Origin of the sequence: Phenylobacterium sp. (genome assembly GCF_004299445.1) — a bacterium.
In the GTDB taxonomy this organism is placed as follows: Bacteria; Pseudomonadota; Alphaproteobacteria; order Caulobacterales; family Caulobacteraceae; genus Phenylobacterium.
In genome coordinates, this window is sequence record NZ_SCTC01000040.1 from 1 (window position 1) to 42,095 (window position 42,095).

The window sequence follows — 42,095 nt, forward strand, 5'->3', positions numbered from 1 at the left end:
GTCGTGGCCTTGTCATTCTCGGCGATGATCCCCGCCGCCACCGCGCAGGCCATGACCGCCGAGGTGCGCGCGCGACTGACCGCGCGGATGGACCTGTGGGTCGGCGGTGCGGGCGCCGGGCTGACGGGTCCACAGCAACCCGGCGTGCGCACCCTGGTGAATCTGACGGACATACCGAGCGCTCTGGACCGCTGGCGATCCGCCCGGCCCGCGGCGTCCTGATAGGAGACGAACCATGCTGCAGATCGCTCTGGGGGTCGCCGCCGCGACGGCGCTGCTGGTCTTTGCGCCCGGCGCTTCCCGCGCGTCGGTGGAGCAGCCCCGCTACGAGGTGCTCGCGAAGGCCGGACGCGTAGAATTGCGCGAGTATCCGGCGCTCATCGCCGCGGAGACAGTGGTCCAGGGCGATGAGTCCACGGCGCGCAATCGCGGCTTCCGCAAGATCGCCGGGTACATCTTCGGGGACAATCAAACCCGCAAGTCGGTCGCCATGACGGCTCCGGTGGCGCAGGCGGCCGCCACGTCGGAGAAGATCGCCATGACCTCGCCGGTGGCCCAGGAGCCAACCGCCGGGGGGTGGCGGATCCAATTCTTCATGCCGGCGGCATATGCGATGGACACGCTGCCGCGGCCCAACAACGCGGATGTGACGCTGCGAACCCTGCCGGCGGAGCGATACGCCGTGATTCGGTTCAGCGGCTCCACAAGCGCCGCGCGGATGGCCGAGCGCGAAGCGGAGCTCATTGCCGCCGCCAAGGCCCAGGGCTGGCGGGTCAAGGGCGCGGCCGTCTACTGGTTCTACGATCCGCCGTGGACGCCGTTGCCCCTGCGCCGCAACGAGGTCGCCATCCCCGTCGCCGCCTCTTGACGACCGGCGCCGCGACGGGCGGCTGTCTGGCCTACTTCCGTGTCCAACCGCCGTTCGCGGGCTTGTAGTACTCGCCCGGCTTCACGCGGCCCTGGATGACGTTGGTGAAGGCCGAGGCGCCCGCGGCGGCGGCCGATACCTTGTTCTCGGCGGCGGCCTCCCGGTAGAGCTGGGCGCGACCGGCGTTGATCGAGGCCACGGCGGCCTGCTGGGCCGCATCGCCCGGCTTCACGAAGCCCAGGAAACCGTCGGCCTGCTCGCCGACCACGCCGGCGGCCTTCGCCGCGTCCACGGTGGCCTTTTCCGCGGCCGTCTGGGCGACGGCGGCGGGCGGAGCCGCGGCCAGCGCCAGCAGCACGGCGGCGCCCACGTTGAAGAAATCGGTCTTTTGCATCTCTCTCAAGCCTCAGAAGAGGTTCGGGTTTTTCTGGATGAGGGCTTTGACGTCCTCGTCCAGCTGCAAGCGGACGTTGGCGTCCAGCTTTGCATAAATGGTGATCGGCGCGACCTCGACCCTCACGGTCGGGGTGCACGCGCCGAGGCCCAGCAACGCCCCTGCGAGCAGGGGGGCGGCGGCGAAGGCGGCTCTCATGGGTGGGACCTCATCATGTCTCCTATTCGACAGTGTCACGGCTGAACCGGACCTGAACTGTTTGTTGCATCACGGTTTCGGCGCCTGGGGCGTCCGGGCGCGCTGGAATTCCCCCCAGTCGGCCATCAGGTCGTCCAGGTTCAGGGTCGTATCGAGCGTCAGGTTCACCCCCGTGCCTGACGGCAGCGGCAGCTTCCGGCCCAGGAACTTCCGCTGGATCAGCTCCAGCAACGTCAGCCGGATGCGCTGCTTCGTCGGCGGATCATGGCGGCCGACGATATGGAACAGCATCCCCAGCCGCCCGTCGTCCTTGCTCGCCACCGTGACCTCAAGCGTGTCGAACGCCAGGTTCTCCATGGCCTGGTAGGCGAAGTCGGTGAAGGTGTCGTTCGGGTTCACCTCCGAGGGCAGGGTGGTCGGGGTGTCGGCCGAGACGCCCGTCAGCGCCGCGCGGCTGATCGAAAGCCGGCCCGGCTGGTCGGCCTTCAGGAGGCCGCCCGAGATACGCACCTTGTTCCCGGTCATCTCGAACGGGATGCGGCCCGACACCTTGGCGTCGAGGTCCACCTTGTCGCCGAACGGCGAGGCCTCGACCAGGTCGTGCAGCTGCACGCCCTCGACGTAGATCACCCCGCGGGTGGGCGCGCCGGGCGCCAGCGGCACCTCCAGGGTCTCGGCCCGAATGCGGCCGCCGCCGACGCTGGCCTCGCCGCCTTCCACCTTCAGCAGGTTGTCGGCCAGCTCGAACCGCGCGCGCAGGCCGGTGAGCAGCACCATCGACTGGACCTCGGCGACGGTCAGCTCCTGGCCGGGCGCCGCCTTCAGCGGGGCGAGGCTCTCGAAGACGATCTCGCCCTTCAGCCCGCGCACCGGGCCGGCCGGGCTCTGGAAGTCCAGGCCCGGAACGATCAGCTTGCCCGAGCTGGTCGAGCCTTCCGGCGCCCAGTCGAAGCGACCCGTGAACCTCGCCTGCCCCACCGCGGGCGAGCCCACGGACGAGGCCAGCGGTGAGATCTGCAGCGGCTGCAGGCCGCCTTCGGCGAAGGTCAGGGTCTCGGTCTCGATCACCGCGACCCCGAAGCCAAGCCGCCCGTCGTGAGTGACCAGCGCCGTGCCCAGCCGCCCGGCGTCCGGCCGCGTGAACGCCAGGTCCGCGCGCCAGATGAACTCGCGCAGCGTCACGTCGCCGCTCATCAGGAACGGGTTGAACCGCGTCTCGGGCGCGGTGTCTTCCAGGCGCGCGGTGTCCGCATGGATCGTGGCCGTCATGTTCGGCCCCGAGCCCGACGCCCGCACCCGGCCCGCACCGCCCGCCACGCGGCCCTGCACGAACGGCGCCGCGGCCGCCACCCGCTCGGCCCGGCCCGACACCCGCCACGCGCCGTTGCGCATCGCAAACAGCGGCCCGCCCGCCGGGCACAGCCGTCCCGAGATCGCCTCGATGTCGTTGGCCCCGAACTCCAGCCGCTGGACAGCGAAATCGGCGCAACGGCTGGCCGTGAAGGTGATCCCGCCTTCCGCCATGGCCACCCGCCCGGCGGCCCCCAGCCGCGCGTTCACGGCCGGCCCGGCCGACAGCCCCGAGACCGCCAGCGCCACGTCCGCGGAAGGCGCCTCGCCCAGCTGCAGCCGGCTGATCGTGAGGTCCGTCTTCGGCAGACCGCCGCCCGAAGCAGACAGCCGCTGCGCGCTGGTCATCACCAGCTGGGCGCCGCTGTCGGATGTCAGGCGCACCGGCTCGCGCATCGCAAGGCTCCAGCTCGGCGGCTGCTGGCGATCGTAGCTCGCGGTCAGGCCGAGTCTCGGGGCCGCAATCCGGAAGCCGCGCGCCGCCCGCTTCAGCGCCAGCACGCTGCCCGCGTCGCCCGCGACGGGCGCGCCCATCCCGCTCCACGCCCCATGGCCGACCACTGAGCCGGTGAGCTCGGCCGTGCCGCGGCTTGCCCCGACCGAGACCGGGCCCGTGGCCGCGACGACGAAATCGGTCAGCCGGAGATCGGCCGCCCGGATCTCCTGCGCCGCGCCGCTCAGGGTGACGACGCCCGCCAAGCGATCGCCGCCCGCGCGGGTCCAGGCCAGATCCTTCGACGTGATCGCCGCACGAATCGCCTCTGCGCGCGCCTCGCCGAACCGGCCCGAGCCCGCGTTGAAGCTGCCCGCCATCTGTCCCCGCACCGCCAGATCGCTGATCCAGCCCCGCGACTGGCCAGTGAACCCGACCTTGAGCTCGGCCTTTTCCAGCGTCTGGCCCACGACGTCAGCGCGGGCGCCGACCACGGTCAGGTTGGCCACGACCGCGCCCTCGCCCCGGCGCTTCTGAGCATCGGGATAGGGCAGCTGGGCGGTGAATGTCAGGCGCGCGTCGGACAGCGTCGCGCCGCCCGCCGTCGCCCGGGTCACCGGCGCCGAGAACGATACATCCGCGCGCCCGGACCGCGTGACCTCGGTCAGAGCGCCCACGCCCAACGCCACGTCGAAGTCGCGACTCTTCAGCCGCGTTGGCGCCGACGTGGCGGTCAGGGTCTTCAGCTGGCCGTCGTCCACCAGCGCGTCGGCGGTCACGCGCACCGGCCCGTAGTCGGTGCCGAGCACCAGAACGCCGTCGTCGATGTTGATACGCGGGATCTTGGCGCCCGGTGGCGGCGGCCGGCTGAGGAATTCTGTCACCAGCGGGTCCAGCGATCCCATCTTCAGCCCCGCGGGCGTCAGCCGCGCCCGCAGCACCGGCTTGCGCAGCGTGACCGAGACCACCTCCAGCCCGGACAGTCGCGCGCGATAGCGCACGTCCACCTGCTGCGCCTCGAAGTCGGGGTTGCTGGGGTCGCCGAGGCTGAGCCTGGCGGTGAAGGTCGAGGGCCCGATTTCCTCGACCACGGCCCGCGTCGCGATGCCCCGGCTCTCCAGCCAGCCGGTCAGCGCCTCGCGCGCCAGGGTCCGGCGGTTCAGCCAGGTCAGCGCCACGATCACAAGCACGACGACGCCCGCCACCGCCAGGAGGCGTAGCAGCGTACGGCGCGGGCGCGTCTGAGGTTCGTCGGTCAAGGTCGATGGTTCTGGCGTTCGTCCCCTAGATAGACGGAATCGCGCAGGAACCGTGACCGTTCCATTTTGGAAGGGCGGAGGAGATTGGTGGAGGGGGGGAGAGCGCGCTCCTGGCGCTGCACCGTGCGCCTTCCCAGCCGCGAGAGACAGCCAGTCCCCCTCCAACCTCATCTACGCAAGTTCGGCGCCATTGGACGCAGTTATCTCGAATGCGCCTCGGCCCATAGGTCGAGGGGCGCTTCAGACCCCCAGCTGCCCCAGCGCCACGCCGCCGTCGACAGCGATGGTTTCGCCCACCACATAGTCGCCGGCCCGGCTGGCCAGGTAGATGGCCACGCCCTGCATGTCCTCGTCCGTCCCGATCCGGCGCGAGGGGATGCGCTTGGCAACCTCGTCGCCCTGGTCGCGAGCCACACGGTTCATGTCGGACGCGAAGGCCCCCGGGGCGATCGAGCTCATGACGATGTTGTCCTCGATCAGCCGCGCGGCCATCCGGCGCGTCAGGTAGATCAGGCCCGCCTTCGAGGCGTGATAGGCGTAGGTCTCCTGCGGGTTCAGCCGGATGCCGTCGATCGAGGTGATGTTGATCACCTTGGCCGGCCGCTCGTGGGTGGCGCTGGCCTTCAGGGTCTTGTGCAGGGCCTGGGTCAGGAAGAACGGCGACTTCAGGTTCAGGTCGACCACCTTGTCCCAACCGCTCTCGGGATACTCCTCGAACGGCGCGCCCCAGGCGGCGCCGGCGTTGTTGAGCAGGATGTCCAGCTTGTCCTCGTGGCTGAGGTACCGCTCGGTCAGCATCTTGCAGCCCTCGACCGTCGAGATGTCGACCGGGATCGAGACGCACTGCGGGCCCAGTTCCTCGGCCGTCGCATCGCACGCCGCGGCCTTGCGCGCCGAGATGTAGACCTTGCGGCAGCCCGCCTCGAGGAAGCCCTTGGCGATCATCTTGCCGATGCCGCGCGACCCGCCGGTGACCAGCGCCACCTTGCCGTCGAGTGAGAACAGATTGGACGCCATGAACGGTCCCCTTCCCTTTCGTTGCGGCAGGCCCCCAACGTGCGCTTTCCCCTTGCGGGAATTGACTTGGCCTCGCCTGCCGAGGCCTATAACACGCGTTTGAATTTCACGGCCGCCAGATAATTGCCGGTTCTTTTTCCTGCTTTGAATGGGCGGTCCGCCAACCACTTTCGAGGAAGCCAGATGACCGAGATCAATTCGGTGACCACCCTCACCCGCGATGGCGACGTGGCCGTCATCACGTTGAATTCGCCGCCCGTGAACGCCCTGTCGGCGAACGTCCGGGACGGTCTCTTCGAGGGCTTCAAGGCCGCCGGCGCATCGGACGCCAAGGCGATCGTCCTGATCTGCGAAGGCCGCACATTCATCGCGGGCGCCGACATCAGCGAGTTCGGCGCGCCGGGCAAGCCGTCTGCCTCTCTGCAGGACGTGCAGAACATGATGGAGAACTCGCCGGTTCCCGTCGTCGCCGCGATCCACGGCACCGCCCTGGGCGGCGGCCTGGAAGTGGCGCTGTGCGCGCACTACCGCGTCGCCGTTCCGTCGGCCCGCCTGGGCCTGCCGGAAGTGGCCTTGGGCCTGTTGCCGGGCGCCGGCGGCACCCAGCGCCTGCCCCGCGTGGTCGGCGTCGAGACCGCGCTGGAGATGATGACCTCGGGCCGCCACGTGCCGGCTCCGGAAGCGGCCAAGCTGGGCCTGGTCGACGAGCTGGCCCCCGAGGGCGAGCTCAAGGCCGCCGCCATCGCCTTCGCCAACAAGTGCGTCGCTGAGAACAAGCCGCTGGTGAAGATCAGCGAGAACAACACCAAGCTGGAAGCCGCCAAGGGCAAGCCCGAGATCTTCGCCGATTTCCGCAAGGCCAATGCGCGCAAGTTCCGCGGCTTCGACGCTCCGGAAGCCAACATCAAGTGCATCGAGGCGGCCGTGAACTCGGCCACCTTCGAGGAGGGCCTCGCCGAAGAGCGCAAGCTGTTCATGGGCCTCATGACCGGCGCCCAGTCGGCCGCCCAGCGCTACTACTTCTTCGCCGAACGCCAGGCGAACAAGATCCCCGACGTGCCCGACGACACCCCGATCCGCGAGATCAAGAAGGTGGGCGTGCTCGGCGCCGGCACCATGGGCGGCGGCATCTCGATGAACTTCATGAACGCCGGCATCCCGGTGGTGATGGTCGAGATCAAGCAGGACGCGCTGGACCGTGGCATGGCCACCATCCGCAAGAATTACGAGCGCTCGCGCGGCGCTGACCCGGCGGTGACCGAGAAGCGCATGAGCATGCTGACCGGCTCGCTCGACATGAACGACTTCGCCGACTGCGACCTGGTCATCGAGGCCGTGTTCGAGCGCATGGACATCAAGAAGGACGTGTTCACCAAGCTGGACGCGATCTGCAAGCCGCGCGCGATCCTGGCCTCGAACACCAGCTACCTGAACATCGACGAGATCGCCTCGGTGACAAAGCGGCCGGAAGACGTCATCGGCCTGCACTTCTTCTCGCCGGCCAACGTCATGAAGCTGCTGGAAGTCATCCGCGGCGAGAAGACCGCCAAGGACGTGATCGCCACGTCGATGAAGCTGTCCAAGAAGATCGGCAAGATCGCGGCCCTGGCCGGCGTCTGCCCGGGCTTCATCGGCAACCGCATGCTGAGCCAGCGCCAGCGCGAAGCCCAGAAGCTGATCATGGAAGGGGCCATGCCCTGGGACGTCGACCGCGTCCTCTACAACTTCGGCTTCCCCATGGGCCCGTTCGCGATGAGCGACCTGGCCGGCCTGGATATCGGCTGGGTGAAGGAAAACTCGAAGGGCGAGACCCTGCGCGACGTGCTCTGCGAAGCTGACCGCCGCGGCCAGAAGACGGGCGCCGGCTACTATGACTACGACGAGAACCGCAATGCCAAGCCCAGCGAGTTCACCGAGAAGGCCATCAACGACTTCATCGTGAAGTCGGGCAAGAACCCCCGGAAGATCTCGGACGAAGAGATCCTCGAGCGCTGCATCTTCCCGATGATCAACGAGGGCGTGAAGATCCTCGAAGAGGGCAAGGCCATCCGCTCGTCCGACATCGACGTAGTCTGGGTCAACGGTTACGGCTGGCCCGTCTATCGCGGCGGCCCGATGTTCTACGGCGACCTGATCGGCGGCCCCGCCAAGGTCCTGGAGAAGATGAAGGAGTTCCAGGGCACGATGGGCGACGACTTCAAGCCCGCCGCCCTGCTCGAGAAGCTCGCCGCCGAAGGCAAGAAGTTCGGCGACCTGAAGGGCTGACGATCCAGCGCTTTTCCCTCCCCTTCATGGGGAGGGTCGCGACCCCGGACCTGGTCCGGGGGAGACGGGCGGGGAAGTCACGATCCTCCCCGACGTCAGCACTCCGGCCCACACTTCCCCACCCTGGCCGCTGCGCGGCCTGTCCCTCCCCACAAGGGGGAGGGAAAGTTCAAGGACTCTCTCATGCGTGAAGCTGTCATCGTCGCCGCCAAGCGGACGCCCATCGGCAAGGCCTATCGCGGCGCCTTCAACAACACCTACGGCGCCACGCTGGGCGCCGAGGCGATCCGCGCCGCCGTGGCCCAGGCCGGGGTCGACCCCGGCGAGATCGACGATGTCGCCATGGGCTCGGCCCTGCAGCAGGGCACCACGGGCAACAACATCGCCCGCCAGGCGGCGCTGCGCGCCGGTCTGCCCAACACCGTCTCGGGCATGACCATCGACCGCCAGTGCTCGTCGGGCCTGATGGGCGTGGCCACCGCCGCCAAGTACATCATCAACGACGGCGCCCAGGTCGCCATCGGCGCCGGCATCGAGTCGATCAGCCTGGTGCAGAACGACAAGATCAACCGCTTCATGGCCACCGACACCTGGCTGCGCGACCACGTGCCGGAACTGGCCACCTCGATGATCGAGACCGCCGAGATCGTGGCCGAGCGCTACGGCATCAGCCGCGAAGCGCAGGACGAATACGCCCTGCAGTCGCAGCAGCGTACGGGCCAGGCCCAGGCCGAAGGCCGCTTCGCCAACGAGATCGTCCCGGTCACCACGATCATGAAGGTGCTGGTCAACAAGGAGACGGGCGAGACGGCCGACAAGGAGATCACCATCTCGGCCGACGAGGGCAATCGTCCCCAGACGACCCTGGCCGACCTCCAGAAGCTGAACCCGGTGTTCAAGGGCGGCAAGTACGTGCCCGAGGGCAAGTTCGTCACCGCCGGCAACGCCAGCCAACTGTCGGACGGCGCCGCCGCCGTGGTGCTGATGGAGCGCAAGGAAGCCGAGCGCCGCGGTATCGAGGCCCTGGGCGCCTACCGCGGCATGGCCGTGGCCGGCTGCGGCCCCGAGGAAATGGGCATCGGCCCGGTCTTCGCGATCCCCAAGCTGCTCGAGCGCAACGGCCTGACCATCGACGACATCGACATCTGGGAGCTGAATGAGGCCTTCGCCAGCCAGGTCATCTACTGCCGCGACAAGCTCGGCATCGACCCGGCCAAGTACAACGTCTCGGGCGGCTCGATCTCGATCGGCCACCCCTACGGCATGACCGGCGCCCGCTGCACGGCCCATCTGATGTACGAAGGCAAGCGCCGCGGCGCGAAGTACGGCGTCGTCACCATGTGCGTCGGCGGCGGCATGGGGGCCGCCGGGCTCTTCGAAATCTTCTAGGTCACGGATAGTCCGCAAACACCAAGGGCCGCCTGCGAGGGCGGCCCTTTTTGCTGGGCGGTCGACTCCTGTCCGAAGAGCTGGATCAGGGGGCCGGCTTGAACTCGGCCGCGAGCTGCAAGGTCACCTCGTCGCCGAGGACCGGCAGGTAGGTCTTGATCCCGAAATCCGAGCGCTTGAGCACCGCCTTGCCGGAAAAGCCCACGGTGTACTTTCCGTCGGTGGGGGCGATGCCCGCGCGGTTGAAGGTCGCCTCGATGACGACCGGCTTGGTCACCCCGTGCAGGGTCAGGTCGCCGGAGATATCGGCCGTGCGCTCGCCGGTCGTCTTGACGGAGGTCGCCTTGAACGTCGCGGTGGGGAACTTGGCCACGTCCAGGAAGTCGGGCGACTTCAGGTGGTTGTCGAGCGCGGTGTTCAGCGTGCCGACAGAGGCGGTATCCACCGTCACCTGGAGGTCGGCGGCCTGCACGGCCTTGGGGTCCAGCTTCAGGGTCCCGGCGACGCCGGTGAACTGTCCGACGTAGGTCGAGAAGCCCAGGTGGCTTACCGACCAGGTGATCTTGGAGTGGCTCGGGTCGAGCACATAGGCGCCCGCCTTGACCTCGGCGGGAACCTGCGTCGACTGGGCGAGGGCGACCGGCGCCACGACGAGGGCCACGGTCAGGGCGTAGGCGACGGTCTTCAGCATCTGGCGCACGGACGTACCTCTCTGATGCGCCAGCAGGGCGCCGCCTCTAGCTAGAGCCCTTCCCTTTTGGGGACAATCGCGGCCCTGGCACGGCACTGCTGCCCAAATGGAAATAATTCATCAAGACTCGCGATGCGGCCGGGCGTCTGCGACAGTCGGTCCAAAGAGTTCGGGGGGACGTCATGGGCAGGATACTGCGCTGGGCGGCGGTGCTGTGCATGGCCGCCGCGGTAACCGCGTGCGATCGCGGCGTGGATCAGAAGCGGATCGAGGCCCCCGACGCATCGGAATGGCTCACTTATGGCCGCACCTACGACGAGCAGCGCTTCTCGCCCCTCACCCAGGTCAACAAGGACACGGTCGGGAAGCTGGGCGTCGCCTGGTGGGCCGAGTTCGACACCGACCGGGGCCAGGAAGCCACCGCTCTGGTCTCCGACGGCGTGCTCTACACCACCACCGCCTGGTCCAAGGTCGCCGCCTTCGACGCCAAGACCGGCAAGCGGCTCTGGGACTACGACCCGAAGGTGCCAGGCGAGGCCGGCTTCAACGCCTGCTGCGATGTGGTGAACCGGGGCCTCGCGCTCTGGAAGGGCCGCCTCTACCTGGGGACGCTCGACGGCCGGCTGGTCGCCCTCGACGCCAAGACAGGCAAGGTCGCCTGGGACATCCAGACCACCGACAAGACCCGGCCCTACACGATCACCGGCGCGCCCCGGGTGATCAACGGCAAGGTCCTGATCGGCAACGGCGGCGCTGAGTACGGCGTGCGGGGCTATGTCAGCGCCTATGACGCCGCTTCCGGCAAGCTGGTCTGGCGCTTCTACACCACGCCCAACCCCACCGGCGCGCCCGACGGCGCCGCCTCGGACAAGGTGTTCAAGGAGAAGGCCGCGGCCACCTGGAGCGACGGCGCCTGGAAGGAGACCGGCGGCGGCGGCACCGTCTGGGACGCCATCACCTACGATCCGCAGACCGGCCTCGTGTACATCGGCGTCGGCAACGGCACGCCCTGGAACCATAAGCTGCGCTCGGGCGGCAAGGGCGACAACCTGTTCCTCTCGTCGATCGTGGCGCTCAAGCCCGAGACGGGCGAGTACGTCTGGCACTACCAGACCACCCCCGGCGAAAGCTGGGACTACACCGCCACCCAGCACATCATGGCCGCCGACCTGAAGGTGGACGGCAAGGTCCGCCGCGTGGTCATGCAGGCCCCGAAGAACGGCTTCTTCTACGTGCTCGACGCGAAGACCGGCCAGCTGATCTCGGCCGAGAAGTTCGTGCCCGTCGAGTGGGCCGAACGCATCGACCTCAAGACCGGCCGCCCGGTCGAGATCGCCGCCGCCCGCTATCCCAAAGGCACGGCGTCCAACCAGATGGTCGGCGCCCTGGGCGGCCACAACTGGCACCCGATGGCGTTCAGCCCCAAGACCGGCCTGGTCTACATCCCGGCCCAGCACGGCCGCGGCTTCTATGCCGACCCCGCCGACTTCAAGTACGTCGCCGGCGCCTGGAACACCGGCATGCTGCGCCTCCCCGAGGGGCCCAACGCCAAGCCCACGATCACCCGGCCCAACAACCGCGCCGCCGCCCGCGGCGAGCTGATCGCCTGGGATCCGGTCACCCAGACCAAGCGCTGGAGCGTCATGTTCCCGCACATGACCACCAGCGGCGTCCTGGCCACCGACGGCGGACTTGTCTTCCATTCGGCGCTCAACCGCCTCATCGCCTACGACGCCCAGACCGGGCATCTGCTGTGGAGCTACGACCTGGGCGCCCGCGCCATCGCGCCGGCCTCGACCTACGCCATCGACGGCGAGCAGTACGTGGCCCTGATGGTGGGCGCCGGCGGCGCCGGCAACTTCGACCAGCCCCGCCAGCGCGGCCGCCTGCTGGTGTTCAAGCTGGGCGGGACCGTGAAGCCGCCGCCCTATCCGAAGCCCGCCGTTCCCCCGCCGCTGGACCTGACCCTGGCCACGGCGTCAAAGGGCGACGCCGACAAGGGCGGGGTGGTCTACGACCAGTTCTGCGGCGGCTGCCACGGCCGCGGCGTCTTCCTGCCCAACCTTGCCCGCTCGCCCGCGATCCTCGATCCCGAGGGCTTCAAGGCCATCGTCCTGGACGGCGCGCTGAAGGCGAACGGCATGGCCCCCTTCCGCCGCTTCTTCGACGAGGCCGCCGCCGAGGACATCCGCGCCTTCCTGCTCTGGCAGGCCAAGACCGCTCCGCCGCCGGTGGCCGAGGAACCCCGGCACGCGCAGTAGGAAGCGTTAGCTCAGGCGAAGTCGCGGCTGAGTTCGGCCCGCGACGCCGGCGACAGGCCCGCCAGGTGGCTGTAGCGCTCGTGCGCGCAGCCGATCAGGATTTCTGTGCCCGGATCGCGGAACTTCGCCACATGCTCAGGCTTCAGCGCGAACCGCAGGAAGTGGACCGAACTGGTCTTGCCGTCCTCGCGGGTGCGCTCGACGTCGCCCTCCGGGACCGCCATCACCCGCTCGCCGCCCACCTGGATGAAGAACAGGTCCTCGGCCCCGCCCAGCTGCGCCAGCACCGCCGCGCGCCGCACGGGATCGTCGATCTCGAACATGACCGTGGCGACCAGCTCCGAGCCCTGCGGGATCAGCGGGTTGTAGGCCGCCAGCTCGTCAGGCGCCTGCGCCGCGCCGCCCTTCTCGATGAGCAGCATCTCCTGCACCTGGAAGAGCATGGTGTCGTAGTTCTCGAAGTAGAACGTGCAGTAGGGACCCAGCGCGATCCGGCGCAGGCGCTTCACCGGCAACAGCTCGGCGCGCCAGGCCTTGCGGCGCTGGGCGAACTCGGCGTCGGGCAGTAGGTCCGCAGGGGTGATGCGTCGTTCGGCGAGCGGCATCTTCAGATCACTCCATAGGCGCGGGCGAACACCTCGATCGGGTGCGCCTCGGCAGGTCTTGGCGGAGCCCCCTCCTTGGCCTCGTCCCCGATCAGCTGGCCCAGGTGCTTGCAGGCCAGCGGGCAGTCCGAGCACAGGGTCTCGTTGCCCTTCGTCGTCACCTGGCGGGCGGCGGGCCGGCCCACCTTGTTGGCCGCGGGCCGCGTGGCCTTCATCACCCCGAATGTGCCGCCGTGGCCCGAGCAGCGCTCGACCAGATCGACCTTGGTGTCGGGGATCAGCTTCAGCATCTCCATCGACTTCGCCCCCATATTCTGGGCGCGCGCGTGGCAGGCGTGATGGAAGGTGACCCCGCCGGCCACCGGCGCCAGGCCGGGGACCAGGCCATAGGTCTTCGACAGCTCGACCACGTACTCGGCCACGTCCTTGGTCCTGGCCGACAGCGCCGTGATCGAGGCGTCGTCCGGCAGCATCAGCGGCCACTCGAACTTCATCATCAGCCCGCACGAGGCGGTCAGGGCGACCACGTCGTAGCCCTGCTCGATGTAGGGCTTGAAAGCCGCCGCGACCCGCCGCGCCTTGCCCGCCACGTCCTTGATATCGCCGGCCTCCAGCTGCGGCATGCCGCAGCATTCCGGATAGACCAGCTTCACCTCGACGCCCTGCAGCGCCAGCACCTTGGCGGCGGCCACCGCCGTGTCGGGCTTGTTGTAGTCGACGTAGCAGGTCGCATAGAGCGCGACCTTGCGCTGGCCGAACGCCGGGCCCTGCGGGTTGGCCGCCAGCGGGCTCTTCAGCCGGTCGGTCGCGGTCTTGCTCGCAAACGTCGGCAGCTCGGCCTCGGCGTCGATCTCGGCGATCGCTTCCAGAAGCTTGCGCAGCGGCGTGTTCTTCCGCGCGGTGGCCCAGTTGGCCAGGCCCGCCACGGGCTTGGCCAGCTTGCCGTTGCGGTCCATCTCGCCCAGCTGCTCGCGCACCCAGTCCTTCTCGCCCGCACGGCGCTTGGCGGCGCGATAGCGCAGGATCAGGTGCGGGATGTCGATGTCGAAGGGGTGCGGCGGGACGTACGGGCACTTCGTCAGGAAGCACATGTCGCACAGCGTGCAGGCTTCCGCGATGTGGGCGTGGTCCTTGGGCCCGATGCCGTCGATCTCGCCCGTCGGGCCCTCGTCGATGGCATCGAACATCCGCGGGAAGCTGTCGCACAGATTGAAGCAGCGCCGGCACGTGTGACAGACGTCGAACTGCCGTTGCAGCTCGGCCTCAACCTTCGCCAGATCGTAGTACTCTTCGTCCTGCCACAGGATCGGGCGGCGGAACGGCGCGTCGAGGCTGCCTTCGCGCGGGGGAGCTTTCGTGTCTTCACTCATACCGTCATCCCGGCCGTAGCGAAGCGGAGAGCCGGGACCCAGCGGCCGCGGCTCTCACTTCTGGGTCCCGGATCGGCCTGCGGCCGCCCGGGATGACGTTACTGATCGAGCGAGTCGAGGGCGCGCTGGAAGCGGCCGGCGTGGGACTTCTCGGCCTTGGCCAGCGTCTCGAACCAGTCGGCGATCTCGTCGTAGCCTTCCTCGCGGGCCGTGCGCGCCATGCCCGGGTACATGTCGGTGTACTCGTGCGTCTCACCGGCGATCGCGGCCTTCAGGTTGTCGGCGGTGCCGCCGATCGGCAGGCCCGTGGCGGGGTCGCCCACGCCTTCCATGAATTCCAGGTGGCCGTGCGCGTGGCCGGTCTCGCCTTCCGCGGTCGAGCGGAACACCGCGGCCACGTCGTTGTAGCCTTCCACGTCGGCCTTCTGGGCGAAGTAGAGGTAGCGGCGGTTCGCCTGGCTCTCGCCGGCGAACGCGGCCTTCAGGTTCTCGATAGTCTTGCTGCTGGCAAGCGACATACGCATCTCCCTTGGGGCGCCGACATCCCTCCCTTGGGCGCCGCGCCGTGCGGCGGGACTATGGACCCGCCGGCCCATCGATCAACATGGTTCTCTCTATGCTGAGCATCGAAAGGCTCTATGGAGCCCGCCGCGCCCGCGCGGGTTCTGCTCCTGAAGCAAGGAGCACGCTCATGTCCGACAACAAGATTCAGGGCGAAGGCGACTACATCTCGGGCAAGAAGTACCAGGAGATGCAGCACGAGTTCGCGCAGAACGGCCCCGTCGAAGAGAAGGCCCGCGAAGCCGAACAGGCCCTCGACGGCCCCGAAGCCGCCGACCTCGAAAAAGCCCGCCGCGACACCGCGAACGGCAAGCCCGACTGACTAACCTCCTCTCCCCCGGCGCAGCCCGAGAGGGGGAGGGAGTCTGCCTCGTGCTTCGATCCCTACGGCGCTGAGGCTCCCACGGGCGCCGCCCGCGCCCTCTCGATCCGCGCCGTAAGCGCGGCGCGCTGAGCCTCGGTCTTGGCCGCCCACCACGTCCGCACCTCATCCACCGGCACGGGCGTCACCCAGCGCGCGTAGCGCTTGAGCTCGGCCTTCGGATAGTCGCTGGCGATGCCGCGCAGGTGGCGGTCGAAGAAGCCCAAGACGAAGTCGTTCTGCGCCCCGATCATCACCCGTGTCGGCGTCGTGCCGAACAGGGGATCGCGCGCCGGCCGGCGCATGAACAGGGTGAAGTCCGACAGCCCCATGTGCTGCGCGCCCTTGACCGACACGCGATAGATGTCGGGCCGTGTCCCCATCGTCGCCAGGCGCTCGTAGGAAAACTCGTTGAAGCTGCGCAGCGCCTTGGGCGGCGCGACCTTCAGCGACTTGTAGATGTTGTCCAGGTCGGAGTGGAACATCAGGAACGGCGCGGGAACCTCGGCCGCGAAGGCCTGGAACGGGAAGTCGCCGCCATCCAGGTTGATCCCCGCCGCGCACCGCCGGTCGCGCATGCACACGGTCCCCGAGGTCGCGCCGCCGAACGACATGCCCATCTCGCCCACCCGCGTCAGGTCGCCCGCCGCGGCGATGGCGCGGATCTCGGGCGGCACGGCGCCGCGCTGCAGTTGATCGTGCACGAAGATGCGGTCGGCAGCCCAGATCTCGCCGCTCTTCATCATCCTGTCGCTGGTTCCACCCAGCGCCAGCTCGCGCATGCGCAGATAGCCTTCGAGCCGGTCGTCCAGGGTCGCCCCCGAGAGCGCCTGCTGCTGCGCCGCGCGGGCGGCCTTGTCGCCGTCGGTCTGCGGCGCCTTGGCCATCTGCGCCAACGCCGGGTCGGACGGCGCCACCCCGCCGCTCGGGAACACGGTGTCCGAGGAGTCATAGGTGTGCTGCACCGAGAAGACGATGTACCCGTGGCTGGCCAAGTGCTCCATCAGCACCGTGTTCTGCGCCAGGAACGAGGTGTAGCCGTGGCTGTAGAACACCACCGGCAACCGTGACGGCCCCGCCAGAACCGGCGCGTTCGGATACGAATTCGTGGTCACGTGCTTCACGTAGGTGAAGAACGGCGGGAAGCCCGCCAGCGACCCCATGCCCTTGGCGGTGGTGTCGGCCTCCTGCTCCGAGAAATAAGGCGCCGGCGTCCGGCTGGTGATGTCGCCGGCCGGATACCAGACCCTGACCAGCAGCTTGCGCGGCTCGCCCGGCTTGGCGGCGAGCACGCCCGGCCGGCTGGCGTCGTCCACCTCGAAGCTGCGCACCCCCACCGGATGCGGCCCGCTGGGCTTCGGCAGCGCCGAGACCGGGAAGGTCACGATGGCCGCCAGCGGGACCAGCGCCAGCAGGCCGAACACCACGCCCGAGACCCACGGCTTGCCCGTCTTCTCCGGCGCCCTGCGCAGCCGGTTCACCAGCAGCACCAGCAGCAGCACTGCCGCGACGGCCGCCCCGACCCCGTCCTGCCACCGGTCGTCGATCACGCCCCACAGGCCCAGCAGCAGCGCCGCCCCGGCCGTCCCGGCCAGCAGCACCGCCCGCCCGGGCAGCCCGCGCAGCCACCAGACGACCACGAACGCCGCCAGCGCCCCCAGCAGCAGGATGTCGACGACCGTCATGCGCGCCCCCCGTTTTCCCAACCATAGCGGTGATGTCAGCCCGCGCGCAGCTTTCCTCGCCTAGAGCCCTCTCCCCCTTGCGGGGAGAGGGTTGGGAGTGGGGATGTCGGCTCAGAGCCCGAAGGTTCGCACCCCCACCCCCGACCCCTCCCCGCAAGGGGGAGGGGAGAACCAGCTCAGCTTTACGCCCGCAAGTTCCGGAACGTGATCGAATAGCGGTGCGACTTGGCCTCCGGCAGGCTGTGCTCCCAGATCAGGCGCGCCGGCCCGTCCAGCAGGTAGGCCGAGCGCGGCGCGACCGGCACGTTCATCCGCTCGAACCGCTCACCCACCCGCCTGCGAAACCGCATCACGGTCGGCGACACCAGCGACACGCCGACGATCTTCTCGAACACCGGCCGGTCGCGATGCCAGCCGATCGGCGCGCCTTCGCGGTACTCGTTGATCAGCACGTGCCGGAACGCCTCGCCCGGCAAGCCCGCGAACGCCGCCGCGCGGTTCCGGACGGGCAGCAGCCAGTCCGGCATCGCCTCGGCGTCCACCAGCCCCGGTCCGGTGAAGTCGTAGCGCAGCCCGAAGCTGACCACACGGCGGCGGCCCTCGTAGCCGCGGAACTGGAACGGCTCGAACGCCAGCCCGGCCAGCCGGTCCACCAGCTCGGCCTCCTCGGCCGGCGTCACCAGGTCGTCCCGGTACCGGAACCCCTCAGGCGCCACAGGCGGAAGATCGAACAACGCGCTCACCAGCGTTTCCATGGCCGCAAACGAAGGCGGCGGGAAGGATCGCCCTTCCCGCCGCCGACAATCAGGTCCGGTCTCCGCGACTAGTAGCGGGGATAGTCGTTGTAGCCGTAGCGGCGCTCGTCATCGCGACGCGACAGGCGGACGTCGTTGCTCAGCAGGTCCATCCGCCGGTCCAGATCGCGGCTCTCCCAGCGCGACAGGCCGTTCACCCGATAGCGCGCCTCCAGGCGGGCGATGCGGTTGAATTCGGTCCGCAGGCGATACGCCTCTCGGCCGGTCAGCTGGCCCGAGCGGACGCCCTGGTCGATGCGGAACGCCAGCCGCTCCTGGCGCTCGTCGTGCGGCATCCAGCGGGTGTCGTGGCGACCGTAGCCATAGGGTTGGGCTGCGGCCGCGCCCGCGGTCAGGGCGGTGGCGGCGGCCAGGGTCACGATCATGGTCTTCATTTCGGTCTCTCCTCTCATGGGTCCATCGATGGAGGGGGCCGGCGCATCGCGCCCTGTCCGCTCCAGACGTCCCTCGATGGGGAGGCAAAACTCCGTTTGCCGGATTTGGTTCAGCGTGGCCGCGCCCCCGCTCACGAAGGCGTGAACACGGCCCGGATAGGCGCAGCCGCACATTGGCAGGGTCGAAAGCCGTGGCGGAGGGTGCGGATGAGGCTGTTCTGCGCGCTGATCGCGACCCTGCTTGTCGCGGCCTGCCAGACCGTCCCGCCCGACCGCGGCATCGACGTGATCTATGTGCCGACCCCCTATGAGACCGTCGACGCCATGCTGGCCCTGGGCGAGGTGAAGGCCGGCGACGTCGTCTACGACCTGGGCTCGGGCGACGGGCGCATTCCCATCGAGGCGGCCAGGCGTTTCGGCGCCCGCGGCGTCGGCATCGAGCTCAGCGAAGTCCGCGTGGCCGAGGCCCGCGCCAACGCCAGGGCCGCCGGCGTCGAGCGCCTGGTACGCTTCCGCCGCCAGGACCTGTTCGCCGCCGACATCGGCGAGGCGACCGTGGTGATGCTCTACCTGCTGCCAGAGCTGAACGAGCGCCTGAAGCCCAAGCTCCGCGCCCTGCCCCCAGGCACGCGCATCGTCAGCTACACCTGGGACATGGGCGCCTGGACCGCCGAAAAGACCGTCAACGTCGCCCCCGGCGTCCAGATCTACCTCTGGCGCGTGCCGGAGAAGGGCGTGCCGATCCCGTAAGGGGGCGCCCCCTACCCCAGCCGCCCGATGGCCTCGGCCACCGCGCGCGGGTGCTCCATCGTGACCATGTGGCCGGCCTCGGGGATGGAGACCAGTTCGGCGCCCAGGATGCCCTTCTTGAAGCCGTGCGCGTAGACCGGCGGGATCAGCTTGTCGCCGTCGCCCCACACGATCACAGTCCGGGCGCGGATGCGGTGCATACGGCCGGCCAGACCCCGCTCGGGAATGGGGAAGAGGATCCGCCCGGCCATGCCCAGCTGGCGGGCGTTGGTCACCAGGTAGGTCTGCAGGAAGTTGGGGTCGGTGACGTTGCGGCCCGCCGTCAGCATCGCCGCGCCCGCCTCGGCGTCGTGGAACAGCAGCGCCGGCATCTCGTAGGGCAGGGTCGCGAACAAATCGGCGATCGGGTGCTCGTCGTCCCACAGGCCGGCCGGGGCGATCAGGCAGAGCCGCGAGACATCGTTGGGCTGAACGGCGGCCATCTCGGCCGCGATCATCCCGCCCATCGAGTGGCCGACCAGGATCGGGTCCTTCAGCCCCAGCGCCTGCACCACATCCCAGCTGTGCAGGGTGAAATCCAGCATGTCGCGGATCTCGGGCGCCTCCTCGCTGTCGCCGTAGCCGGGGATCAGCGGGGCGTAGACGCGATGGCTTTTCGCGAGCTCGGCCAGCAGCGGGTCGTCGGCGGTGACGCCGCCGGCCCCGTGCAGGAAGACCAGGTCGGGCCCGGCGCCGCCGACGAGATAGCGGACCGGCGCATAGGTGGTCTGGACGGTGCGCAGCTCCATGGTCACGCCTCCACCGCGTAGGTCTTCATCAGCTCTTCACGGGTGGGCGCCTGCTTGGGCAGGGCGCCCGAGGTGACCCGGTCCTTCAGCGGCTGGGTCCAGAAGCGGTTGTCGTGATCCCAGTCGGGGAACATGTTCCGCAGCTTGGGCATCACCTTCTCGGCGAACAGCTTGGTGGAATACATGCACTTGTCGGCCGGCATGTTCCCCACGTGCATCAGGCAGAAGATGTTGCCGACGTTCAGGCCCTTGATCAGGTCCTCCATCCGCTGGCGCACGGTCTCGGGGCTGCCGGCGATGATGTGCCCCTGCTCGGTCAGCTCCTTCCAGGTCAGCTGGGTGTAGCCGCCGGTGGGCGGGGCGTACTGCGACAGGGCGCCGGTCTGGATGGTCTTGATCGTGCGGTAGCCGGGCGCGTCGGCGAAGCCCGGATAGACGTGCAGGCAGCGATTGTAGAAGTAGCTGACGTGCTCGGAGTAGAGCCGCTCGGCCTCCTCGTCGGTGTCGGCCACCAGGATCGTTTGGGCGAAGCCGGCGCGGTAAGGGCTCTTGTCGACGCCCCGCTCCTCCACCCGCTTCCAGTAGCCGTTCATCAGCGCCTGGGCGCGCAGGTAGCCCGAGAAGCTGAGGTACGAGTAGCTGTAGGTGTTGTCGATGCAGAAGTCGTAGGTCTCGACCGAGCCGCCGCCCGGGATATGCACCGGCGGATGCGGCTGCTGGATCGGCCGCGGCCAGATGTTCACGTGGCGCAGCTTGTTGTAGCGACCGTTGAAGGCGAAGGGCTCGCGGGTGGTCCACGCCTTGATGATCAGGTCGTGGGCTTCCTGGTATTTCTCGCGCGTCAGGCTGGGAATCTGGCCGTAGCAGTAGTTGGTGTCCATGGAGGTCCCCACCGGGAACCCCGCCACCAACCGCCCGCCCGAGATGCAGTCCAGCATCGCGAACTCTTCGGCCACCCGCACTGGCGGATTGTAGAGGGCGATCGAGTTGCCCAGCACCACGACCGCCGCATCCTTGGTCCGGCGCGCGAGGCCCGCGGCGATGATGTTGGGGCTGGGCATGATGCCATAGCCGTTCTGGTGGTGCTCGTTCACCCCCACGCCGTCGAAGCCGAGGGTGTCGGCGTACTCCAGCAGATCCATGTAGGTGTTGTAGACCTCATGGCTCCTGGCCGGATCGAACAGCTTCTGGTCGATGTCGACCCACACCGAGCGGTTCGTCTCCCGGAAGTCGTCCGGGAGATAGGGCCACGGCATGAGGTTGAACCAGGTGAACTTCATGCGTCGTTCCTCCGTCAGCGCCCATCTCTGATGGAGGGTCGCTGAACGACGATAACCTATCGCGGGGCGGCGCCAAGCCGGTCATTCCGGTCCGCTTGACGAACGACGTTCGAGGGAGTCTGCTCAGGCCGACGTCCCGGGGGGGGGGGGGATCCATGCGACAGCCAGCGCTCGATCGTCGCGCGATTCTCCTGCTTGCGAGCGGCATCGCAGGGGCCGGAACGGCGGCCGAAGCCGCCCCGGCGGCGACGCCCCCTGCGGCAGAGACGCCACCCGCCGGCTACATCTTCCTCCAGCCCAGCGAGGCCCTCTTCGTCGAGGCGCTGGCGATGCACATGGTCCCTGCCGACGACCTCTCTCCGGATGGCGTCGCGCTGGGCATCCCGGTGTTCATCGACAGGGCGCTGGCCGGCTCATGGGGCAAGGGCGACCGGCTCTACATGCAAGGCCCGTGGCGGTCCGGGTCGCCGAACCAGGGCTACCAGCTGCCGCTCACGCCATCCGAGCTGTATCGGGTGGGCATTGCGCAATCCAACGCCTACTGCCAGGCGACCTACGGCAAGACCTTCGACCGGCTGCCTGCCGCGGAGCGGGAGGGGTTCCTCGTCGCCCTCAGCCAGGGCCGGCTGGCTCTGCCGGGCGGCCTGCCCGCACGGCCTTTCTTCGATGTGCTCTACCAGACGGTGATGGAGGGTATGTTCGCCGACCCGATCTACGGCGGCAATCGCGACAAGGCCGCCTGGCGGATGATTGGCTTCCCTGGCGTGATGGCGAACAACGCCCAGAACATCGCACTCTACAACGACGGACGGCGGTTCACGGCAGAGCCCGTGGGCATCGCCGACATGTCGTAGGCGGACGGCCGTGGCCCGTACACTGCCTCCGGTCGACATCGTCATCGTCGGCATGGGCTGGACCGGCGGGATCATGGCCCGCGAGCTGGGCCCGACAGGCCAGAAGATCGTGGTGCTGGAGCGGGGCGGACCCCGCTCGACCGGCGAGAACTTCAGCGTCCCGATGATCCGCGACGAACTTCGCTACGCCCAACGCACCGACCTGATGATGGACACGGCGAAGGACACCGTGACGATCCGCAACACGCCTGCGGAGACCGCGTTGCCCATGCGGCGGCTGGGCTCCTTCCTGCCCGGCGAGGGCGTGGGAGGCGCGGGCGCACACTGGAACGGCGCCACCTGGCGCTGGGCCGACAACGACCTGAAGATCCGATCGATGTACGAGCAGCGCTACGGCGCGGGCTTCATCCCCAAGGACATGCCGCTGCGGGACTGGGGGGTCAGCTACGCCGACCTTGAGCCCTACTACGACCGGTTCGAGTACGACGCCGGCGTCTCGGGCAAGGCGGGCAACATCAAGGGTCGCAAGCAGGCGGGCGGCAATCCGTTCGAGGGCCCGCGCAAGCGCGACTACCCGCTCCCGCCGCTCACCGAGAACTACGCAAGCAAGCTTTTCCGCACGGCGACCCAGGGTCTGGGACTGCACCCCTTCGCCCGGCCGGCCGCCAATGCTTCCAAGCCCTACGTCAATCCCGACGGCATGCAGCTGGGCCAGTGCCAGTATTGCGGCTTCTGCGAGCGCTTCGGTTGCGAGTCCAACGCCAAGGGCAGCCCGCACACCACGGTGATTCCCGTGGCCCTGAAGAACCCCAACGTCGAACTTCGGACCTGGTCGTGGGTGCAGAAGGTCATGCTCGACTCCACCGGCAAACGCGCCGTGGGCGTCGCCTATGTGAACGTGCAGACGGGAGAGGAACTGGAACAGCCGGCCGACCTGGTCATTCTCTGCGCCTACGCCCTTTCGAACGTGCACCTGATGCTGCTGTCGGGGATCGGCGCGCCCTATGACCCGGCTACGGGTCAGGGCGTGGTCGGCAGCCACTACGCCTACCAGGGGTCGGCGTCGCAGCAGATGTTCTTCGAGGGCAGGAACTTCAATCCGTTCATTGCGACCGGGTCGATGGGCGCCATCGTCGACGACTATCACGCCAACTGGGACTTCGACCGCGGCCCGCAGGGCTACATCGGCGGATCCACGATCAGCGTCAGCGGCAGCAATGGTCGCCCCATCGGTTACCGGCCGACGCCAGCAGGCACGCCGGCCTGGGGCGCCGAATGGAAGCGGGCGACCGCCAAGTGGTACCAATCGGCCCTTAGCGTCAGCGCGCTCGGCGGGGTCATGCCCCACCGTCAGAACTTCCTCGACCTGGACCCCACCTATCGCAACCGCTTCGGCCAGCCGCTCCTGCGCATGACCTTCGACTTCAAGGACAACGACCTGAAGCAGAACCGCCATGCCGCCGAGCTGTGCGCGCAGATCGGGCGCGCCATGAACCCGACCCACGCGAACCCCGCCTTCTATCCGCGCACGTGGTCGGTGGTTCCCTATCAGTCGACCCACAACACCGGCGGGGCGATCATGGGCGCCGAGCCTGGGGCCAGCGCCGTCAACACCTGGCTGCAGAGCTGGGACGTGACCAACGTGTTCGTGGTCGGCGCGTCGGCCTTCCCGCACAACTCGGCCTATAATCCGACCGGCCCGGTGGCGGCTCTGGCCTACCGAACAGGCGAAGCCATCCGCGAACGCTACCTCAAGCGTCCGGGACTGCTGTCATGAGGTGGGTCGTCCTTCTCCTGGCGCTCATCGCCGCGGGCCCGGCGACCGCCGGCGGCGATGCGAAGCGCGGCAAGACGATCTACGCCCAGTGCGCAGCCTGCCACACCGTCGATCCTGCGGCGCCCAAGGCGCTCGGCCCCCACTTGAAGGGGATTGTCGGTCGCAAAGCTGGAGCGGTCGAGGACTACGTCTATTCCCCGCCAATGCGCCGCTCGGCCGTGATCTGGACCGCCGAAACGCTCGACGCCTTCCTCGTCGACCCGCAGGCGGTGGTCCGGGGCACCAAGATGCCGTTCTCCGGGCTGCCCACACCGCGTGACCGCGAAGACCTGATCGCCTTCCTCGCCGGGCTCTAGCTCACCATCGTCGAAATCTATTCTAATTGGTCACAAGATCGATTGGACCTTTGTCCTGGCCCTGCCTATCTAGCAGCGACAGACAAGGACGACCGCCCATGCGCCTCGCCGCCAAGACCGCCAGCTGGTCGCTGGTTCACATGATCGTCGCCATCGCCGTGGCCTATGCGCTGACCCGCAACTGGCAGGCGGCCCTGGCCGTGGGCCTGATCGAGCCCATCTTCCAGACCATCGCCTTCGCCGTCCACGAGCGGGCCTGGGCCCTCAAACCCGCCCGCGTTCGCGCCCGCTGATCCCAGGAGAGACACACATGGCCGAAAAATCACAAAATGAGATCGCCGCTGGGCTCTCCAGGCTCCTGGCCGACACCTACGCGGTCTACCTGAAGACCCACGGCTACCACTGGAACGTCCGCGGCCCGAACTTCGGCTCGCTGCACGCCCTGTTCATGACCCACTACACCGAGATGTGGGCCGCCATCGACCTGATCGCCGAGCGCATCCGCGCCCTGGGCGAGCTGGCGCCCATGGGCTACGGCGCCTTCGGGCAGCTGTCGCAGATCAAGGACGGCGACCCTGCCCAGAACGCCGAGGCCATGCTCACGGAGCTGGTCGCCGACCACGCCGCCCTGGTCGCCACCGCCAAGGCCGCCCGCGACGGCGCCGACGACGTCACCGCGTCCCTGATCGACGCCCGTGTCGAGGCCCACGAGAAGCACGCCTGGATGCTGCGCGTCTCTATCGGCTAGCGGCGCGGTCAGGCGGCGTCGGGCAGCGGGCTTACCGCCCGAGTCTCGTCGAACCAGACCCAGGCGTCGAACTGCTCGGGCAGGCGGCACCCGGCGTAGTGGCTCGCACGCTCGGTCTCCGGGCGGTAGACGGCGCCCACGAACCGCTCGAGCCGCGGCTCGGACAGGGCGCGACGCAGGGCGCTGTGCACCTGCGGGCGCAGGTCCAGCAGGAAGCGGCCAACCCCTGTGTCGTGCGCGTCGCGCTCCTGGCTCCCGGGAAGGGATGGCCGGATCGGCTTGACCTCGACGCGGCCGTCCCAGGCTCGGACGCAGGCCACCTCGCCGGCATGGCACCCCATGCCGATCAGGCGCACCTCGTCGCCCCAGGTCTCGCGGCAGAGCTGGCCAAGGCTCAGCTCGTCGCGAACGACGCCCATTTCGGTCGCCCGCGCGTCGCCGACGTGCGCGTTGTGCGCCCAGACCACGATCTTGGCGTCCCGCCCCTTGCTTTCCATCAGCCCCTGCAGCGTCTCGGACATGTGCCGGGCGCGCAGGTTCCACGCCTCGGCGCCGCCGTAGTACATGGCCCGATAGTAGTCCGGAGCTTCGCGAAGCAGCCGCGCCGCGTTGGCGGCGCTCAGAAGCGCCTCGTCACCGCCGGCGGTCTCCTGCAGCTGGCGAGCCAGGGCGTCAGCCAGGCGCGACGTCACCGCAGCCTCGTTGGACGCATAGCGCCCTGACCCCGCCACCCGGCCCGGCGCGTCGTCCTGCGACCACGGCGCCACACAGCCGAAGCGGTCGCGCGCGAGGTCGGCGACCTCGGGGTCGACCTTGGCGAGATGCTCCACGGCCGTGCGCATCGATCCGGCCAGGTTGTAGAGGTCCAGGCCATGGATCGCTGTCTGCGCGCCTGGCGCCCGGCCGCTGTTGTGGGCGGTAAGCCAAGTCAGGAAGTCGTCGAACTCAGCGTTGCGCCACATCCAGTTCGGAGCGCGCGGGGGAGCCGCCTGTGTCGGACGCTTGCGCCCCCGCGCCTGGGCGTCCAGCACGCGGGCGTCCGGCCAGTCGGCCTCCAGCGCCAGGATGTTGAAGCCGCGCGTCTCGATCAGCCAGCGGGTGATGGCCGCTCGCGCGCGATAGAACTCGGACGTTCCGTGGGTGGCTTCGCCCAGCAGCACGACCCTGCCATCGCCGAAGCGGTCGAACAGGCGGCCAAAGGCGGGATCGTCCAGGTCGGGCAGGGGCTCCGCCGCCAGCGCCATGTGCGCCGCCGGGCCGTGTCGGGGAGATGGCGCTGTCGCTCGAGGTCTCGCGAACGTGCGCGACGGCTCGGCCGACGCGACCGGTTCCGCGTCGTGATCGCGGACCGGATCGGTGGTCGGCTGGCCCGAAGGCCGGATGTCATGCATGAGTCGGCTAATCCCGAATGGCGCCCTCAACAAGAACCAGCCAAGGTTGGCCAGGGTTCCGGGCGAATGCGCGGCGGGAGTGTGCAGAAATGGTGGTGGAGCTGCGCAGGGTTGAAACGGCCTACCAAGGGTTCTTGACCCTGATGGTCGCGACCTGCACCGGGCCCGACGGCGAGACGTTCCGTCGCGAGATCGAACACCACGGGCGGGCCGCCTGCGTCCTGCCCTATGACCCCGCACGCAAGGTGGCGCTGATGATCAACCTGCCGCGCGCGCCGGTGATCTGGGCCGGAGGGCCGCCTGAGCTGCTCGAGGCCCCGGCGGGTATGGTCGAGAACGAGGATCCCGAGGACACCGCCATCCGCGAAGCGCTGGAAGAGGCAGGCGTCGCCTTGCGCCGACTGGACGCCGTGGCCTCTCCCTTCTCGATGCCGGGCGTGTCGAGCGAGCGGATCGATCTGTTCCTGGCGGAGTACTCCCAGGGCGACCGTACCGGCCCCGGCGGCGGGGTCGAGGGCGAGAACGAGCATATCTCTGTCCAAGAAGTTCCGCTGTCGCGGCTCTGGGCATGGGTCGAGCAGCGCAAGATCGAAGACCTGAAGTCGCTGGCGCTGATCCTGGCGCTGAAGGTTCGGCGGCCTGAGCTGTTCGCCTAGCAGCAACCTCCCCCGCCGAGTGCTAACATGTTGTATTAATGGTGTTTTCAGAAAGAATCAGGCTTCATCTCCAGCAGCGTGGCCGCACGCGCCGCGCATGATTCTGTCTGCGAGGTTCCATGAAGGTGTCGCCGGAGTTCAGGAAGCAACTGGAAGGCTACGGCCTGACCACGGCCGAGATTCTCTACCGCATGCCGGACCACCCGAGTCTCCTGCAGAGCTATCTCTGGCAGGACTACGACCTGTTCCCCGAGTTCCCGACGCTGCGGAAGTTCCTCGACTTCTGGACCCGCCAGCTCGACGGCCCTCTGTTCAAGGTCACCGTTGGCCATTGCAAGCTGATCAAGCCGGCCGAACTGAAGGCGGTCGGAGCCGAGTTTCGGCTGCACTGAGGCTGCGGCTCGACAGGAGCCGAATCCGCGTGGCTGATGTCGGGGTGCTGAAGCCGCTCACCGCCGTCCTACTCGCCGCAACCTGGCTCGCCGCCTGCCAGGGCGCGCCCCAGCGCGCCGCCTGCCCGGCCGGGAAGGTCTGTCTGGAGTACGGCAACAACTCCGAGCCCCAGACCCTGGACCCCGGCAAGGCCAATCTGGTCGACGAAGCTTCGATCATCGGCGACCTGATCGAGGGCCTGACCACCGACGCGCCCGATGCGACCCCTGTGCCTGGCGCCGCGGCCCGCTGGGAGACCAGCCCCGACGGCCTGGTCTGGACCTTCCATTTGCGCGAGGCGCGCTGGTCGGATGGCCGCCCCGTGACCGCGGACGATTTCGTCTATGGCCTGCGCCGCACGCTCGATCCCAAGACGGCGTCGATCTACGCCTACCTGCTGTACGTGATCAAAGGCGGGCAGGCCTTGAATGAAGGCAAGGCCACGCCCGAGACCCTGGGCGCCGTGGCCCTGGATGCGCGCACCGTGCAGATCACGCTGGAGCACCCGGCGCCCTACCTGCCCGAGCTCCTCAAGCATCAGAGCTTCTTCCCTGTGCCCAAGCACGTGGTCGAAAAGTACGGCGACGGCTGGGTAAAGCCGGGGCGCTTCGTCTCGAACGGCGCCTTTCGCCTCACGTCGTGGCGGCTCGGCGACCGGATCACGGTCGAGAAGAACCCTTACTACTGGGACGCCAGCAACGTCTGCATCGACCGGGTCAACTACTACCCCACCCCCGACGTCGTCACCGCCGAGCGGCGGATCGCTCGTGGCGAACTCGATCTCAACACGCGCTTCCAATCCAACCGCTATGAGCGGCTGCAGAAGACCATGCCGGGCGTGCCGCGCACCGGCGTCTCGCTGGCCACCGCCTACATGTCGTTCAACACGCGCGACGTGGCCGCCTTCCGCGACATCAGGGTGCGCCGGGCGCTGTCGATGACGGTGGACCGCGACTTTATCGCCAGGAAGCTGCTGCGCGCCGGCCAGCAACCGGCTTACGCCTTCGTACCCCCCATCACCGCCGGCTATGTGAAGAACGGTCCGCGCGTCGCCTGGGCCGACATGCCGTTCGCCCAGCGACAGGTCGAGGCCAAGCGGCTGCTGGCCGCGGCGGGGTTCACGGCGAAACGACCGTTGAGGCTCACCATCACCACGCCCAACAACACTGACACGCTGCTGCTGATGGAGGCGATCCAGGCCGACTGGCGGGCCGTTGGCGTCGAGGTCAAACTGGCGCAGTACGAGTCCGGCGTCGCCTTCAGCGCCTACCGCAACCGCGACTACGAGGTGGGTTCGATGAGCTGGTACGGGGACTTCAACGACCCCGTGACGTTCCTCGGCCTCTTCAAGTCCGATACCGGCGCGCAGAACTACGGCGACTACAAGAACCCCGCCTATGACGCCCTGCTGGCCGCCGCCGACCAGGAGCCGGACCGCGCGAGGCGCGCAGACATCCTGGCGCAGGCCGAGAATCTGATCCTCGACGACGAGGCCACGATCCCGATCTACTTCGTGGTGAATCGTAACCTGGTCAGCAAGCGCATCACGGGCTGGGTGGACAATGCGCCGAACTTCCACCGCACACGGTGGATGTGCCTGAAGTAGTCGCCTAACGGTATTCGTAGTGGCAGCGCTTCTTCTTGGCCTTGTTCTTGGCGATCTCGTGACCCGCCACGGCGCCGACACCGGCTCCGATCAGGGTGCCCTCGGTCTTGGCGCCGCCGCCCGCCACCACATTGCCCAGCACGCCGCCAGCGACCGCGCCGATGACGGTTCCGTTCGTGGCCTTCTTCTTCACGTCCTTGCAGACCAGCACCCGCTTGGCCTCGGCCGGGACCGGAGCGGCGACCAGGGCGCCCCCGGACAGGGCGAACACCAGGGCGGCGACCAATCGATTGCGCATAGCAACGCTCCTCTGAACCTGAAACACCGACCCGCCCGACGCCCTTAACCCGCAAGGCCGTACTTGGGTTTCCTCAAGGGCGCCGATACGACTTGTCGCGAACACGGATTCGCTTCGGGGGCGGCGGTGCAGAAGAAGTCGGTCGCGGGCGGCCTGGTCGTTTTCATCTGCTTCCTGATCGCGGCGGTCGAGGGCTACGACATCCAGGCGTTCGGCGTGGCCGCGCCCCGGTTGGCCCCGGAGCTGGGTCTAAATCCCTCGCAGGTCGGCTGGGCGGCCAGCGTGGCCATGGTCGGCCTGGTCATCGGCGCCTTCGCCGGGGGGTGGCTGGCCGACCGCACAGGCCGGCGGCCGGTGCTGATCGGCTCGGTCTTGCTGTTCGGCGGCTTCTCTCTGGTGACGGCGGGGGCCCATTCGTTCGACGCCCTGCTGTGGGCGCGGTTCGCCACGGGCCTCGGCTTCGGCGGCGCCATGCCCAACCTGATCGCGGTGGCGGTCGAGATCGCCAAGCCCGAGCGCCGCGCCGCAACGGTGGCCGCGATGTTCTGCGGCATGCCCGTCGGCGGGGCGACGGCGGCCCTCATCGCGCGGCTCGCGGGCGAGGGGCTGGACTGGCGGGCGATCTTCATTGCGGGCGGCGTCGTGCCGCTGGTGCTGGCGCCCGTGATCTACCTGTTGCTGCCCGAGACCCGGCCTGCCGCAGACCCGAAGGCCGACCGCAACCTGATCCGGGCCCTGTTTGCTGAGGGCAGAGCCGCGCCCACGCTGCTCGTCTGGGCGGCGTTCATGCTGACCCTGGTCGTGCTCTACCTGGCGCTCAACTGGCTGCCGACCCTGGTGGTCGACAAGGGTCTGCCGGCGTCGGAGGGCTTCGCAGCCTCGATGGCGTTCAACATCGCCGGCGTCGTAGGCTCGCTTCTGGTCGGCGCGGTGACCGACCGCCTAGGCTGGCGCTGGCCGCTGGTGGTCGCCTACATGGCGCTGGGCGCCGCGATGGCGGGTCTGGCCGCCGCAGGGGCCTCGCTGTCGATCATGATGCTGTCGGCGGCGGCCGGGTTCCTCGTGATGGGCGCGCAGTTCTCGCTCTACGCCGTCGCGCCGATGCTCTACCCGGCCCAGCTGCGTGGCGCGGGCGCTGGCGCCGCCGTGGCGATCGGCCGACTGGGGTCCATCGCCGGACCGCTGATCGCGGGCGAGTTGCGCAATGGCGGCTTCAGCCCCGGCGAGGTTTTCCTGACCATGACGCCGGTGGCGCTGGCGGCGGCGGCGATCGTGTTCGCTCTGGCCCGTACGGCCCGGCCCGCCGCCTAGCATGGCGACCGTCGCACGCCTGCGATGGTGGATCGTCGGCCTCGTCTGCGTCGGCACGATCATCAACTACATCGATCGCAACGCCCTGGGCGTTCTGGCGCCGCACCTGACGCAGGAGCTCGACCTTTCGACCCAGGAGTATTCTTGGATCGTGGCCGCCTTCCAGGTGGCCTACACCCTGATGCAACCGGTGTGCGGCGCGATCCTGGACTGGGCCGGTCTGAAGGCCGCCTTCGCGCTCTTCGCCGTGGCGTGGTCGCTGGCCGGGATGGGCCATGCCTTCGCAGGCGGCTGGGTGTCGCTGGCGGCGCTGCGCGGCGCGCTGGGCGCCAGCGAAGCGGCGGCCATCCCGGCGGGCATCAAGGCGATCGGCGAGTGGTTCGGACCGAAGGACCGTTCGGTCGCGGTGGGTTTCTTCAACGCCGGGACCTCGCTGGGCGCGATGATCGCCCCGCCCCTGGTGATCTGGCTGACGCTGACCTGGGACTGGCGCACGGCGTTCCTGGTGACCGGCAGCCTGGGCCTGGTCTGGGCCTTCGCGTGGTGGCGGCTGTACGAGCGCCCGGCGCGGCATCCGGCCCTCTCCGACGTCGAACGTGCGAAGGCGCCCGCCGAGCCCGAAACCGGCGTCGCCGTGCCGTTCCGCGCGCTGCTGGCCGACCGCACCTTCTGGGCGCTGGCGATCCCACGGTTCCTGGCCGAGCCGGCGTGGCAGACCTTCAGCTTCTGGATCCCGCTCTACCTCGCCAGGGAGCGGGGGCTCGATCTCAAAGGCGTCGCGATGTTCGCGTGGATGCCGTTTCTGGCCGCAGACCTGGGCGGGATCCTGGGCGGCTACCTGTCGCCTTTCCTGATGGGCCGTCTGAAGCTGGGCCTGCTGACCTCGCGGGCCGTCGGCGTCGGGCTGGGCGCCGCGCTGATGATCGCACCGGCCTGCGTGGGTCTCGCGCACGGGCCCCTGGCCGCGATCGCCCTCTTCTGCGTCGGCGGCTTTGCGCACCAGATGATCTCGGTGTTGATCAACACGCTGACCACCGACGTCTTCCCCCGCCAGTCCCTGGCCCGCGCCAACGGCCTCGTCGGCATGATGGGCTGGACCGGTGGGCTGCTGTTCTCGCTGCTTGTGGGCGCACTGGCCGATCGCACCGGCTTCGGCCCCCTCTTCGCCCTCCTGGGCGTATTCGACATCGCGGGCGCGCTGGTGCTGTTCGCCCTGCTGCGGCCTGCTGCGCGCGACCGCCTCGGCCCGGCGATGGGATAGCCGGCGGCAAGATCGATCACGGCCCGACGCAGGCATGTGATATTGCGAATGACTCGCACTAACCTTTGCCCTATAGGCCACCTCTCAATCTTTCGAGGGGACCATGCGGACCGCGCTTCTGACGTCGACGATCCTGGCCACCGCCCTGCTGGCGCACGCTGCAGCGGCCCAAACCGCCGATGCCGGCCGCGAAGTCGAGGAGGTCACCGTCACCGCGGCCCGCACGGTGCTGCCGGCCAACGCCCTGCCGCTCACCGTCGAGGTGATCGGCGCTGAAGACCTGAAGCAGCAGGTGACCATCGGCGGCTCGGTGGTCGACGCCGTCGCAGCGCTGACACCCTCATTCTCGCCCACCCGCCAGAAGCTGTCGGGCGCCGGCGAGACCCTGCGCGGCCGCTCGCCGCTGTACGCCATCAACGGCATCCCGCAATCGACCCCGCTGCGCGACGGCTCGCGCGACGGCTTCACGATCGACCCGTTCTTCGTCGACCGCGTCGAGCTGATCTTCGGCTCCAACGCCCTTCAGGGCATCGGCGGCACGGGCGGCATCGTCAACCAGGTGACTGTGGGCGCGCCGAAGGAAGAGGGCGTCAGCGGCCGCGTCCTTCTGCAGAACCTCTCCGACAACGGCTTCCACGGCGACGGCTCGGGCTACAAGGCCGCCGGGCTGCTGAGCTGGAAAGAGGGCGCGTTCGACGCCACCGCCGGCGCCGCCTACGAGAAGCGCGGCGCCTATTACGACGGCAAGGGTCGGCGCGTCGGCTTCGACGCCGCCCAGGGCGAGACCCAGGATTCCGACAGCTGGTCGCTGTTCGGCCGCTTCGGCTACGCGCTCAGCGACACCGCCCGCGCCGACCTGATCCTGAGCCGCTTCCAGCTGGCCGGGGACGGCGACTACGTGAACGTCGCCGGCAACCGCACCACCGGCGTCCCGTCGACCGCCCGCCGCGGCGTCCAGCCCGGCACGCCGGCGCGTGGCCGCACCGAGAGCGCCTCGATCTCGTACACCGACACCGACCTGGCCGGGGGCAACCTGGTGACCCAGGCCTTCTGGAACCGCACGAAGGACCTGTTCGGCGGCGACTCCGGCGCCACCTTCCAGGACATCCGCATCGCGCCGCTGGGCACGCTGCTGGACCAGTCCGAGAACCGCTCGCGCAAGCTGGGCGCCAAGTTCAGCTATGAGCGCGCCGTTCCCGGCCTGGATGGCCTGACCGCCACCGTCGGCCTTGACCTCTTGAAGGACCGCACCGAGCAGGCGCTGGTCCGCACAGACCGCGTCTGGGTGCCGCCGACCCGGTACACCAGCGTCGCGCCGTTCTTGCAGGGCAACCTGGCCCTCTTCGACGAGCGGCTGCGCCTCGCCGGCGGCCTGCGCCACGAGAAGGTTCAGATCAAGGTCGACGACTTCACCACCCTGGCGTTCTACGGCTCCCGCGCCGTGGCGGGCGGCTCGCCCGAGTTCTCGGATACCCTGGTAAACGCCGGCGTGATCTTCGAACCCACGCCGGGCATCCGCGGCTACGTCAGCTATGCGGAGGGCTACACGGTTCCGGACGTTGGCCGCATCACGCGCGCGATCAACATCAACGGCGTCGATATCGACGACTATCTCGACATCAGCCCGATCATCTCGAACAACCGCGAAGTCGGCGTCGAGCTGAAGCGCGGGCCCTTCGACGCCAACGCCACCTACTTCTGGTCGACCAGCACCAAGGGCCAGCTGCTGGTGCTGGTGGGCACGGTGTTCGAGGTCCAGCGCCAGCGGGTCGAGATCGAGGGCTTCGAGTTCAACGTCACCGCCCGCACGCCCATCGAAGGCCTGACGGTCCAGGCGGGCTACGCCGACCTGAAGGGTCGCGCGGACTCCAACGCCGACGGTCGCGTCGACATCGACCTGGACGGCGCCAACATCTCGCCCGACCGCGTGGTGCTGGCCGCCAACTATCGCGAGGGCCCGTGGTCGGGCCGCCTGCAGCTGGGCAAGTACCTGAGCCGCGACTTCCAGGGCGCCGATCCGCGCAACAGCTTCGCGGGCTACACCCTGGTGGACGCCACCGTGCGCTACGAGTTCGAGCGCTGGGGCGGGCTGACGCTGGCCGTCGCCAACCTCTTTGACGAATACTACATCGACTACAACACCGACACGCAGCAGCCGACCAACAACGCCCGGTTCTTCTCCGGCCGCGGCCGCACCTTCACGCTGGCATGGGACTACCGCTTCTGATGATGCGGCTCCTCGATCTCCTGCACCGCTGGCTGGGCGGCGTGATCGGCCTGCTGCTGGCGGTCCTCGGCGTCTCGGGCGCCCTGCTCGTGCACAAGGACGTCTGGACCGGAGTGCCCGGCGCGGGCGACCCACATGTGACCGAGACCGCGGCCCTCGCGGCGGCCGCGCAGCGGCTGATGGCCGATCCCGAGACCCGGCCTCGCAGCATCGTCTTCGCGACCGATGGCTTCGGCCTGAATCGGCTGAGCTTCGAGGGCGAAGCGGGGGCCTACGCCGACCAAGCCGGCCAGATCGTCACCCGCTGGGAGAGCCAGTGGGAGCGGCCCGAGGTCTGGCTCTTCGACCTGCACCACCATCTGTTCTACGGCGACACCGGCGAGATGGTGGCGGGCGTCGCAGGACTGGTCGGACTGGGCTTCGTGATCACCGGCCTGATCCTCTGGTGGCCGCTGCGCCATTCCTACGTGTTCCGCCTGGTCCCGAGGGATCTCTCGCGCTTCGCGATCCTGCGACACCACCGCGACTGGGGCGTCCTGCTGGCGCCCGTGCTGGCGCTGTCGATGGTCACCGGCGCCATAATGATTTTCCGGCCCGTGACGAACCTGGTGCTGGGTCCGGGCGCCGAGGCCGAGATCACCCGGAGCCTGAAGCCGCCCCCGCCGCTCAAGGGGGTGAAATTGGCGCCGGACCTCGACTGGGGCGGCATGATCCGCGAAGCCCGCCGCCTCTACCCGACCGCCGAGGTGCGGATCCTGTCGCTGCCGCGCGAAGGCTCTGGCCTGGTCAGCCTGCGCCTGCGTCAGCAAGAGGAGTGGTTGCCCAACGGACGCACGACCCTGTGGTTCGCCGCCGACACGGGCCGGCTGGTCCAGGCGCGCGACGCCCTGAAGCTGCCCGCCCGGGCCCAGGCCTTCAACGCGATCTACTCGCTGCACGCCGCCAAGGTGGGCGGCCTGCCCTATCGCCTCGTGATGACGGTCTCGGGCCTGACCCTGGGCCTCTTCGGCACGCTCACCGTCTGGACCTTCTGGTTCCGCCGCAAGCCGCGTCAGAAGCGCGAGCCGCGCATCGCCTGACGCAAGAGGGCCGCCGGATGGCTCCGGGCGGCCCTCATCCGTCAGCCTGCGGCTGACACCTTCTCCCGCAAGGGGAGAAGGCTCGCGAGCGTCTGTCGTCAGGCGCTCACCGCCACGCGGCGGGCGTTCTTCTGTAGGACGTCCTCGGCCTGGCGCATGATGTTGGCCACCATGTCCTTGCAGGTCGGGATGTCGTGGATCAGGCCCTGGCTCTGGCCGACGGTCCAGATGCCGCCGTCCGTGTCGCCCTGGCCCATCACGTTGGTCCGGCCACGGACGCCGGCCACCAGGTGGCGCACGTCCTCGATCGTCTTGGTCGGGTCCTGCTGGATCTTGACCACTTCCTCGGACACCGCGTTGCGGGCCACGCGGCTGGTGTTGCGCAGGGTGCGGTTGGTCAGTAGCGTGTCGCGCTCGGTGTTCTCGACGATCTTGCGCTTCACGTTCTCATGGATGGCGCACTCCTGGGTGGCCATGAAGCGGGTGCCCATGTTGACCCCGTCGGCGCCCAGCATCAGCGCGGCGGCCAGGCTGCGACCGTCGGCCATGCCGCCCGAGGCGATCACCGGCACGTCGCCGATCGCGTCCACCGTCGCCGGCAGCAGCACGATCAGGCCGATGTCATCCTCGCCGGGGTGGCCGGCGCACTCGAAGCCGTCGATCGAGATCACGTCCACGCCGTGCTTCACCGCCGAGACCGAGTGGCGAACGCTGGTGCACTTGTGGATCACCTTCACGCCGTTGGCCTTGAAGTCGGGCAGGTGGTCGACGGGCGCGCGGCCGGCGGTCTCCACGATCTTGATCCCGCTTTCGATGATCGCCCGGCGATACTCGTCATAGGGGATCGGGTTCAGCGACGGCAGCAGGGTGAGGTTCACACCGAACGGCTTGTCGGTCAGGTCCTTGCAGCGCTGGATTTCCTTGTGCAGCTCCTCGGCCGACTGGCTGTGGTGGGCGGTGATGAAGCCCAGCGCGCCGGCGTTGGCCACCGCGGCCACCAGCGGCGCATAGCCCACGCCCGTCATGCCGCCCATAATCAGCGGAGTCTCCACACCGAACATCTCGGTGATGCGCGTCTTGATCATTGTCGTTTCCTTGCCCTCGGGACGGCCCTTGCGGCCATTCTGTCACGCCCAAACGCCGCCTGTCTTGCGGTGTGTCGGAGACAGTCCAGCAGGGGTGACGCGACGCGAAGCAAGCGGGGCGAAGCAAGCGGGGCAAACCAAGCGCGGCCACCGGCGTGGGCGCTGATGGCCGGCTAGTCGCGCTGCTCGCCGAGCCCGAGGTCCCGGCTGACCACGTCAAGCACGGCATCCCAATCGCCACCCCGCTCCTGTCGGATGAGCCGCATCTCGGGATACCAGGGCGAACGCACACCATCGCCCCAGCGCCAGTCCAGGCCTTCGCGGGGCAGGAGGACCCAACAGGGCTTCCCCATCGCGCCGGCCAGATGCGCGACGGACGTGTCCACGGCGATGACCAGATCCAGGCCTGCAACGATTTCGGCGGTGTCCTGGAAGTCGCGAGCGCCTGTGTTGGACGGTGAGAGGTCCAGCGCTCCAGGTAGGGTCTCTAACCGGGCGATCTGATCTGGCGAGAGTGAGCGCAGCCTGTCGTTGAGATTTGCGGGGTTCCCACGAAGCGCCAAGCCGATCCGGTGCTGCGTGGGCTGCGCGGCGGCGTTCAGGTAGGTCGCTGGCGGGATGGTTTCCGGCGTCGTGCGACAGCGATACGGAAGGGACGGCCCCAACACCCAAGCGTCAGCCCGGGGCAGCGGCGTGCGTCCACTGGCTGGGATAACCTGCAGCCCCGCTGAGCCGAACAGCCGGGCCAGGCTCGGATGGCACAACAGAAACACGGTGATCCCTTGCGCCTCGAGCCACGGGGCGTAGCGCGCAAACATGATCTGATCGCCCAGCCCCTGCTCTGGCAGGATGAGCAGAGAGCGGATCGGTGAGCCGTCCCATTCCGGAAAGCTGAGCGTCGGGCGGCCTTCCGGCCTCCCGCCCATGTGGACAGGGCGGGTTTCATACAGGCGGAAGCCTAGCTCGTAGTCGCCCTTCGCAAGCAAGGCCATGCCGGCGCGCCAATGCTCACTTGGCGGAAGCACAGTTCTTTGTCCCATCCCACTCATCTAGCAGGGGAGCCTGCGATTGCGCATCCCATCGCAGCCGATTGGATCGCCGAACTACCGTTCGTCCCGATCCTGGAGGGTGGTTCGCTTGACGGCGAACAGCGGCTCTATGCGGCGGCCATTGAACGCGCCGCCCGCCTGGGGGCCCGCGCGAGAGAGACAGCCGCGGATCATCGGCAGTGATAGGCCATCCGGCCGTGAGGCCGAATTTCCAATAGAGTCAGAGAAGGCTGGCGGAGAGGGTGGGATTCGAACCCACGATACCCTTTCGAGTACGCCGCATTTCGAGTGCGGTACTTTCAACCACTCAGCCACCTCTCCAGAGCCGGCGCGGGCCGCCCGCTAAGGGGCCCGCTGAGCGAGGGCGCGTTCTACTCATCTCGCCCCGACTGCGCAACTGCGTTCTGACGTCGCGTTTCAGCGGGGGTAGAGGACCATCTGGGTGCAGCGGAAAGCCGCGACCGTCTTGCCGGTGGTCTCGTTGATGGCTTCGGCGTCCCAAACCTGGGTCATGCGCCCGCCGTGAAGAAGGCGGGCCTCGCAAGAGACGGTCTCCCCCACCTTGGCCGTGCCCAGGTAGTTGGTCTTGATCTCGATGGTTGTGAAGCCGCTGGCGCCCTCGGGAAGCGAGGCCACACAGCCATAGCCGCAGGCGCTGTCGACCAGCGCCACGACCGCGGCGGCGTGCATGAAGCCGTTGGCGGCCATGTGCGCCTTCTCGACGGTGAAGCGGCCGCGGGCGCGACCGTTGGCGACCTCGTCCCATGCGATGCCCAGGATTCCGGGCAGCGTGCCTTCCTGGCGGGCGGTGAACAGGGCGGCCTGGTTGCCTTCGAGCATCTGGCGGGTCCTTCGCATGGCAGTCGCGAGGGACATGGGGAGCTGACGCTGCGACAACCAAGTCCAGGGACTGAACCGCCGCTTGCCTGTGGCTGCGCAGGGCCCAGATTGTCGGGCGGCGCCGACGTGCGCGCCGTGGAGGTCCGTATGTCCGAAGCGCTGCCCGAAATGATCTCGCTGGGCGCCAAGCTGGCCCAGCATGCGCGGACCCAGGGCGACAGGCCGGCGATCAGTTGCGGGGCCGAGACCCTGACCTACGCCCAGCTGCATGGGCGCTCGAACCGGATGGCGCGCGGGCTGGCGGCCAAGGGCGTCAGGTTCGGCGACCTCGTCACCATCGGCTTCCCCAACAGCGTCGACTTCGCGACCGCGGCCTATGCCGTATGGAAGCTGGGCGCCACGCCGCAGCCGGTGTCGTTCCGCCTGCCCCGGGGCGAGCTGGCGGCGATCGTCGAGCTGGCGAAGTCGCCGGTCGTGATCGCCGACTTCGACCACGTGCTGGACGTCCCCGTTCTGAAGGCCGCCGACATCCTGGCGCTCAGCGACGACGAGAGCGACCTGCCAGATCTCGTCCCCCCGATCCTGAAGGCGCCCACCAGCGGCGGCTCCACCGGCCGGCCGAAGCTGATCCTGGCCGGACAGCCGGGTGTGGCGGCCAAGGAGACCCCCGAGGTGGGCGGCTTCCGCCTCCGGCCGGTCGACACCGTGCTGATCCCGGCGCCGCTCTACCACAACGCCCCCTTCGGCATGCTGACCTCGGCCACCAGCCTGGGCGCGCATGTGATCCTGACGCCGCGCTTCGATCCCGAGGGCACGCTGAAGGAGATCCAGAGCCGCAAGGCCACGTGGGTCTACCTGGTGCCCACAATGATGAACCGCATCTGGCACCTGCCCGAGTCGGTGCGGTCGGCCTACGACCTGTCGACGGTGGAGACGCTCTGGCACATGGCGGCGCCCTGCCCCGCCTGGCTGAAGGAGGCCTTCATCCACTGGATCGCACCCGGCGAGGTGATGGAGCTCTACGCCGGCACCGAGGCCCAGGCGGTCACCATCATCACCGGCTCGGAATGGCTGACCCACCGGGGCTCGGTGGGCAAGGTGACGATCGGCGAGATGAAGGTGCTGGGCGAGGACGGCGCCGAGCTGCCGCCCGGCGAGGTGGGCGAGATCTACATGCGCCGCGCCGCCGGCACGCCCGAGACCTACAAGTATGTGGGCGCCACGGCCAAGGTGAGCGCCGACGGCTGGGAGAGCCTGGGGGACCTGGGCTACTTCGACGCCGAGGGCTACCTCTACCTGGCCGACAGGCGCACCGACATGATCCTGGTGGGCGGCTCCAACGTCTATCCCGCCGAGATCGAGGCGGCGCTGGACGAGCATCCGGCGGTGGAGTCCTGCGCCGTCATCGGCCTGCCCGACGACGACCTCGGCGCCCGCATCCACGCCATCGTCAACGCCAAGGGCCAGGTCAGCGCCGACGACCTGAGGGCCCACGTGAAGGATCGCCTGGTCAGCTACAAGCAGCCGCGCTCGTACGAGTTCGTCGATGAGCCCGTCCGCGACGACGCCGGCAAGGTGCGCCGCACTGCGCTGCGCGACGCCCGCGTCGCGGCGGCCAAGACGACGGCGTAGGAGGCCTTGGTTCACCCGAGGCGCCCCTGCTATCGATGGCGCATTCGAACGAACGGGATGGAGGGCGTGCAGGCCATGAGCATCAAGGGCAAGGCCTATGTGATGGGGGCCTACGAGCACCCGACGCGTGACGCCCCCGACAAGACCACGGCCCAGCTGCACGCCGAGAGCGCCAAGGGCGCGCTGGAGGACGCGGGCCTCAGCTTCGACGACGTCGACGCCTACTTCTGCGCGGGCGACGCGCCGGGCTTCGGCGCCATGTCGATGGTCGACTACATGGGCCTGAGGAACGTCCGCCACACCGACACCACCGAGACCGGCGGGTCGTCCTACCTCGTCCACCTGAACCATGCCTGCCAGGCGATCGCGGCGGGCAAGGTCAATGTGGCGCTGATCACCCTGGCCGGCCGGCCCCGCAACGGCGGCGGGCGGCCCGGCGGGCCGGGCGGCGGCGGCGGCAAGCCTGGCGCGCTGTCGGACGGCGCACCCGAGGCCGGCTTCGAGAACATCTACGGCGGCTCGACCCACAACACCTACGGCATGTGCGCCATGCGCCACATGTACGAGTACGGCACCACGTCGGAGCAGCTGGCCTGGATCAAGGTGGCCGCCAGCCACCACGCCCAGTGGAACGAGCACGCCTTCCTCAAGAACGTGGTGACGGTCGAGGATGTGGTCAACAGCCGCATGATCGCCGACCCGCTGCACCTGCTGGACTGCTGCGTCGTCACCGACGGCGGCGGCGCGGTGATCGTCACCTCGCCCGAGGTGGCCCGCTCGCTGAACCGCCCCAAGGTGAAGGTGCTGGGCGCGGCCGAGGCGCCCAAGATGCCCTTGGGCGGCCAGGAGCTCGATCTCACCTACTGCGGCGCCGTCTGGACCGGCCCGCCGACGTTCGCCGAGGCCGGGGTCACCCACGCCGACATCAAGTACGCCTCGATCTACGACAGCTTCACCATCACCGTGCTGATGACCCTGGAGGACCTGGGCTTCTGCAAGAAGGGCGAGGGCGGCAGGTTCGTGGCCGACGGCAACCTGATCTCGGGCGTCGGCAAGCTGCCGTTCAACACCGACGGCGGCGGCCTCTGCAACAACCACCCCACCAACCGCGGCGGGATCACCAAGATCATCGAGACCGTCCGCCAGCTGCGCGGCGAGGCCCACCCCAAGGTGCAGGTGCCCAACTGCGACATCGCCCTGGCCCACGGCACGGGCGGCTCGCTGGGCGTCCGCCACGCAGCGGCGACCGTCATCATGGAACGGGAGGCCTGAGAAGTGTCCGAGACCACCGACCTGATGACCCGCCCCATCCCCGCGCCCGCCGTGACGCTGGAGACCAAGCCGTTCTTCGACGCCGCCGCCGAGGGCCGCTTCCTCATCAAGCGCTGCACCGCCTGCGGCAAGGCCCACTGGTACCCGCGCTCGATGTGCCCCTACTGCCACTCGGACGCCACCGTCTGGGAGGAGAGCCCGGGCACGGCCACGATCTACACCTATTCGGTCATGTGGCGCTCGCCCACCGGCCCCTACGCCATCGGCTATGTCACCCTCGACGAGGGCCCGGCGATGATGACCAACTTCGTCGACGTCGCCCCCGATGCGCTGAAGATCGGCATGAAGGTCAAGGTGAAGTTCCAGCCGACCGAGGGCGGCCCGCCCGTGCCGGTGTTCGTCCCGGCCTAGCCCTGCGACGACGCCAGCGTCGCGATGAGCGCCTCGGCGTCGCGCGGACGGGTCACCCGGTGCTTCGCCAGGTGCGCCAGCGCCGGGTCGTCGAACATCGCGCCATAGTCGCGGCGGCGCCGGGCGTAGGTGTCCCAGGCCCAGCGGATAGGGTGCTCCTTGTCCAGCCAGCGGGCGAAGGTCTCGGTGTTGCCGGTGCCGGGCCAAAGCTCGTCGCCCGTCCACGCGCGGGCGAACGAGCGGCGCAGCACGCGGGCCATGACGAGCGCCTTCGGATAGTCCAGCCACACCCCATGCGTCGCCCGCGCCAGCACCAGGGGCCGCACCTTCGAATAGTTGCCGCAGCTGACCCACGCCTCGCCGGCCACAGCCTCGGCCACGCGGCGGCGGAATTCATCGGGATCGTGGGCGTTCAGGTCCTTCCACCCGGCCTGCCAGTTGATGGCGTCCAGCTCGATATGGCGCGCGCCGAGCGCCTTCGCGAGCGCGGCCGCGAAGGTGGTCTTCCCCGATCCTGACGTGCCGATGACCGCAACGCGCATGGGCGGCTCCATAGACCGGGCGACCCACCGCGGCCAACCCCGGCCCGGGGGCGCGAGCGCCTCAGCTGGTGTCGTCGTCGCAGTCCCACGACGGCAGGTCCATGGGCGGGGCCAGTCGGCCGCCGCCGGCGGGCGGCGACGGGGCCGCGGGCGAGGCCGCCCTTTCGCCCGCTCCGGGGCCCAGCCCGTGGCGAGCCTTGAAGGCGGCGACGATGGCCGCGGCGGCGGCCGAGCCCGCGGCCACGGCGGCCGGGTCGTCCGGCTCGTCCCCCGCCCCGTCTTCGCCGCCGTCCGCCTCGTCGTCGTCGTCGTCCTCGTCGTTCCAGCCCCACGCCTCGCGGAAGAAGCGCGACCGGCGGCGCAGCGCGGCGGGGACGTAGCGCCGGATCGGCTCGCCCGAGAGGCCCAGCAGGCCCGCGATCCGCTCGATCTGGGCCTCGACCGGCTCGTCGGCGAAGCCCTCGTCCAGGGCCTCGGCGTCCAGGCGCTCGTGCAGATCGCCCGTGGCGACCTCGGCGTCGTGGGGGTCGAGCTCGGTCCAGATCATCCGGTCC

General features: G+C 69.0%; 42 protein-coding genes and 1 tRNA gene. 22 read left to right on the top strand and 21 right to left on the bottom strand.

Annotated features, from left to right (window positions below; genetic code table 11):
- Both EPN98_RS10575 and EPN98_RS10580 read left to right on the top strand, forming a co-directional pair.
- A partial coding sequence (locus tag EPN98_RS10575; protein ID WP_293362660.1) for a hypothetical protein occupies window positions 1-222 on the top strand: 222 nt, incomplete at its 5' end.
- A 13-nt stretch (window positions 223-235) separates the two neighbouring features.
- Window positions 236-868: a heme-binding protein gene (locus EPN98_RS10580; RefSeq protein ID WP_293362661.1), complete on the top strand. Its 633-nt coding sequence runs from the start codon at window positions 236-238 to the stop codon at window positions 866-868.
- A gap of 31 nt (window positions 869-899) precedes the next feature.
- Here the strand turns inward: EPN98_RS10580 and EPN98_RS10585 are convergent, their stop codons facing one another.
- The 4 genes from EPN98_RS10585 to EPN98_RS10600 all read right to left on the bottom strand — a co-directional run bounded on the left by EPN98_RS10585 (window position 900) and on the right by EPN98_RS10600 (window position 5,519).
- Complete coding sequence (locus tag EPN98_RS10585; protein WP_293362662.1) at window positions 900-1,262, bottom strand: YdbL family protein; 363 nt, start codon at window positions 1,260-1,262, stop codon at window positions 900-902.
- A 12-nt stretch (window positions 1,263-1,274) separates the two neighbouring features.
- Window positions 1,275-1,460, bottom strand: a complete 186-nt coding sequence (locus EPN98_RS10590; protein ID WP_293362663.1) for a YnbE family lipoprotein — start codon at window positions 1,458-1,460, stop codon at window positions 1,275-1,277.
- Between the two features lie 69 nt (window positions 1,461-1,529).
- Window positions 1,530-4,502 (bottom strand): YdbH domain-containing protein, encoded by a 2,973-nt coding sequence (locus tag EPN98_RS10595; RefSeq protein WP_293362664.1) that lies wholly within the window; start codon window positions 4,500-4,502, stop codon window positions 1,530-1,532.
- A gap of 240 nt (window positions 4,503-4,742) precedes the next feature.
- Window positions 4,743-5,519 (bottom strand): SDR family oxidoreductase, encoded by a 777-nt coding sequence (locus tag EPN98_RS10600; RefSeq protein WP_293362665.1) that lies wholly within the window; start codon window positions 5,517-5,519, stop codon window positions 4,743-4,745.
- 183 nt (window positions 5,520-5,702) lie between these two features.
- Between EPN98_RS10600 and EPN98_RS10605 the strand changes: the two genes are divergently transcribed.
- Entirely contained in the window at window positions 5,703-7,784 is a 2,082-nt protein-coding gene (locus EPN98_RS10605; RefSeq protein WP_293362666.1) for a 3-hydroxyacyl-CoA dehydrogenase NAD-binding domain-containing protein, read from the top strand.
- Window positions 7,785-7,967: 183 nt separating this feature from the next.
- On the top strand, window positions 7,968-9,173 hold the full coding sequence (locus tag EPN98_RS10610) for an acetyl-CoA C-acyltransferase (protein ID WP_293362667.1): 1,206 nt from the start codon (window positions 7,968-7,970) through the stop codon (window positions 9,171-9,173).
- 85 nt (window positions 9,174-9,258) lie between these two features.
- Here EPN98_RS10610 and EPN98_RS10615 read toward each other — a convergent pair whose 3' ends face one another.
- A complete protein-coding gene (locus EPN98_RS10615) occupies window positions 9,259-9,864 on the bottom strand; it encodes a YceI family protein (RefSeq protein WP_293362700.1) in 606 nt (201 codons plus the stop codon).
- A gap of 182 nt (window positions 9,865-10,046) precedes the next feature.
- Between EPN98_RS10615 and EPN98_RS10620 the strand changes: the two genes are divergently transcribed.
- Window positions 10,047-12,125, top strand: coding sequence for a PQQ-dependent dehydrogenase, methanol/ethanol family (locus EPN98_RS10620; protein WP_293362668.1), 2,079 nt, complete (start codon window positions 10,047-10,049; stop codon window positions 12,123-12,125).
- 11 nt (window positions 12,126-12,136) lie between these two features.
- On the opposite strand, the gene EPN98_RS10625 is transcribed toward EPN98_RS10620, so the two are convergent.
- The 3 genes from EPN98_RS10625 to EPN98_RS10635 form a co-directional block, all read right to left on the bottom strand.
- Window positions 12,137-12,730 carry a DUF3501 family protein gene (locus EPN98_RS10625; protein WP_293362669.1) on the bottom strand — a complete coding sequence of 198 codons (594 nt, stop codon included), beginning with the start codon at window positions 12,728-12,730 and terminating at the stop codon, window positions 12,137-12,139.
- Window positions 12,731-12,732: 2 nt separating this feature from the next.
- Complete coding sequence (locus tag EPN98_RS10630) at window positions 12,733-14,100, bottom strand: heterodisulfide reductase-related iron-sulfur binding cluster (protein ID WP_293362670.1); 1,368 nt, start codon at window positions 14,098-14,100, stop codon at window positions 12,733-12,735.
- Window positions 14,101-14,198: 98 nt separating this feature from the next.
- Entirely contained in the window at window positions 14,199-14,618 is a 420-nt protein-coding gene (locus tag EPN98_RS10635; RefSeq protein WP_293362671.1) for a rubrerythrin family protein, read from the bottom strand.
- Window positions 14,619-14,791: 173 nt separating this feature from the next.
- On the opposite strand from EPN98_RS10635, the gene EPN98_RS10640 reads away from it, so the two are divergent.
- Entirely contained in the window at window positions 14,792-14,983 is a 192-nt protein-coding gene (locus EPN98_RS10640) for a hypothetical protein (RefSeq protein ID WP_293362672.1), read from the top strand.
- A gap of 62 nt (window positions 14,984-15,045) precedes the next feature.
- Here EPN98_RS10640 and EPN98_RS10645 read toward each other — a convergent pair whose 3' ends face one another.
- The 3 genes from EPN98_RS10645 to EPN98_RS10655 form a co-directional block, all read right to left on the bottom strand.
- Window positions 15,046-16,707: a hypothetical protein gene (locus EPN98_RS10645; protein ID WP_293362673.1), complete on the bottom strand. Its 1,662-nt coding sequence runs from the start codon at window positions 16,705-16,707 to the stop codon at window positions 15,046-15,048.
- A 182-nt stretch (window positions 16,708-16,889) separates the two neighbouring features.
- Window positions 16,890-17,450, bottom strand: coding sequence for an alpha-ketoglutarate-dependent dioxygenase AlkB (locus tag EPN98_RS10650; RefSeq protein WP_293362674.1), 561 nt, complete (start codon window positions 17,448-17,450; stop codon window positions 16,890-16,892).
- Between the two features lie 80 nt (window positions 17,451-17,530).
- Window positions 17,531-17,896 (bottom strand): hypothetical protein, encoded by a 366-nt coding sequence (locus tag EPN98_RS10655; protein WP_293362675.1) that lies wholly within the window; start codon window positions 17,894-17,896, stop codon window positions 17,531-17,533.
- A 207-nt stretch (window positions 17,897-18,103) separates the two neighbouring features.
- On the opposite strand from EPN98_RS10655, the gene EPN98_RS10660 reads away from it, so the two are divergent.
- Window positions 18,104-18,646, top strand: a complete 543-nt coding sequence (locus EPN98_RS10660; RefSeq protein ID WP_293362676.1) for a class I SAM-dependent methyltransferase — start codon at window positions 18,104-18,106, stop codon at window positions 18,644-18,646.
- Between the two features lie 11 nt (window positions 18,647-18,657).
- Here the strand turns inward: EPN98_RS10660 and EPN98_RS10665 are convergent, their stop codons facing one another.
- Both EPN98_RS10665 and EPN98_RS10670 read right to left on the bottom strand, forming a co-directional pair.
- Entirely contained in the window at window positions 18,658-19,434 is a 777-nt protein-coding gene (locus EPN98_RS10665) for an alpha/beta fold hydrolase (RefSeq protein ID WP_293362677.1), read from the bottom strand.
- A gap of 2 nt (window positions 19,435-19,436) precedes the next feature.
- Window positions 19,437-20,714, bottom strand: a complete 1,278-nt coding sequence (locus EPN98_RS10670; RefSeq protein WP_293362678.1) for an LLM class flavin-dependent oxidoreductase — start codon at window positions 20,712-20,714, stop codon at window positions 19,437-19,439.
- Window positions 20,715-20,869: 155 nt separating this feature from the next.
- Between EPN98_RS10670 and EPN98_RS10675 the strand changes: the two genes are divergently transcribed.
- The 5 genes from EPN98_RS10675 to EPN98_RS10695 all read left to right on the top strand — a co-directional run bounded on the left by EPN98_RS10675 (window position 20,870) and on the right by EPN98_RS10695 (window position 24,449).
- Window positions 20,870-21,568 (top strand): gluconate 2-dehydrogenase subunit 3 family protein, encoded by a 699-nt coding sequence (locus EPN98_RS10675; RefSeq protein WP_293362679.1) that lies wholly within the window; start codon window positions 20,870-20,872, stop codon window positions 21,566-21,568.
- 10 nt (window positions 21,569-21,578) lie between these two features.
- Window positions 21,579-23,345: a GMC family oxidoreductase gene (locus EPN98_RS10680; RefSeq protein WP_293362680.1), complete on the top strand. Its 1,767-nt coding sequence runs from the start codon at window positions 21,579-21,581 to the stop codon at window positions 23,343-23,345.
- Complete coding sequence (locus EPN98_RS10685) at window positions 23,342-23,701, top strand: cytochrome c family protein (protein WP_293362681.1); 360 nt, start codon at window positions 23,342-23,344, stop codon at window positions 23,699-23,701. Before EPN98_RS10680 ends, EPN98_RS10685 begins: the two co-directional genes overlap by 4 nt.
- Before the next feature lie 98 nt (window positions 23,702-23,799).
- A complete protein-coding gene (locus EPN98_RS10690) occupies window positions 23,800-23,994 on the top strand; it encodes a DUF2061 domain-containing protein (RefSeq protein ID WP_293362682.1) in 195 nt (64 codons plus the stop codon).
- Window positions 23,995-24,011: 17 nt separating this feature from the next.
- Entirely contained in the window at window positions 24,012-24,449 is a 438-nt protein-coding gene (locus tag EPN98_RS10695) for a DNA starvation/stationary phase protection protein (RefSeq protein WP_293362683.1), read from the top strand.
- An 8-nt stretch (window positions 24,450-24,457) separates the two neighbouring features.
- Here the strand turns inward: EPN98_RS10695 and EPN98_RS10700 are convergent, their stop codons facing one another.
- Entirely contained in the window at window positions 24,458-25,693 is a 1,236-nt protein-coding gene (locus EPN98_RS10700) for an erythromycin esterase family protein (RefSeq protein WP_293362684.1), read from the bottom strand.
- 290 nt (window positions 25,694-25,983) lie between these two features.
- Here EPN98_RS10700 and EPN98_RS10705 point away from each other — a divergent pair, with 290 nt between their 5' ends.
- The 3 genes from EPN98_RS10705 to EPN98_RS10715 all read left to right on the top strand — a co-directional run bounded on the left by EPN98_RS10705 (window position 25,984) and on the right by EPN98_RS10715 (window position 28,534).
- Window positions 25,984-26,496 carry an NUDIX hydrolase gene (locus EPN98_RS10705; RefSeq protein WP_293362701.1) on the top strand — a complete coding sequence of 171 codons (513 nt, stop codon included), beginning with the start codon at window positions 25,984-25,986 and terminating at the stop codon, window positions 26,494-26,496.
- Window positions 26,497-26,615: 119 nt separating this feature from the next.
- Entirely contained in the window at window positions 26,616-26,888 is a 273-nt protein-coding gene (locus EPN98_RS10710; RefSeq protein WP_293362685.1) for an usg protein, read from the top strand.
- Between the two features lie 29 nt (window positions 26,889-26,917).
- Window positions 26,918-28,534, top strand: coding sequence for a peptide ABC transporter substrate-binding protein (locus EPN98_RS10715; RefSeq protein ID WP_293362686.1), 1,617 nt, complete (start codon window positions 26,918-26,920; stop codon window positions 28,532-28,534).
- Window positions 28,535-28,538: 4 nt separating this feature from the next.
- Here EPN98_RS10715 and EPN98_RS10720 read toward each other — a convergent pair whose 3' ends face one another.
- Entirely contained in the window at window positions 28,539-28,832 is a 294-nt protein-coding gene (locus EPN98_RS10720) for a glycine zipper 2TM domain-containing protein (RefSeq protein WP_293362687.1), read from the bottom strand.
- A gap of 126 nt (window positions 28,833-28,958) precedes the next feature.
- On the opposite strand from EPN98_RS10720, the gene EPN98_RS10725 reads away from it, so the two are divergent.
- The 4 genes from EPN98_RS10725 to EPN98_RS10740 all read left to right on the top strand — a co-directional run bounded on the left by EPN98_RS10725 (window position 28,959) and on the right by EPN98_RS10740 (window position 34,710).
- Window positions 28,959-30,143, top strand: a complete 1,185-nt coding sequence (locus tag EPN98_RS10725) for an MFS transporter (protein ID WP_293362688.1) — start codon at window positions 28,959-28,961, stop codon at window positions 30,141-30,143.
- A gap of 1 nt (window position 30,144) precedes the next feature.
- The gene (locus EPN98_RS10730) at window positions 30,145-31,404 is read left to right on the top strand and encodes an MFS transporter (protein WP_293362689.1); all 1,260 of its coding nucleotides are present in this window, start codon (window positions 30,145-30,147) and stop codon (window positions 31,402-31,404) included.
- Window positions 31,405-31,507: 103 nt separating this feature from the next.
- Window positions 31,508-33,631 (top strand): TonB-dependent receptor, encoded by a 2,124-nt coding sequence (locus EPN98_RS10735; RefSeq protein WP_293362690.1) that lies wholly within the window; start codon window positions 31,508-31,510, stop codon window positions 33,629-33,631.
- Window positions 33,631-34,710, top strand: a complete 1,080-nt coding sequence (locus EPN98_RS10740) for a PepSY-associated TM helix domain-containing protein (protein ID WP_293362691.1) — start codon at window positions 33,631-33,633, stop codon at window positions 34,708-34,710. Before EPN98_RS10735 ends, EPN98_RS10740 begins: the two co-directional genes overlap by 1 nt.
- A gap of 98 nt (window positions 34,711-34,808) precedes the next feature.
- On the opposite strand, the gene EPN98_RS10745 is transcribed toward EPN98_RS10740, so the two are convergent.
- From EPN98_RS10745 to EPN98_RS10760, 4 genes are all read right to left on the bottom strand, one after another.
- The gene (locus EPN98_RS10745; protein WP_293362692.1) at window positions 34,809-35,795 is read right to left on the bottom strand and encodes a nitronate monooxygenase family protein; all 987 of its coding nucleotides are present in this window, start codon (window positions 35,793-35,795) and stop codon (window positions 34,809-34,811) included.
- A 173-nt stretch (window positions 35,796-35,968) separates the two neighbouring features.
- Window positions 35,969-36,787, bottom strand: a complete 819-nt coding sequence (locus tag EPN98_RS10750) for a hypothetical protein (RefSeq protein WP_293362693.1) — start codon at window positions 36,785-36,787, stop codon at window positions 35,969-35,971.
- Window positions 36,788-37,075: 288 nt separating this feature from the next.
- A tRNA-Ser gene (locus tag EPN98_RS10755) sits at window positions 37,076-37,165 on the bottom strand.
- A 96-nt stretch (window positions 37,166-37,261) separates the two neighbouring features.
- Entirely contained in the window at window positions 37,262-37,684 is a 423-nt protein-coding gene (locus tag EPN98_RS10760; protein ID WP_293362694.1) for a PaaI family thioesterase, read from the bottom strand.
- Window positions 37,685-37,831: 147 nt separating this feature from the next.
- On the opposite strand from EPN98_RS10760, the gene EPN98_RS10765 reads away from it, so the two are divergent.
- The 3 genes from EPN98_RS10765 to EPN98_RS10775 all read left to right on the top strand — a co-directional run bounded on the left by EPN98_RS10765 (window position 37,832) and on the right by EPN98_RS10775 (window position 40,999).
- Entirely contained in the window at window positions 37,832-39,316 is a 1,485-nt protein-coding gene (locus tag EPN98_RS10765; protein WP_293362695.1) for an AMP-binding protein, read from the top strand.
- Window positions 39,317-39,391: 75 nt separating this feature from the next.
- Entirely contained in the window at window positions 39,392-40,588 is a 1,197-nt protein-coding gene (locus tag EPN98_RS10770; protein WP_293362696.1) for a thiolase domain-containing protein, read from the top strand.
- Window positions 40,589-40,591: 3 nt separating this feature from the next.
- The gene (locus EPN98_RS10775) at window positions 40,592-40,999 is read left to right on the top strand and encodes a Zn-ribbon domain-containing OB-fold protein (RefSeq protein WP_293362697.1); all 408 of its coding nucleotides are present in this window, start codon (window positions 40,592-40,594) and stop codon (window positions 40,997-40,999) included.
- Here EPN98_RS10775 and EPN98_RS10780 read toward each other — a convergent pair.
- Together EPN98_RS10780 and EPN98_RS10785 are read right to left on the bottom strand one after the other, a co-directional pair.
- Window positions 40,996-41,541 (bottom strand): AAA family ATPase, encoded by a 546-nt coding sequence (locus tag EPN98_RS10780; RefSeq protein WP_293362698.1) that lies wholly within the window; start codon window positions 41,539-41,541, stop codon window positions 40,996-40,998. The two genes, EPN98_RS10775 and EPN98_RS10780, sit on opposite strands and share 4 nt — an antisense overlap.
- A 61-nt stretch (window positions 41,542-41,602) precedes the next feature.
- A partial coding sequence (locus EPN98_RS10785; protein ID WP_293362699.1) for a hypothetical protein occupies window positions 41,603-42,095 on the bottom strand: 493 nt, incomplete at its 5' end.

Bases quoted from the DNA above. Each gene is read 5' to 3' on its own strand.
- EPN98_RS10655 (WP_293362675.1), bottom strand. From the start codon at position 17,896: ATGAAGACCATGATCGTGACCCTGGCCGCCGCCACCGCCCTGACCGCG.
- EPN98_RS10585 (WP_293362662.1), bottom strand. From the start codon at position 1,262: ATGCAAAAGACCGATTTCTTCAACGTGGGCGCCGCCGTGCTGCTGGCG.
- EPN98_RS10620 (WP_293362668.1), top strand. From the start codon at position 10,047: ATGGGCAGGATACTGCGCTGGGCGGCGGTGCTGTGCATGGCCGCCGCG.
- EPN98_RS10685 (WP_293362681.1), top strand. From the start codon at position 23,342: ATGAGGTGGGTCGTCCTTCTCCTGGCGCTCATCGCCGCGGGCCCGGCG.
- EPN98_RS10600 (WP_293362665.1), bottom strand. From the start codon at position 5,519: ATGGCGTCCAATCTGTTCTCACTCGACGGCAAGGTGGCGCTGGTCACC.
- EPN98_RS10670 (WP_293362678.1), bottom strand. From the start codon at position 20,714: ATGAAGTTCACCTGGTTCAACCTCATGCCGTGGCCCTATCTCCCGGAC.
- EPN98_RS10630 (WP_293362670.1), bottom strand. From the start codon at position 14,100: ATGAGTGAAGACACGAAAGCTCCCCCGCGCGAAGGCAGCCTCGACGCG.
- EPN98_RS10760 (WP_293362694.1), bottom strand. From the start codon at position 37,684: ATGCTCGAAGGCAACCAGGCCGCCCTGTTCACCGCCCGCCAGGAAGGC.
- EPN98_RS10740 (WP_293362691.1), top strand. From the start codon at position 33,631: ATGATGCGGCTCCTCGATCTCCTGCACCGCTGGCTGGGCGGCGTGATC.
- EPN98_RS10580 (WP_293362661.1), top strand. From the start codon at position 236: ATGCTGCAGATCGCTCTGGGGGTCGCCGCCGCGACGGCGCTGCTGGTC.
- EPN98_RS10645 (WP_293362673.1), bottom strand. From the start codon at position 16,707: ATGACGGTCGTCGACATCCTGCTGCTGGGGGCGCTGGCGGCGTTCGTG.
- EPN98_RS10705 (WP_293362701.1), top strand. From the start codon at position 25,984: ATGGTCGCGACCTGCACCGGGCCCGACGGCGAGACGTTCCGTCGCGAG.
- EPN98_RS10745 (WP_293362692.1), bottom strand. From the start codon at position 35,795: ATGATCAAGACGCGCATCACCGAGATGTTCGGTGTGGAGACTCCGCTG.
- EPN98_RS10770 (WP_293362696.1), top strand. From the start codon at position 39,392: ATGAGCATCAAGGGCAAGGCCTATGTGATGGGGGCCTACGAGCACCCG.
- EPN98_RS10640 (WP_293362672.1), top strand. From the start codon at position 14,792: ATGTCCGACAACAAGATTCAGGGCGAAGGCGACTACATCTCGGGCAAG.
- EPN98_RS10765 (WP_293362695.1), top strand. From the start codon at position 37,832: ATGTCCGAAGCGCTGCCCGAAATGATCTCGCTGGGCGCCAAGCTGGCC.
- EPN98_RS10750 (WP_293362693.1), bottom strand. From the start codon at position 36,787: ATGGCCTTGCTTGCGAAGGGCGACTACGAGCTAGGCTTCCGCCTGTAT.
- EPN98_RS10735 (WP_293362690.1), top strand. From the start codon at position 31,508: ATGCGGACCGCGCTTCTGACGTCGACGATCCTGGCCACCGCCCTGCTG.
- EPN98_RS10610 (WP_293362667.1), top strand. From the start codon at position 7,968: ATGCGTGAAGCTGTCATCGTCGCCGCCAAGCGGACGCCCATCGGCAAG.
- EPN98_RS10720 (WP_293362687.1), bottom strand. From the start codon at position 28,832: ATGCGCAATCGATTGGTCGCCGCCCTGGTGTTCGCCCTGTCCGGGGGC.
- EPN98_RS10675 (WP_293362679.1), top strand. From the start codon at position 20,870: ATGCGACAGCCAGCGCTCGATCGTCGCGCGATTCTCCTGCTTGCGAGC.
- EPN98_RS10700 (WP_293362684.1), bottom strand. From the start codon at position 25,693: ATGGCGCTGGCGGCGGAGCCCCTGCCCGACCTGGACGATCCCGCCTTT.
- EPN98_RS10605 (WP_293362666.1), top strand. From the start codon at position 5,703: ATGACCGAGATCAATTCGGTGACCACCCTCACCCGCGATGGCGACGTG.
- EPN98_RS10625 (WP_293362669.1), bottom strand. From the start codon at position 12,730: ATGCCGCTCGCCGAACGACGCATCACCCCTGCGGACCTACTGCCCGAC.
- EPN98_RS10710 (WP_293362685.1), top strand. From the start codon at position 26,616: ATGAAGGTGTCGCCGGAGTTCAGGAAGCAACTGGAAGGCTACGGCCTG.
- EPN98_RS10590 (WP_293362663.1), bottom strand. From the start codon at position 1,460: ATGAGAGCCGCCTTCGCCGCCGCCCCCCTGCTCGCAGGGGCGTTGCTG.
- EPN98_RS10695 (WP_293362683.1), top strand. From the start codon at position 24,012: ATGGCCGAAAAATCACAAAATGAGATCGCCGCTGGGCTCTCCAGGCTC.
- EPN98_RS10660 (WP_293362676.1), top strand. From the start codon at position 18,104: ATGAGGCTGTTCTGCGCGCTGATCGCGACCCTGCTTGTCGCGGCCTGC.
- EPN98_RS10615 (WP_293362700.1), bottom strand. From the start codon at position 9,864: ATGCTGAAGACCGTCGCCTACGCCCTGACCGTGGCCCTCGTCGTGGCG.
- EPN98_RS10780 (WP_293362698.1), bottom strand. From the start codon at position 41,541: ATGCGCGTTGCGGTCATCGGCACGTCAGGATCGGGGAAGACCACCTTC.
- EPN98_RS10665 (WP_293362677.1), bottom strand. From the start codon at position 19,434: ATGGAGCTGCGCACCGTCCAGACCACCTATGCGCCGGTCCGCTATCTC.
- EPN98_RS10635 (WP_293362671.1), bottom strand. From the start codon at position 14,618: ATGTCGCTTGCCAGCAGCAAGACTATCGAGAACCTGAAGGCCGCGTTC.
- EPN98_RS10690 (WP_293362682.1), top strand. From the start codon at position 23,800: ATGCGCCTCGCCGCCAAGACCGCCAGCTGGTCGCTGGTTCACATGATC.
- EPN98_RS10730 (WP_293362689.1), top strand. From the start codon at position 30,145: ATGGCGACCGTCGCACGCCTGCGATGGTGGATCGTCGGCCTCGTCTGC.